The 50,710-nt window shown below is 71.1% G+C and carries 56 protein-coding genes and 3 tRNA genes (1 of these 59 running past the window's edge); 32 read left to right on the forward strand and 27 right to left on the reverse strand.

Going from position 1 to position 50,710, the window contains the following annotated elements:
* The 3 genes from AC3EN4_RS17185 to AC3EN4_RS17195 form a co-directional block, all read right to left on the reverse strand.
* Positions 1 to 381, reverse strand: the 5' portion of a protein-coding gene (locus AC3EN4_RS17185) for a phosphocholine cytidylyltransferase family protein (protein ID WP_435206789.1). 351 nt of this gene lie to the left of the window's left edge; only the first 381 of its 732 coding nucleotides appear in the window; it begins with the start codon at positions 379 to 381; the stop codon falls past the left edge of the window.
* Positions 382 to 458: 77 nt separating this feature from the next.
* Entirely contained in the window at positions 459 to 1,226 is a 768-nt protein-coding gene (locus tag AC3EN4_RS17190; RefSeq protein WP_435206790.1) for a hypothetical protein, read from the reverse strand.
* The gene (locus AC3EN4_RS17195; RefSeq protein ID WP_435206791.1) at positions 1,223 to 1,672 is read right to left on the reverse strand and encodes an NUDIX hydrolase; all 450 of its coding nucleotides are present in this window, start codon (positions 1,670 to 1,672) and stop codon (positions 1,223 to 1,225) included. Before AC3EN4_RS17195 ends, AC3EN4_RS17190 begins: the two co-directional genes overlap by 4 nt.
* Positions 1,673 to 1,786: 114 nt before the next feature.
* Here AC3EN4_RS17195 and AC3EN4_RS17200 point away from each other — a divergent pair, with 114 nt between their 5' ends.
* The 4 genes from AC3EN4_RS17200 (at position 1,787) to corA (ending at position 5,375) form a co-directional block, all read left to right on the forward strand.
* Complete coding sequence (locus AC3EN4_RS17200; RefSeq protein WP_422737448.1) at positions 1,787 to 2,179, forward strand: CBS domain-containing protein; 393 nt, start codon at positions 1,787 to 1,789, stop codon at positions 2,177 to 2,179.
* Positions 2,180 to 2,262: 83 nt separating this feature from the next.
* Complete coding sequence (locus AC3EN4_RS17205; RefSeq protein WP_435206792.1) at positions 2,263 to 2,721, forward strand: ester cyclase; 459 nt, start codon at positions 2,263 to 2,265, stop codon at positions 2,719 to 2,721.
* 106 nt (positions 2,722 to 2,827) lie between these two features.
* A complete protein-coding gene (locus tag AC3EN4_RS17210; RefSeq protein WP_435206793.1) occupies positions 2,828 to 3,922 on the forward strand; it encodes an aminotransferase-like domain-containing protein in 1,095 nt (364 codons plus the stop codon).
* Between the two features lie 304 nt (positions 3,923 to 4,226).
* On the forward strand, positions 4,227 to 5,375 hold the full coding sequence (corA, locus tag AC3EN4_RS17215) for a magnesium/cobalt transporter CorA (protein ID WP_435206795.1): 1,149 nt from the start codon (positions 4,227 to 4,229) through the stop codon (positions 5,373 to 5,375).
* An 87-nt stretch (positions 5,376 to 5,462) separates the two neighbouring features.
* On the opposite strand, the gene AC3EN4_RS17220 is transcribed toward corA, so the two are convergent.
* Positions 5,463 to 6,230 (reverse strand): hypothetical protein, encoded by a 768-nt coding sequence (locus AC3EN4_RS17220; RefSeq protein WP_435206797.1) that lies wholly within the window; start codon positions 6,228 to 6,230, stop codon positions 5,463 to 5,465.
* A gap of 84 nt (positions 6,231 to 6,314) precedes the next feature.
* Here AC3EN4_RS17220 and AC3EN4_RS17225 point away from each other — a divergent pair, with 84 nt between their 5' ends.
* Both AC3EN4_RS17225 and AC3EN4_RS17230 read left to right on the forward strand, forming a co-directional pair.
* Entirely contained in the window at positions 6,315 to 6,845 is a 531-nt protein-coding gene (locus tag AC3EN4_RS17225) for a peptidylprolyl isomerase (RefSeq protein ID WP_422737443.1), read from the forward strand.
* 100 nt (positions 6,846 to 6,945) lie between these two features.
* On the forward strand, positions 6,946 to 7,857 hold the full coding sequence (locus AC3EN4_RS17230; RefSeq protein ID WP_435206798.1) for a rhomboid family intramembrane serine protease: 912 nt from the start codon (positions 6,946 to 6,948) through the stop codon (positions 7,855 to 7,857).
* On the opposite strand, the gene AC3EN4_RS17235 is transcribed toward AC3EN4_RS17230, so the two are convergent.
* Positions 7,850 to 8,278 carry a PH domain-containing protein gene (locus AC3EN4_RS17235; RefSeq protein ID WP_435206799.1) on the reverse strand — a complete coding sequence of 143 codons (429 nt, stop codon included), beginning with the start codon at positions 8,276 to 8,278 and terminating at the stop codon, positions 7,850 to 7,852. The two genes, AC3EN4_RS17230 and AC3EN4_RS17235, sit on opposite strands and share 8 nt — an antisense overlap.
* A gap of 79 nt (positions 8,279 to 8,357) precedes the next feature.
* On the opposite strand from AC3EN4_RS17235, the gene AC3EN4_RS17240 reads away from it, so the two are divergent.
* From AC3EN4_RS17240 to AC3EN4_RS17265, 6 genes are all read left to right on the forward strand, one after another.
* On the forward strand, positions 8,358 to 9,530 hold the full coding sequence (locus AC3EN4_RS17240; RefSeq protein ID WP_435206800.1) for a thiolase family protein: 1,173 nt from the start codon (positions 8,358 to 8,360) through the stop codon (positions 9,528 to 9,530).
* A gap of 87 nt (positions 9,531 to 9,617) precedes the next feature.
* Positions 9,618 to 10,631, forward strand: a complete 1,014-nt coding sequence (locus AC3EN4_RS17245) for an aminoglycoside phosphotransferase family protein (protein ID WP_435206802.1) — start codon at positions 9,618 to 9,620, stop codon at positions 10,629 to 10,631.
* Between the two features lie 112 nt (positions 10,632 to 10,743).
* On the forward strand, positions 10,744 to 11,256 hold the full coding sequence (locus AC3EN4_RS17250; protein WP_422737438.1) for a hypothetical protein: 513 nt from the start codon (positions 10,744 to 10,746) through the stop codon (positions 11,254 to 11,256).
* A 68-nt stretch (positions 11,257 to 11,324) separates the two neighbouring features.
* Positions 11,325 to 12,017, forward strand: coding sequence for a response regulator (locus AC3EN4_RS17255; protein ID WP_422737437.1), 693 nt, complete (start codon positions 11,325 to 11,327; stop codon positions 12,015 to 12,017).
* Complete coding sequence (locus AC3EN4_RS17260; protein WP_435206804.1) at positions 12,010 to 13,476, forward strand: sensor histidine kinase; 1,467 nt, start codon at positions 12,010 to 12,012, stop codon at positions 13,474 to 13,476. Before AC3EN4_RS17255 ends, AC3EN4_RS17260 begins: the two co-directional genes overlap by 8 nt.
* A gap of 56 nt (positions 13,477 to 13,532) precedes the next feature.
* On the forward strand, positions 13,533 to 14,126 hold the full coding sequence (locus tag AC3EN4_RS17265; protein ID WP_435206805.1) for a hypothetical protein: 594 nt from the start codon (positions 13,533 to 13,535) through the stop codon (positions 14,124 to 14,126).
* Positions 14,127 to 14,175: 49 nt separating this feature from the next.
* On the opposite strand, the gene AC3EN4_RS17270 is transcribed toward AC3EN4_RS17265, so the two are convergent.
* The gene (locus tag AC3EN4_RS17270; protein WP_435206806.1) at positions 14,176 to 16,377 is read right to left on the reverse strand and encodes a hypothetical protein; all 2,202 of its coding nucleotides are present in this window, start codon (positions 16,375 to 16,377) and stop codon (positions 14,176 to 14,178) included.
* 124 nt (positions 16,378 to 16,501) lie between these two features.
* Between AC3EN4_RS17270 and AC3EN4_RS17275 the strand changes: the two genes are divergently transcribed.
* A complete protein-coding gene (locus AC3EN4_RS17275) occupies positions 16,502 to 17,209 on the forward strand; it encodes a glycosyltransferase family 2 protein (protein WP_422737433.1) in 708 nt (235 codons plus the stop codon).
* Here AC3EN4_RS17275 and AC3EN4_RS17280 read toward each other — a convergent pair.
* Together AC3EN4_RS17280 and AC3EN4_RS17285 are read right to left on the reverse strand one after the other, a co-directional pair.
* Positions 17,195 to 18,088: a transketolase family protein gene (locus tag AC3EN4_RS17280; protein ID WP_435206808.1), complete on the reverse strand. Its 894-nt coding sequence runs from the start codon at positions 18,086 to 18,088 to the stop codon at positions 17,195 to 17,197. The genes AC3EN4_RS17275 and AC3EN4_RS17280 overlap by 15 nt on opposite strands.
* A gap of 5 nt (positions 18,089 to 18,093) precedes the next feature.
* Complete coding sequence (locus tag AC3EN4_RS17285) at positions 18,094 to 18,789, reverse strand: transketolase (protein ID WP_435206809.1); 696 nt, start codon at positions 18,787 to 18,789, stop codon at positions 18,094 to 18,096.
* A 47-nt stretch (positions 18,790 to 18,836) separates the two neighbouring features.
* On the opposite strand from AC3EN4_RS17285, the gene soxR reads away from it, so the two are divergent.
* A complete protein-coding gene (soxR, locus tag AC3EN4_RS17290) occupies positions 18,837 to 19,292 on the forward strand; it encodes a redox-sensitive transcriptional activator SoxR (RefSeq protein ID WP_422737430.1) in 456 nt (151 codons plus the stop codon).
* Here the strand turns inward: soxR and AC3EN4_RS17295 are convergent.
* Entirely contained in the window at positions 19,275 to 20,252 is a 978-nt protein-coding gene (locus AC3EN4_RS17295) for an NAD(P)H-quinone oxidoreductase (RefSeq protein ID WP_435206810.1), read from the reverse strand. The two genes, soxR and AC3EN4_RS17295, sit on opposite strands and share 18 nt — an antisense overlap.
* A gap of 245 nt (positions 20,253 to 20,497) precedes the next feature.
* On the opposite strand from AC3EN4_RS17295, the gene AC3EN4_RS17300 reads away from it, so the two are divergent.
* A tRNA-Ser gene (locus AC3EN4_RS17300) sits at positions 20,498 to 20,584 on the forward strand.
* 13 nt (positions 20,585 to 20,597) lie between these two features.
* On the opposite strand, the gene AC3EN4_RS17305 is transcribed toward AC3EN4_RS17300, so the two are convergent.
* Genes AC3EN4_RS17305 through AC3EN4_RS17320 form a run of 4 tightly spaced genes read right to left on the reverse strand, consistent with a single transcriptional unit; the run spans position 20,598 to position 22,159 of the window.
* Positions 20,598 to 21,140: a DUF6036 family nucleotidyltransferase gene (locus AC3EN4_RS17305; protein WP_435206812.1), complete on the reverse strand. Its 543-nt coding sequence runs from the start codon at positions 21,138 to 21,140 to the stop codon at positions 20,598 to 20,600.
* Positions 21,137 to 21,643, reverse strand: coding sequence for a helix-turn-helix domain-containing protein (locus AC3EN4_RS17310; protein ID WP_422737427.1), 507 nt, complete (start codon positions 21,641 to 21,643; stop codon positions 21,137 to 21,139). The genes AC3EN4_RS17305 and AC3EN4_RS17310 overlap by 4 nt, the downstream gene beginning before the upstream one ends.
* A 36-nt stretch (positions 21,644 to 21,679) precedes the next feature.
* A complete protein-coding gene (locus tag AC3EN4_RS17315) occupies positions 21,680 to 21,961 on the reverse strand; it encodes a hypothetical protein (protein WP_435206814.1) in 282 nt (93 codons plus the stop codon).
* A 42-nt stretch (positions 21,962 to 22,003) separates the two neighbouring features.
* Positions 22,004 to 22,159: a hypothetical protein gene (locus AC3EN4_RS17320; protein ID WP_435206815.1), complete on the reverse strand. Its 156-nt coding sequence runs from the start codon at positions 22,157 to 22,159 to the stop codon at positions 22,004 to 22,006.
* Positions 22,160 to 22,301: 142 nt separating this feature from the next.
* Between AC3EN4_RS17320 and AC3EN4_RS17325 the strand changes: the two genes are divergently transcribed.
* Complete coding sequence (locus tag AC3EN4_RS17325; RefSeq protein ID WP_422737425.1) at positions 22,302 to 22,844, forward strand: YbhB/YbcL family Raf kinase inhibitor-like protein; 543 nt, start codon at positions 22,302 to 22,304, stop codon at positions 22,842 to 22,844.
* A gap of 98 nt (positions 22,845 to 22,942) precedes the next feature.
* On the opposite strand, the gene AC3EN4_RS17330 is transcribed toward AC3EN4_RS17325, so the two are convergent.
* The gene (locus AC3EN4_RS17330) at positions 22,943 to 23,653 is read right to left on the reverse strand and encodes a class I SAM-dependent methyltransferase (protein ID WP_435206816.1); all 711 of its coding nucleotides are present in this window, start codon (positions 23,651 to 23,653) and stop codon (positions 22,943 to 22,945) included.
* Positions 23,654 to 23,865: 212 nt separating this feature from the next.
* Here AC3EN4_RS17330 and AC3EN4_RS17335 point away from each other — a divergent pair, with 212 nt between their 5' ends.
* Positions 23,866 to 25,695: a DUF6311 domain-containing protein gene (locus AC3EN4_RS17335; RefSeq protein ID WP_435206818.1), complete on the forward strand. Its 1,830-nt coding sequence runs from the start codon at positions 23,866 to 23,868 to the stop codon at positions 25,693 to 25,695.
* Positions 25,696 to 25,760: 65 nt separating this feature from the next.
* Here the strand turns inward: AC3EN4_RS17335 and AC3EN4_RS17340 are convergent, their stop codons facing one another.
* The 3 genes from AC3EN4_RS17340 to AC3EN4_RS17350 all read right to left on the reverse strand — a co-directional run bounded on the left by AC3EN4_RS17340 (position 25,761) and on the right by AC3EN4_RS17350 (position 28,156).
* Positions 25,761 to 26,483 carry an IucA/IucC family C-terminal-domain containing protein gene (locus tag AC3EN4_RS17340; protein ID WP_435206859.1) on the reverse strand — a complete coding sequence of 241 codons (723 nt, stop codon included), beginning with the start codon at positions 26,481 to 26,483 and terminating at the stop codon, positions 25,761 to 25,763.
* 258 nt (positions 26,484 to 26,741) lie between these two features.
* Positions 26,742 to 27,641 (reverse strand): hypothetical protein, encoded by a 900-nt coding sequence (locus tag AC3EN4_RS17345; RefSeq protein WP_435206820.1) that lies wholly within the window; start codon positions 27,639 to 27,641, stop codon positions 26,742 to 26,744.
* Complete coding sequence (locus AC3EN4_RS17350; protein ID WP_435206821.1) at positions 27,638 to 28,156, reverse strand: SigE family RNA polymerase sigma factor; 519 nt, start codon at positions 28,154 to 28,156, stop codon at positions 27,638 to 27,640. Before AC3EN4_RS17350 ends, AC3EN4_RS17345 begins: the two co-directional genes overlap by 4 nt.
* A gap of 160 nt (positions 28,157 to 28,316) precedes the next feature.
* Between AC3EN4_RS17350 and AC3EN4_RS17355 the strand changes: the two genes are divergently transcribed.
* Positions 28,317 to 29,846: a peptide deformylase gene (locus tag AC3EN4_RS17355; RefSeq protein WP_435206822.1), complete on the forward strand. Its 1,530-nt coding sequence runs from the start codon at positions 28,317 to 28,319 to the stop codon at positions 29,844 to 29,846.
* 69 nt (positions 29,847 to 29,915) lie between these two features.
* Here the strand turns inward: AC3EN4_RS17355 and AC3EN4_RS17360 are convergent, their stop codons facing one another.
* Positions 29,916 to 31,031: a globin domain-containing protein gene (locus AC3EN4_RS17360; RefSeq protein WP_435206823.1), complete on the reverse strand. Its 1,116-nt coding sequence runs from the start codon at positions 31,029 to 31,031 to the stop codon at positions 29,916 to 29,918.
* A 144-nt stretch (positions 31,032 to 31,175) separates the two neighbouring features.
* Between AC3EN4_RS17360 and AC3EN4_RS17365 the strand changes: the two genes are divergently transcribed.
* Entirely contained in the window at positions 31,176 to 31,946 is a 771-nt protein-coding gene (locus AC3EN4_RS17365) for a CPBP family intramembrane glutamic endopeptidase (protein WP_435206824.1), read from the forward strand.
* Here AC3EN4_RS17365 and AC3EN4_RS17370 read toward each other — a convergent pair.
* Positions 31,907 to 33,211, reverse strand: a complete 1,305-nt coding sequence (locus AC3EN4_RS17370; protein WP_435206826.1) for a hypothetical protein — start codon at positions 33,209 to 33,211, stop codon at positions 31,907 to 31,909. The two genes, AC3EN4_RS17365 and AC3EN4_RS17370, sit on opposite strands and share 40 nt — an antisense overlap.
* A gap of 145 nt (positions 33,212 to 33,356) precedes the next feature.
* On the opposite strand from AC3EN4_RS17370, the gene AC3EN4_RS17375 reads away from it, so the two are divergent.
* The 3 genes from AC3EN4_RS17375 (at position 33,357) to AC3EN4_RS17385 (ending at position 34,008) form a co-directional block, all read left to right on the forward strand.
* Positions 33,357 to 33,447 (forward strand) — tRNA-Ser (locus AC3EN4_RS17375).
* A 35-nt stretch (positions 33,448 to 33,482) separates the two neighbouring features.
* Positions 33,483 to 33,555 (forward strand) — tRNA-Arg (locus tag AC3EN4_RS17380).
* A 228-nt stretch (positions 33,556 to 33,783) separates the two neighbouring features.
* Entirely contained in the window at positions 33,784 to 34,008 is a 225-nt protein-coding gene (locus AC3EN4_RS17385) for a hypothetical protein (protein WP_435206827.1), read from the forward strand.
* A 69-nt stretch (positions 34,009 to 34,077) separates the two neighbouring features.
* Here the strand turns inward: AC3EN4_RS17385 and AC3EN4_RS17390 are convergent, their stop codons facing one another.
* Positions 34,078 to 34,278, reverse strand: a complete 201-nt coding sequence (locus tag AC3EN4_RS17390; RefSeq protein ID WP_435206829.1) for a hypothetical protein — start codon at positions 34,276 to 34,278, stop codon at positions 34,078 to 34,080.
* Positions 34,279 to 34,775: 497 nt separating this feature from the next.
* Positions 34,776 to 35,711: an RNA polymerase sigma factor SigJ gene (sigJ, locus tag AC3EN4_RS17395; protein WP_435206830.1), complete on the reverse strand. Its 936-nt coding sequence runs from the start codon at positions 35,709 to 35,711 to the stop codon at positions 34,776 to 34,778.
* A 140-nt stretch (positions 35,712 to 35,851) separates the two neighbouring features.
* Here sigJ and wrbA point away from each other — a divergent pair, with 140 nt between their 5' ends.
* From wrbA to AC3EN4_RS17415, 4 genes are all read left to right on the forward strand, one after another.
* Positions 35,852 to 36,460 carry an NAD(P)H:quinone oxidoreductase gene (gene wrbA / locus AC3EN4_RS17400; protein ID WP_435206832.1) on the forward strand — a complete coding sequence of 203 codons (609 nt, stop codon included), beginning with the start codon at positions 35,852 to 35,854 and terminating at the stop codon, positions 36,458 to 36,460.
* 139 nt (positions 36,461 to 36,599) lie between these two features.
* On the forward strand, positions 36,600 to 37,025 hold the full coding sequence (locus AC3EN4_RS17405) for a peptidase inhibitor family I36 protein (protein WP_435206833.1): 426 nt from the start codon (positions 36,600 to 36,602) through the stop codon (positions 37,023 to 37,025).
* A gap of 219 nt (positions 37,026 to 37,244) precedes the next feature.
* Positions 37,245 to 37,766 (forward strand): DUF2243 domain-containing protein, encoded by a 522-nt coding sequence (locus AC3EN4_RS17410; protein ID WP_435206834.1) that lies wholly within the window; start codon positions 37,245 to 37,247, stop codon positions 37,764 to 37,766.
* Positions 37,766 to 38,599, forward strand: a complete 834-nt coding sequence (locus AC3EN4_RS17415) for a cytochrome c oxidase assembly protein (protein WP_435206836.1) — start codon at positions 37,766 to 37,768, stop codon at positions 38,597 to 38,599. Before AC3EN4_RS17410 ends, AC3EN4_RS17415 begins: the two co-directional genes overlap by 1 nt.
* Before the next feature lie 12 nt (positions 38,600 to 38,611).
* On the opposite strand, the gene AC3EN4_RS17420 is transcribed toward AC3EN4_RS17415, so the two are convergent.
* Entirely contained in the window at positions 38,612 to 39,238 is a 627-nt protein-coding gene (locus AC3EN4_RS17420) for a mycothiol-dependent nitroreductase Rv2466c family protein (protein WP_435206837.1), read from the reverse strand.
* A gap of 39 nt (positions 39,239 to 39,277) precedes the next feature.
* On the opposite strand from AC3EN4_RS17420, the gene AC3EN4_RS17425 reads away from it, so the two are divergent.
* Positions 39,278 to 39,769, forward strand: coding sequence for a MarR family winged helix-turn-helix transcriptional regulator (locus tag AC3EN4_RS17425; RefSeq protein ID WP_435206839.1), 492 nt, complete (start codon positions 39,278 to 39,280; stop codon positions 39,767 to 39,769).
* A gap of 155 nt (positions 39,770 to 39,924) precedes the next feature.
* Entirely contained in the window at positions 39,925 to 41,127 is a 1,203-nt protein-coding gene (locus AC3EN4_RS17430) for a low temperature requirement protein A (RefSeq protein ID WP_435206840.1), read from the forward strand.
* 104 nt (positions 41,128 to 41,231) lie between these two features.
* Here the strand turns inward: AC3EN4_RS17430 and AC3EN4_RS17435 are convergent, their stop codons facing one another.
* From AC3EN4_RS17435 to AC3EN4_RS17445, 3 genes are all read right to left on the reverse strand, one after another.
* Positions 41,232 to 42,536 (reverse strand): poly(ethylene terephthalate) hydrolase family protein, encoded by a 1,305-nt coding sequence (locus AC3EN4_RS17435; protein WP_435206841.1) that lies wholly within the window; start codon positions 42,534 to 42,536, stop codon positions 41,232 to 41,234.
* Positions 42,533 to 43,648 carry a ricin-type beta-trefoil lectin domain protein gene (locus tag AC3EN4_RS17440; RefSeq protein WP_435206843.1) on the reverse strand — a complete coding sequence of 372 codons (1,116 nt, stop codon included), beginning with the start codon at positions 43,646 to 43,648 and terminating at the stop codon, positions 42,533 to 42,535. Before AC3EN4_RS17440 ends, AC3EN4_RS17435 begins: the two co-directional genes overlap by 4 nt.
* 244 nt (positions 43,649 to 43,892) lie before the next feature.
* Positions 43,893 to 45,053 carry a low temperature requirement protein A gene (locus AC3EN4_RS17445; RefSeq protein WP_435206844.1) on the reverse strand — a complete coding sequence of 387 codons (1,161 nt, stop codon included), beginning with the start codon at positions 45,051 to 45,053 and terminating at the stop codon, positions 43,893 to 43,895.
* Between the two features lie 183 nt (positions 45,054 to 45,236).
* On the opposite strand from AC3EN4_RS17445, the gene AC3EN4_RS17450 reads away from it, so the two are divergent.
* Together AC3EN4_RS17450 and AC3EN4_RS17455 are read left to right on the forward strand one after the other, a co-directional pair.
* Entirely contained in the window at positions 45,237 to 46,070 is an 834-nt protein-coding gene (locus AC3EN4_RS17450) for an ABC transporter ATP-binding protein (RefSeq protein WP_435206845.1), read from the forward strand.
* Between the two features lie 126 nt (positions 46,071 to 46,196).
* Positions 46,197 to 46,775, forward strand: a complete 579-nt coding sequence (locus AC3EN4_RS17455; RefSeq protein ID WP_435206846.1) for a DUF3455 domain-containing protein — start codon at positions 46,197 to 46,199, stop codon at positions 46,773 to 46,775.
* Positions 46,776 to 46,788: 13 nt separating this feature from the next.
* Here AC3EN4_RS17455 and AC3EN4_RS17460 read toward each other — a convergent pair whose 3' ends face one another.
* A complete protein-coding gene (locus AC3EN4_RS17460; protein ID WP_435206848.1) occupies positions 46,789 to 47,007 on the reverse strand; it encodes a hypothetical protein in 219 nt (72 codons plus the stop codon).
* A gap of 155 nt (positions 47,008 to 47,162) precedes the next feature.
* Between AC3EN4_RS17460 and AC3EN4_RS17465 the strand changes: the two genes are divergently transcribed.
* Positions 47,163 to 48,389 (forward strand): sensor histidine kinase, encoded by a 1,227-nt coding sequence (locus AC3EN4_RS17465; protein ID WP_435206849.1) that lies wholly within the window; start codon positions 47,163 to 47,165, stop codon positions 48,387 to 48,389.
* On the forward strand, positions 48,377 to 49,039 hold the full coding sequence (locus tag AC3EN4_RS17470; RefSeq protein ID WP_422737390.1) for a response regulator: 663 nt from the start codon (positions 48,377 to 48,379) through the stop codon (positions 49,037 to 49,039). Before AC3EN4_RS17465 ends, AC3EN4_RS17470 begins: the two co-directional genes overlap by 13 nt.
* 52 nt (positions 49,040 to 49,091) lie before the next feature.
* Here AC3EN4_RS17470 and AC3EN4_RS17475 read toward each other — a convergent pair whose 3' ends face one another.
* Positions 49,092 to 50,321: a GH25 family lysozyme gene (locus AC3EN4_RS17475; protein ID WP_435206851.1), complete on the reverse strand. Its 1,230-nt coding sequence runs from the start codon at positions 50,319 to 50,321 to the stop codon at positions 49,092 to 49,094.
* Between the last annotated feature and the right edge of the window lie 389 nt (positions 50,322 to 50,710).

A 50,710-nucleotide genomic window follows, 5' to 3' on the forward strand; every position in this document is an offset into this window, starting at 1 on the left:
CGGGCCGCGTTCGGCCAGCAGCGTCTTCTCCACGCTCACCGGGTGCACGGTGTCGCCGTTGACCAGCAGCACCCCGCGCGCGAAGTGCTCCCGGGCCAGCCAGAGGGAGTACGCGTTGTTCCACTCCTCGGCCTTGTCGTTGTGCACCAGGGTGAGCGTGACCCCGTACTTCTTCTCCAGCTCGGCCTGCCGGGTGCGGACCGCGTCCGCCGCGTAGCCGACCACGATCACGATGTCGGTGAGCCCGACCTCGGCGAGGTTGCCCAGCGCGATGTCCAGGATCGTGATCTCGCCGTCCACCGGCACCAGCGCCTTCGGCAGCGTGTCGGTGTACGGGCGCAGCCGACGCCCCGCCCCGGCCGCGAGCACCATTCCGATCATCGCGACATCCTCCCTCGTCCTGCTCCCGTCACCGGTGGAGGATAGCCCTGGGGAGCCCGGCGACTCCGGCCAACCGGTCAGCCCGGCAGCGCTGCCAGGTCGGCCAACATGGTCAGCCGCTCCTCGGCGCTCAGCACGCCGTACGGTCCGGCGGCCCGTCGGTCGGTCTCCAGGTCGATGGCGAGCCGCTCCGGGCCGGGCGGCAGGGCGGTGACGCTGGACGCGGTGTGGCCGGCGGCGGTCCAGGCGGCGGCGTGCGCGTCGGCCCGGTGGTAGCGCAGCGTGCCGAGCCGGTTGAGCAGCAGCACACCGGACGGGGTGCCGTCGGGTTCGTGCGGGGGTGCCATCGCGGCGAACGCCGGCCACTCGCGGTCACCGTCCTCGTCGACCAGCACCAGGGCGTACGCCAGGAGTCGGCCGAGAGCCGCGGCCAGCCGGGCGACCCGTTCGTCGTGCCCCGCCCACAACTCCTCGGTGACCTCGGCGAGCACCTGGTGCAGTTCGCCCAGGAAGGCGGTGCCGCGCTCGGTGGCGGAGAGCCGTCCGTCCGGACGACGGTGGATCATGCCGTGTGCGACCTGCTTGTCCACCGCGCGGCGGCTGACGACCGGATCGCGGTACCGCGTAACGGCGGCGAATCCGGGCTCGTCGACGGTGCCTCCGGGTGCCGCCAGGCGGGTGCGCAGCTCGACCAGGAGCCCGGTGGCGGCCGGTCCGCCGTACCGCTGGCTCAGCTCGGCACCACCCCAGTCGTGGCCGGCGAGCATGCCGGCGCGGAAGACCCGGTCCACGGCCGGGGCGAGCAGCCCGGCGACCCGGTGCGGCGGCAGCTCGACGGCGCTCACCGACCGATCGACCGCAGCAGCGCGAAGCCCTCCTCCGCGATCCGCCGGATCAGACCGTCGTTGACGTCGCGGTTCTCGTCCAGCACGGTCACCTCGTGCTCGGCCAGCCAGCGGTGTTCGGTGTGCTTGCCCGCCTCCAACCTCGGGTGGCCGAGGTCGCCGTCCACCCGGACCAGGAAGTCGTACTCGACGCGGGCCAGGCCGTCGTCGCCGACGTAGTGGTACTCGCCCACCTGGCCGAGGACGTCCGAGACGAACCAGCCGGTCTCCTCGGTGACCTCGCGGCGCAGCGCCTCGTCGATCTCCTCGCCCGGTTCCAGATGGCCGCCGACGATGTCCCAACAGTCGGGAAACAGGCGCCGGTGTGGTGAGCGGCGCTGGAAGAAGATGCGGCCGTCACGGTCGACGATCAACGCGCCGGCGCAGCGTAGGGGCTCGGTGGACACGCGTCGACAGTAGCCAGCGACGTCGCATCCCGACGATGTCCGGTCTTGTCCTGGAAACATCCACGGACGACCATGTCCGTACCGGATGCCACGGTCCCAAAGGGGTGATGCGTGATGCAGGTACGGGAAGCGATGTCCAGCCAGGTTCTCGTCGTCGGTCCGGAGCACACGCTCCGCCAGGCGGCCCGGATGATGTCGGCCCGCGGAGTCGGGTCGGCGGTCGTGATCGATCCCGAGTCCGAGGGGGTCGGCATCATGACCGAACGCGACGTGTTGAAGGCCATCGGCGCGGGTCTCGACTGCGACACCGAACGCACCGGCGCCCACCTCACCTGGGACGTCGTCTACGCCGGGCCGGAGTGGACGGTCTCCGAGGCGGCGGCCGCGATGGCCCGGGGTGGCTTCCGACACCTGGTGGTGCTCGACGGCCGGGAGGTGGCCGGGGTGATCTCGGTACGGGACATCATGCGGGTCTGGGCGGAGAGTCAGGTGGCCGCCACGACCTGATCCGCGCAGGTGTGCCGGGTCGGATCGAAGGGTAGGTATCCCTCGCGGGCGCGGAGACGCCGTGGCCCGTGGGGGAGGGCCCGATGCGTGACGCGGAGCGCCTGGTCGAGCAGCAGTACGCGATGCTCCTGCGGCGGGACGTGGCCCGTCTGCCGGACCTGTACGCCCCGGAGGCGTTCTACGCCATGCCGGGGGTCACGGTCCGGCCGATCGAGCTGCCCGCGCTGCTGCGCACCTGGACGGGTGCCTTTCCGGACCTGCGGGTCGACCCGCTGGGCTCGGTGCGTACGGCCGGCGGCGCGGCCGTGGAGCTGCGCCTCGGCGGCACCCACACCGGCACCCTGCACTCGCCGTACGGCACCGTCGCGCCGACCGGCCGGTCGGTGAGTTGGGAGGTCGCCGACGTGGTCCGCGTGCGCCGGGGACGGATCGTGGCGTGGCGCTCCTACTTCGACTGGAGCCAGCTCCTCGACTCGCTCGGCGTGCAGTTTGACGGCCTCTCCCGGGCGGCGCAGCACGACTCGCTGGCACTTCCGGTCTGATCTGTCGCCGACCGGTCCCGCCACGTCACCCGTCCCGGTGGCTCAGGATGCGGACATCGCCGTGCCGTCGACGCGGCCCCCGCCGCCGCCCGTACGCTCAATATCCATGACCGCCGAGCAGCTGATCTCCTTTGCCCGTGGGGCCCCCTCGCTGGACATCGTCGATGTCGAAGGGCTCAAGGCCGCCGCCGTACGCGCCTTCGACGCCGATCCCGCGGGGGTCACGGCGTACGGCACCTCCGTCGGCTACGTTCCGCTGCGCAAGTGGATCGCCGAGAAGCACGGCGTCGCGGCCGACCAGGTGCTGGTCACCAACGGGTCGTTGCAGGCCGACGCGTTCCTCTTCGACCACCTGATCCGTCCCGGGGACGCGGTGGTCGTCGAGCGTCCGACGTACGACCGCACCCTGCTCAACCTGCAGCGGATGGGCAGCGAGTTGCACGGCGTCACGGTCCAGCCGGACGGTCTGGACACCGCCGAGCTGCGCAAGCTGCTCGAGTCCGGGGTGCGCCCCCGGCTGGCCCACGTCATCCCGAACTACCAGAACCCGGCCGGCGTGACGCTGTCGCTGGAGAAGCGCCGTGAGCTGCTCGACCTGGCCGCCGAGTACCACTTCACGATCTTCGAGGACGACCCGTACGCGGACATCCGCTTCCGGGGCGAGGCGCTGCCGTCGATGCTCTCGCTGGACACCCGCAACGTCGTCGTGCACGCGTCGAGCTTCACCAAGACGGTCTGCCCGGGCGTACGCGTCGGTTACCTGGTCGGCCCGGCGGATCTGATCGCCGACATCGCCAAGAACGCGACGAGCCTCTACATCTCGCCCGGCATGGTGTCGCAGGCGATCGTGCACCAGTTCTGCGTCTCCGGCGACATCGACCGCTCGATCGAGACGGTCCGGGCGGCGCTGGGCGAGCGCGCCCAGGTGCTGGCCGAGTCGCTGCGTCGGCACCTGCCGCAGGCCCGGTTCGTCGAGCCCGACGGCGGCTACTTCCTGTGGGTGGAGTTCCCCGAGGACGTGCTGGTGGACCGGCTCGCCCCGGCGGCGGCCGAGCGTGGGGTCGCCGTCGTCAAGGGCAGTGACTTCGTCCTCGACGGCGGGCGGCACGCCCTCCGGCTGGCCTTCTCGGCGGTGACCGCCGACCGGATCGACGAGGGCGTACGTCGGCTCGCGGAGGCCGTCGAGGCCAGCCGAAGCTGAATATCTGTCGGGTTTCCGACAAAAAGGCGATGCCGGCCGTCCCAGGTCTCCCCAGCGGGCGGCCGGCGGCCCACAATGCTGCGAGCGTCATCCGACGGGTGTAGTGGGGATCACCCCCGGCCGCCCCGGGTCACGCGTGCAGCACAACCCCCGCCCCCACGGGCGCCGGGTGGGCCGTGTCGTCCCTTCACCCCCCGATGCGGCCCGGCCCGCCCGGCGCCGCACCCGCGACCGCCGTCACACCTGCCGATGTCCACCATCGGCGTAGCCTGCAAGCCGCAGGCGAGCGCGGGGAGGTGTCGTGATGACGGATCGGGCAGAGCGGGGCCGGACGGTGCCGTCGAACACATCCCGGGTGCTGCGACCCCGAGCGTGGCCGTCCCCGGTCCGGGCGATGACCCGGATGCTCAACGCCGACGGTTCACCACCCACCCCGGCATCCACCGGCACCGGGCGCAGCGGAGTGGTCGACTGCGCGCTCTACGTCGACGGCAAGCGGCAGCCCGGCGACTGGACGTACGCCGAGGCCCTGGAGGCCGCCCGCCGCGAGGAGCACGGCTTCGTCTGGATCGGGCTGCACCAGCCCGAGCTGGCCGAGATGACCGCCATCGCGGAGACGTACGGCCTGCACGAGCTGGCCGTCGAGGACGCCGTGAAGGCCGAGCAGCGGCCCAAGCTGGAGCGCTTCGGCGACGTCAGCTTCCTGGTGCTGCGTACCGCCCGGTACTGCGAGCACACCGAGCTGACCGAGACCTCCGAGGTCGTCGAGACCGGTCAGGTGATGCTCTTCATCGGCCCGAACTTCCTGATCAGTGTCCGGCACGGGGACGCCTGCCGGCTCTCCCCGGTCCGCGCCGACCTGGAGACCAAGCAGGAGTTGCTGCTCCAGGGCCCGTGGGCGGTGGCGTACGGGGTGACCGACCGGGTGGTCGACCTCTACCTGGAGGTGGCCGAGCAGCTCGAGGACGACCTGGACCAGTTGGAGGCCGAGGTCTTCGACCGCAACAGCCACGGGCGCATCCAGCGGATCTACCAGATGAAGCGGGAGCTGGTGGAGTTCAAGCGGGCGGTGATTCCGTTGCAGCGTCCGCTGATGAACCTGACCTCGCAGGTCAACCGGGACGTGCCCAAGGAGATCCGCAAGTACTTCCGGGACGTGCAGGACCACCTGAGCCGCACCGTCGAGCAGGTGAACTCGTACGACGACCTGCTGAACTCGATCCTTCAGGCGCGGCTGGCCCAGGTCACCGTCGACCAGAACAACGACATGCGCAAGATCGCCGCCTGGGCGGCCATCGCCGCGGTCTGGACGTCAATCGCCGGCGTCGAGGGCATGAACTTCGAGAACATGCCCGAGCTGAAGATGACGTACGGCTATCCGGTGGCTCTGGCCCTCATGCTCGCCGTCTCGCTGGCCCTCTACCGCTGGTTCCGCCGCAACGGCTGGCTCTGACCGGCCCGCGCGGCGGACGTCGACGCGCGGAGCGCCGGCGAGCGGGGCAAGCCCGCGTGCCGGCGCTCGTCGCGCTGATGTCGGGGGTTAGCGGCGACCGTTGGTACGGGCGGTGTCCTTGCCCAGCGCCTTGGTGAGGTCGTCGGTCGGGCGTCCCGACACGTCCTTGGCGCCCTCGGCGACCGACGGCACCTTGTCGGTCGGGCGGATGGCGGTCGGCTTGGCCGCAGCGGTGGTGCTGGCGCTGTCGCCGCCGGCCACCGCCGAACTGCCCGCGCCGGTCATCCCGGAGATGGCCGACCCGTCGGACCCCTTGGTCGCGGCCGGGGTGCGCACCTCGATCGAGTCGACCTCGTTGCGCATCGGCTCCAGGGTGCGGGTCGGGTCGTACTCGGCCCACTCCTGCTGCTCGCGCCGGCGGCGCAGGGCGACCGCGCCGACCAGGCCGGCGATGGCGCCCGCGGCCAGCAGGCCGGTCATCTTCGAACCGCGACGGCGCGGCTGCTTCTTCTTCCCCGTGATCCGCATGGTCTTCGACTTGGCCTTCCTGGTCAGCGGCCCTGCCTGCGCGGCGCCGTCACGGGCCGCCGCGGCCAGCGGTGCCAGCGTGGTGAGTGTCGTCCCCCAACCGGTCGACGCGCGGTCGCGCACCTTCACCGCAGCCGGCCCGACGTAGCCGCGGGCCGCCTGGACCCGCGGGCCGACCGAAGCGCCGGCGCCCTTGGCTGCGTGGTTGGCTGCCTGCATCAGGTGGCTGATGCTCTGGTTCAGCTCTGCCTTGGCGAGCTGACCCTGGGACTGACGCCGCCCGATTCCAAACACGGTCCTACCTCCTGGGAGTTGTTCCTTCGTCATCCTCCACCTTCGGATGCCTCCGCGATGCCAGATCGGGCACATGGGAGGATCCGCATGGAACTGACCAACGAGTGAGGAGTACCCGTGGCCGAGGCTGTCTACGCCACCCTGCACACCAACGCTGGCCCGATCCGGCTGGAGCTCTTCCCGAACCACGCGCCGAAGACCGTCCGCAACTTCGTCGACCTGGCCGAGGGCAACCGTGAGTACACCGACCCGCGCACCGGTCAGCCGGGCAACGGGCCGTACTACGACGGCACCATCTCGCACCGTGTGATCAGCGGTTTCATGGTCCAGATGGGCGACCCGACCGGCACCGGTCGGGGCGGGCCGGGCTACAAGTTCGCCGACGAGTTCCACCCGGACCTGCGTTTCGACCGTCCGTACCTGCTGGCGATGGCGAACGCCGGACCGGGCACCAACGGTTCGCAGTTCTTCATCACCGTGTCCCCGACGCCGCACCTCAACAACCGGCACACCATCTTCGGCCAGGTGGCCGACGAGGAGTCGGTGAAGGTCGTCGACTCGATCGCGAACACCCCGACCGGCCCGAGCGACCGTCCGCTGCAGGATGTCGTCATCGAGCGGGTCGAGATCGAGCGGTCTGCTGCCTGACGAAACCGCGAGGTACCTTTGCTCGCATGATTGAGCGCTCCGGAGCACCGCGCCGGCCGGCGTCGGTGGGTCGCGCGGTGGTGGACGGAGGGTCGAGCCGGTGAGCGAGTCCCCGCCGACCACCCCGGTCTGCTACCGGCACCCCGGACGGGAGACCTACATCCGGTGCACCCGCTGCGACCGGCCGATCTGCCCGGAGTGCATGCGAGAGGCGTCCGTCGGGCACCAGTGCCCGGAGTGCGTCAACGAGGGACGTCGTAGTGTCCGGCCGGCGCGTACCGCCTTCGGTGGCGGTGCCGCCGGCCGGCACGGCTACGTCACCAAGGCGCTCATTGCCCTGAACGTGCTGTTCTTCCTGCTCTCCGTCGCCTCTGCCCGGACGGGTGACGCGGTGATGGGTGGCTCCGGCTTCGGCGGGCTGATGGGCAGCGGCACCCCGCTCACCAACTGGGGTTCGGTGATCGGGCTGGCGGTCCTGCCGGACGGCACGCTCGGCGGCGTCGCCGAGGGCCAGTGGTATCGCCTGGTCACCGCGATGTTCCTGCACTACGGCGTGATCCACCTGCTGCTCAACATGTGGGCGCTGTGGATTCTCGGCCGTTCGTTGGAGGTCAACCTCGGGCCGCTGCGCTTCGGCGCGCTGTATCTGATCGCCGGCCTCGGCGGCAACGTGGCGGCCTACCTGTTCAGCGCCCAGAACGCGGCCACCGCCGGTGCCTCCACCGCCGTCTTCGGCCTGTTCGCCGCGCTGATCATCGTCGGCCGCAAGCTCGGCCGGGACGTCTCACAGGTGCTGCCCGTCCTGGTGATCAACCTGGTGTTCACGCTGACCGTGCCGGGCATCTCGATCCCCGGGCACCTCGGCGGTCTGGTGTTCGGCGCGGCGATCGCGCTGGTGCTGGCGTACGCGCCACCCGCCCGGCGCACGCCGGTGCAGGTCGCCGGCACCGCAGTCATCCTGCTGATCCTGCTCGCCCTGGTGATCTTCCGTACCGCGCAACTGCTCAGCTGACCGGGCGGGCGGCCCGCAGTGCCCCGGCCACCTCTTCCGGGGTGGCCCCCAGGTCGTACCTGCCGAACAGGTGCAGCGACTCGCCCGCGTCGATCTCCAGGATCTCGCCGCTCAGCCCCCACCGTTGGCGGCGGTCCACCCTGATCGCCTCGACGGTCGACCAGGGCAGCAGCTGCCGGCCGGCGAAGCCGCGGATGACGGTGAGCCCCGCCGGGTCGACCGCGAGCCGGACCGGCGCCACCAGGTCGCGTAGCGCCCAGACGGCCAGCGCGACGGCGGCCACGGCGGCCACGACCAGCCGCACCGGGTCGCCGTCGGCGAACAGCAGGCCGAGGGCGATCAGCAGAACGGCACCGGCCAGCTTCGCCGCTGGCAGGCTCGACGGCACCCGCCACTGCCGGGATCCGGTGATGTCATCCACCCGCCCAGCATGCCCGGGGACGAACGACCGGTCCACCGACGACGTAGGATCAGGGCAGCCAAGTTACCGGGGAGTAAAGATGAGTGACGCGGTCATCGTCGGCGCGGTACGCACCCCGGTCGGGCGGCGCAAGGGCAGCCTCGCCGGGGTCCACCCGGTCGACCTGTCGGCACACGTGCTGCGCGCTCTCGCCGAGCGCACCGGCCTGGACCCGGCACAGGTCGACGACGTCTTCTGGGGTTGCGTGTCCCAGGTCGGCGAGCAGTCGTGGAACATCGCCCGCAACGCCGTCCTCGCCGCCGGTTGGCCGGAGGCGGTGCCGGGCACCACGCTGGACCGGCAGTGCGGCTCCAGCCAGCAGGCTCTGCACTTCGCCGCCGCGACCGTGCTCTCCGGCCAGGCCGACCTGGTGGTCGCCGGCGGGGTCGAGTCGATGACCCGGGTGCCGATGGGTTCCAGCGTGGCGGACGGCATGCCGTTCAGCGATCAGCTCCGCGCCCGCTACCGGGGGGTGGAGGGTTTCGCCGACGACGCGCCGCTCCCCTTCAACCAGGGCGTCGGTGCCGAGTTGATCGCGCGGCGCTGGCGCTTCTCCCGTACCCAGCTCGACGAGTTCGCGCTCGCCAGCCACGAGAAGGCCGCCGCCGCGCAGGACGCCGGGGCGTTCGACCCGGAGCTGGCGGCGGTACCCCTCGACGACGGCGGCACGTTCGCGGCCGACGAGGGCATCCGTCGGGACACCTCGCTGGACCGGCTCGCCGAACTGCCCACCCCGTTCCGCACCGACGGTGTGGTCACTGCCGGGTCCGCGTCGCAGATCTCCGACGGCGCCGCCGCGCTCGCCGTGACCACGTCCGACTGGGCCAGCCGGCATGGCCTGCGCCCGCTGGCGCGCATCCACACCGCGGTGGTCGCCGCCGACGATCCGGTCACCATGCTCACCGCGCCCATCCCGGCCACCGCGAAGGCGCTGCGCCGCGCGGGGCTGGGCATCGAGGAGATCGGGGTGTACGAGGTGAACGAGGCGTTCGCTCCCGTACCGCTCGCCTGGCTGGCGGAGACCGAGGCGGACCCGGAGCGGCTGAACCCACGCGGCGGGGCGATCGCCCTCGGGCACCCGCTCGGTGGCTCCGGCGCGCGGATCATGACGACGATGCTGGCGCACATGCGGGACAACGGAATCCGCTACGGCCTACAGACCATGTGTGAGGGCGGCGGCATGGCCAACGCGACGATCGTCGAGTTGGTCTGACCGTCGACGCGGCGGCCGCTCGGCCCGCGAGCGCCGGGCGGAAAATGGTCTCGCCCCAGGCCGGGCACGCCGCCTAGGGTGCCCATCGTGACGACGATCGCCGGTGCGCCCACCTCCGACTGGTCCAGCGAAGCGTGGCAGCGGCAGGCCCGGTCCTGGATCGACGAGCAGCTCGCCGGCACCGGCCGACGGGTCACCGGGCCGGTCGAGTCCCGGGTCCGGCCGTGGTCGCTGGTCTGGCGGGTGCCGACCGACGACGGGCCGGTCTGGTTCAAGGCCAACAACTCCGGCACCACACACGAGGCGGTCCTGCTCGCGACGCTGGCCACGCTGACGCCCGAGCGGGTGCTGACCCCGATCGGGGTGGACCGGGAGCGGGGCTGGTCGCTGCTTCCCGACGGCGGGGAGTCGCTGCGCGACGTGCTGGGCCGCGATCCCGACCTGACGCACTGGGAGCGGGCGCTGCCCGGGTACGCGGCACTGCAACTCGCCACCGCGCCGTACGTCGACGACCTGGTCGCCCTCGGCGTGCCGGACCACCGTCCGGAGGTGTTGGCCGGGCTGCTCGCCGACCTGCTCGACGACGCCGGGTCGCTGCGCGTCGGTGCGGAGGGCGGGCTGACCGTCGAGACGTACGAGCGGTTGCGGGCGGAGCTTCCGGCGTACGCGCAGCGGTGCCGTCGGCTCGCGGACCTCGGTATCGAGGCCACCGTGCAGCATGACGACCTGCACGACGGGAACGTCTTCGCCGGTCCGACCGGGTACCGCTACTTCGACTGGGGGGACGCCTCGGTGGCGCACCCGTTCGGCACGCTGCTGGTGACCCTGCGTTCCATCCGGTACGCCACCGCGCTGTCGGCGGACGACGCCGGCCTGGCCCGGTTGCGCGACGCCTATCTGGAGGCGTGGACCGACCGGTACGACCGCCACGTCCTCGTCGAGGCCACCGACCTGGCGATGAACCTGGGCGCGGTCAGCCGGTCGCTCTCCTGGCGACGGGCTCTGGACACGACCGACCCGGCCCGCGCGGAGTACGCCGAGGCGGTGCCCGGGTGGCTGGCCGAGCTGTTCGCCGCCAGCCCACTTCAGCCGGAAAGCTGACCGGCATCCGTCCGGGTCGGAAATCGGACAGGCAGTGCGACGGGCCGGCGTGGAACTTCCAAAATTCCGCCGTGACCCACGTCACCCCGTCGGGGGCGTCGTTGGGCAGGTCATGGACGTCTTCTCCCGAACGTTCCTCCCGGCCGCCACCGAGGCCGGCCTCGCCGTGCAGACCGTGAGCCGGCACATGCCGGTGTTCCGCCGCTGCGTCGGCTCCGGTGACGCGACCATCCTGGTCACCCGTTGCAGCCGCCCCGACCGCCCGGTCACCGGCGACTACCTGTTGCTGCTCACCCACCGCCGACTGGTGGTCACCCAGCAGACCCGACTCCTGCACCGGCTCCGCCTGCACCTCAACACCGAACTGCGCGAGCTGAGCAACGTCACGTGGAGCCCCGACCCGCGGCTGCACTCGGTCGAGCTGGCCGCGACCGCGATCGACGGGATCCGCGAGCGGTTCCTCATCCGTACCGCCCACCCGAAGCAGGTGTGGCAGCTCGACGCGCTGCTCAACCACGCCTTCCGGACCCGCCTGCGGGCACCCCGCGAACGGGTCCTGGCCACCATCGGCGACCAGCCCGCCGCCGTACGGCCCAGCGTGTTCCGCCCCGCCGTCGCACGCTGACGACTGCCTTTACCGAACTCGAACACGCACCGATCGCGCCGGACCACCGGGTCGGCAATCATGGGCCGGTGACTCTGGAACCGCCGCACCGCGGGCTCGTCCTCGTGGTCGAGGACGAGCCGGCCATCGCCGACCTGGTCCGGCTCTACCTGGGCCGCGACGGGTTCGGCGTCCACCTGGAACGCGACGGTGAGGCCGGCCTGAACGCCGCCCGCCGGCTGCGCCCGGTGGCCTGCGTCCTGGACATCGCCCTGCCCGGCCTGCCGGGCACCGAGATCTGCCGACGGTTGCGCGAGGCCGGCGACTGGACGCCGGTCATCTTCCTCACCGCCCGCGACGACGAGGTCGACCGGATCGTCGGGCTGGAACTGGGCGCCGACGACTACGTGACGAAACCGTTCAGCCCACGCGAGCTGGTCGCCCGGGTACGCGCCGTGCTGCGCCGCACGGCTGGTGGCCCGGAGGGCGCGGAACGTCCGCGCGTCGTCGGCCCGGTGACCCTCGACCCGGCCCGCCGGACGGTCACCGCCGGCGGCGTACCGGTGCAGCTCACCTCGACCGAGTTCGACCTGCTGGCCCATCTCATGGCCCGGCCGGGACGGGTCTTCACCCGCGAGGAGTTGCTGGCCGGGGTCTGGGGGTACGCGGCACACGCCGGCACCCGCACGGTGGACGTGCACGTCGCCCAGGTACGCGCGAAGCTCGGCCCGGCCAGCGTCATCCGTACCCACCGCGGCGTGGGGTACGCGGTCGATGCCTGAGCAGCCGGCGCGCGTCGAGTCGCCGACCATGGCACTGCCGGTGCTCGGCGACCGACCGCCGACCACCCCCCGGCGTCGCCGACTCGGCCGGACGCTGACCGCCCGCGCGGTGCTGGTCACCTGTGCGGTGGCGCTGGTGTCGGTGCTCGTCACGGCGATCGTCGCGGTGCCGTTGGCGATCCGGGGCGCGGAGCGACGCGACCAGGACGCCCTCGCCGCCCAGGCGCGACTCGCCGCCGAGGTGCTGCGGACCCGGCTGGACCGGGGACGCGCCGCCGACGAGGAGCGGCTCATCCAGCAACTCCGCGACCAGGGCATCGACGCGTACCTGATCCGGCGCGGGACCGTCGACCGGCCGGGTCTGCCGCCGCGCGTGGTGCAGCGGATCGGGCAGGGCCGCAACGTGTCGGCCCGTCGGCCGGTCAACGGCCACCGCGCGCTGGTGGAGGGCCGCGCGCTGCCCGGTGGCAACGGGGTGGTGCTCTCCCGTGCCACGTCGAACGGGCTGTGGGCGCAGGTGCTGCTCAGTCTCTGGCTGCCGCTGCTCGCCGGGCTGGCCGCCGGCGTGGTGGCCGGTCTCCTGCTGGCCCGCCGGTTGGCCCGGCCGATCCGCGTCGCGGCCACCGCCGCCGCCCGACTGCGTGCCGGGGACCGCGCGGTACGGGTGCCGGTCGAGCCGCCGGACGAGGTCGCCGACCTGGCCGAGGCGTTGAACGGCCTGGCCGCCGCGCTGACCACCAGCGAGGGGCGGCAGCGCGAGTTCCTGCTCTCCGTGTCGCACGAGCTGCGCACCCCGCTGACCGCGATCCGGGGGTACGCCGAGGCGCTGGCCGACGGGGTGATCGACGGGGACGGCAGTGCCGACACCGGTCGGACCATGCTGGCCGAGGCCCAGCACCTCGACCGGCTGATCGGCGACCTGTTGGCGTTGGCCCGGTTGGAGGCGGCCGACTTCCCGCTGGAACCGGTACCCGTCGACCTGACCCGGTTGGCCGCCGACGCCGAACCGACCTGGTCCGGCCGGTGCGCCGCGGTGGGTGTGCCGTTCCGCCTCCAGGCGCCCGGTCAGCCGGTGTCCGCGTACACCGATCCGGGACGGATCCGGCAGGTGCTGGACGGGCTGTTGGAGAACGCGCTGCGGGTCGTACCCCCGGGTGCGCCCGTCGTGCTCGCGGTCCGGCCGGTCGGCGCGGACCCGGCGGCCGGCGGGGTGCTGGAGGTCCGCGACGGCGGGCCCGGCTTCACCGACGACGACCTGGCGGTGGCGTTCGAGCGCGGGGCGCTGCACGAGCGGTACCGGGGGGTGCGCAAGGTGGGCAGCGGGCTCGGGCTGGCGCTGGCCGCCGGGCTGGTCCGCCGGCTCGGCGGGGAGATCGTCGCGGGTCACGCGCCCGAGGGCGGCGCCGCCTTCACGGTCCGGCTGCCCGGGGATCCTTACCGGACCCGAACATCGGTCTGACGGTCCGCTCGTCCTTGCCGGGAAGGCTGAGGGCTCCACGGACGAGAGGGAGAGTCATGCCACGTTGGGGATTCGTCACCGGCACCACGGCACTGTTCGCGGCGGTGGCGCTCGGCGTCAGCGGGTGCGGCGCGGCCGAGGTGGCCAGCCAGCCCGCGCGGGACGCGGCGGTCGAGGTCGCGGCGGCGATGGGTGTGGAGGGTCAGGCGCTGACCGCGATGGGCTTCGACGCCGCCGACCTGGACGTGCAGACCGTCGCCGCCCCGGCGACGCCCGAGCCCTCCCCCACGGCCGCCGAGAAGGGTAAGCAGAAGCGCGGCGAGGAGTGGCGCAAGCGCCGTCAGGCCCGCGTGCTGCTGCGTAAGAACACCCTGCACGGCGAGGCGGTGGTGCAGACCAAGGAGAACGGCACGCAGACCGTCGCCGTCCAGCGCGGCGAGGTGACCGCCGTCGACGGCGACTCGATGACCGTCAAGTCCACCGACGGGTTCACGATGACGTGGACCTTCGGCGACGACCTGCGGGTCGTCGAGAAGCGGGCGACCGTGCAGCCCAGTGAGGTCAAGGTCGGCACGAAGCTCGGTGTCGCCGGGGTCAAGGACGGCGACAAGGGTGCCGCCCGGCTGATTCTCATCCCGCGCGTCAAGTGACCGGAGGGGCCCCGCACGCCGTACGTGCGGGGCCCTCACCTGTGGTCGCTCAGCGGCCCGGCGGTAGGGCGTAGCCGACGTAGTCGCGGAACTCCAACCGCCACCCGGCCGGGACCAGCTTGGCGCAGGTCGGTCGGCTGCCGGTGCAGACGATCGCGTCCACCGAGGCCGGGTCGGCGGGCGGGCGTTCCGGCAGGACCGACTGCAACGACACCAGCTCCGGTGAGCGGCCGTCCGGCTGGCGCAGCAGCAGCCACCACGGGTACTCCCAGTCGTCGTTCCGCTCCACCAGCCCGATCCGGCGGGCGCCGCTGTCGCGGACCGCCGCCGCGGCCCAACGGAACTCGTCGGCCCACTCGGGTCGGCGCAGGAACCGGGTGTCCCAGTCCGAGGTGGTGAAGACCGACCCGGTGCCGACCAGCCGGCGCGGAAAGCCGTACGACAGCGCGAGCACCCCGGCCAGCGCCGAGGTGGCCAGCACGACGGCGGTCGCCACGGCGGCCACCGAGCGTCGCCCCCGACCCGCCCGGTCGCCGCCACGCCGCAGCACCGAGTCCAACCACACCCCGGCGAGCGGTACGGCGAGCACCAGGGCGTAGAGGATCAGCCGGTTGCCCCACGGCTGCCACTTGATCATCGAGGTGTGCAGCAGCACGGCGGCCAGCACCACCACGGCGTACGCGCGCAGCGGCCCGACCTGTGCGGGATCGATCCGGCGTGGACGGACGAGGGCGACCAGCGCGCCGATCAGCGCCAGCGACCCGGCGATCGGGAACGCCACCCGGTCCTCGTCCGGGTACCAGGCCGGCACCGGGAACACCTCCCGGCCGAAGGTGATCGCCCGGTCCTGCGGGTCGACGCCGATCGCCTCCGCGCCGCCGATGATCGCGTCCGCGCCGGCGGTCCGCAGCGGCGCGAGAGGCGTGTCGAATGCCGTGTGCCCGATGCGCAGCGCGTTGACCAGGATCGAGGCCGGGTCGTGCCGTTCCATCGGGATCGACTCGCGCAGCCGGGGCGGGCCCAACGGGTGCCCGAACTCGGCCGTCACCCGGGCCAGGAACGGCCCGACGACCAACGCCGCCACCGCCAGGATCAGCGCCGAACCGGTGACCACCCGGACCACCGGCCGCACCGGACCGGCGGCCGTCGAGGCCCGACCCGCCGCCTCGGCGGCGGAGGCCCGGTCGGCCAGGGCCAGCCGGAGCTGGGCCAGACCCCAGAGCACCAGCAGCGGACCCACCGCGATCAGGCCACTCGTCTTGGTCACCGCGGTCAACCCGGTGGCCGCCCCCAGACCGAGTACGGTTCCCCAGCCGGTCCGCCGCCGCAGTCCGTCCAGCGCGAGGGTCGCCGCGCAGGCCACCCACGCCGCGCACACCAGGTCGGTCTGCGTGCTGGTCGCCTGAAGCGCGACCATCGGGGTGCTGGCCAGCACGAACGCGGTGATCAACTGCGCTCGTCGGCCGCCGCCGAGCTGGGCGGTGATGCGGGCAGCCACCAGCAGGCAGAGCACTCCGGCGGCCCACTGCACCAGGTTGTGGAGCGCGTCACCGCCGGTCAGCAGGCGCAGGTGCAGCAGCAGGTACTCGGCGCCGGGCGGGATGGTCACCTGCCGGTGGATGGCGGTGGGCCAGAAGTCGAGGTCGCCCTGAGCCACCCAGTGCTCGACCTTCGGCAGGTGGTACGTCTGCGAGTCGAAGTTGTTCGGCTCCGCCAACAGTGCTATCAGCAACTCCACCAGCACCAGGCCGCCGATGCCGCCGACGAGCAGCCGTTCGGCCCGACCCGCCGTGCGCCACCTCTCCGCTGCCCGGGCGAGCAGTCTGGCGCGTACTCCCTGGGTCCGGGTCGGTGCGGCGTCGCGCCCGCCCACCAGGTCGTGGTCGGCGGCCGGGGCGGGCGTGTCCGGTCCGGCGGCGGCGGTCACCGCCGCGCCGACCGGCACCGGGCGCGGCGTCGCGGCGGCCGGGCCGGCGGCCGGGACGTCCCGACGTCGGCGCAGCGCCACCGCCGTCGCGGCGGCAAGGAGGAAGAGCAGCCAGGAGGCGACGAACGCCGGCCGGTTCAGCGCGTGCAGCGCGCCGAGCACCTCAACCACGAGCACCGCGTACGCCCCGGTGAGCAGGGCGGCGCGCACCGCGGCGAGCCGTGTCGGGGCCACCGCGGCCGTCCCACGCGGCGTCGACGCGATCGTGAGCAGGAGCACCGAGGCGGCGGGGAGCACCGCGAACAGGGAGCCGGCAGCCGACATGGCGGGAAGTAAACACCATCGGGCTGAAATCGCCACGCCGGCTGTCCGGCGGTGGCGGCCGCCGTTGGGCTGACCAGCCAGGCTAGGCTATGCCCGACGTGTTGTCGCCACCGTGGAGATTCCCGTGAAGCTCTCGATCCTCATGCCGGTCTACAACGAGGAAGAACGCATCGCGGATGCCCTCAAGCAGGCATTGGCGGTGGACTACCCCTGCGAGATCGAGCTGGTCGTGGTCGACGACGGCAGCCGCGACGGCACCGGCGAGGTCCTCGGTCGTGCCGACGACGCGCGCCTGCGGGTGATCACGCACCAGCGCAACGCGGGCAAGGGCGCGGCCATCAAGACGGCGGTGGACAGCGCCGAGGGCGAATACATGGTCATCCTGGACGCCGATCTGGAGTACGACCCGCAGGACATCCCCAAGCTGCTCGCCCCGGTGCTCGACGGGCGGGCCACGGTCGTCTACGGCAATCGCACGTTCGGCAGCCACAGCGCCTACAGCTTCTGGTACGTGATGGGCAACAAGGGCGTCACGATGGCGGCGAACGTCCTGTTCAACTCGTACATCGGTGACCTGGAGACCTGCTTCAAGCTGATGCCGGTCGAGCTGTACCGGTCGCTGGAGGTGCGCTCGCGGGGCTTCGGCATGGAGGCCGAGGTGACCGGCAAGCTGCTGCGCCGCCGGATCCGCCCGTACGAGGTGCCGATCAGCTACCGGGCCCGGGGCCGCGAAGAGGGCAAGAAGATCACCTGGAAGGACGGCGTCGAGGCGATCTGGATCCTCGGCCGTGAGCGCGCCCGCCGCCGTCCCGTCGCGTCACCCGCGCGCTGATCCCAGGAACCCGCTGATCGACCGCCGCAGGCCGGCGGCGTCCAGCCCGTGCCACCGGATGTGGTCGGCCGCGTCGCCGTACCGGCGCAGATCCGCCCGGCCCACGCCGAGGGCGAGCAGCCGATGGGGTACGTCCGCCAGTGCGCGGTCGACGACCGCGCTCGACGTCCCGGCCAGGTACGGCTCGACGAGCACCACCTCGGTCCCGGCCAGCGCCCGCAGGCCGTCCGTGTCGAACGGCCGGGGCGTGTGGGTGTACGCGACCGTCACGTCCATCCCCTCCGTCGCCGCCATGGTCGCGTCCAGCATCGGCCCTACCGCCACCACGAGCGGCGCGTCCGGCGTCCCTCGCCGCAGTACCCGGAGTCGGTCGGCCTCCGGGTACGCCCGGTCGTTGCGCGGCTCACTCAGCCGCAGGTAGACGGCGTCGTCGGTGCGGGCAGCGTGCCGCAGCAGCGGGGCGACCTCATCCGGGTGACCGGGCACCCGCACGGTCCAGCCGTCGCCGAGCGAGTCGAACAGCGCCACGTCACCCGGTGACTGGTGGGTCCGGCCCTCCTCCGCGGCGTCGTACGAGCCGCCGATGCTGACCAGGACGGCGCCCACGCCCTGGTGGTCCAGGTCCAACTTGATCTGCTCGTACGCCCGGTCCACCAGGAACGTCGCGTACGAGTGCACGATGGGCCGCAGCCCGGTCAGGGCGAGCCCGCCGGCCACGCCGATCATCAGTTGCTCCCGGATGCCGACGTTGAGCACCCGGTCGGGGTGCCGCCGCCCGGCCGGGGCGAACTGGCTGACCGAGATGTCGGCCAGCACGAGTGCGGTGCGCGGATCCTCGTCGAGCAGGTCGATGGTGGTGTCGATGAAGGCGGTACGCATCGTGGTCATCCCTTGCTCTCGACGCGGGCGACCACCAGGTGCGGCCGTCCCGGCCGGTGCCCGGTGAGCGCCGCGTACAGGGCGGTGTGGTCCCGGCCGTCGACCGTGTCGGCGGTCCACCCGTTGACGGTGAACCGGCTGGCGATGCCGCCCGCCCACCCGTGCGTGGCCGACGAGTTGTCGACCACGATCGCGGTCAGGCTGTCCAGGCCGGTCGCCCCCGCGTACGCGATCGCCTCGTGGTTGGATCCCTCGTCCAGCTCGGCGTCGCCGAGCAGCACGTACACCCGGGGGGTGAGCAGGCCCTGCGCGCGCAGGCCGAGGGCGGTGCCGACGCCCAGCCCGAGGCCGTGGCCGAGCGAGCCGGAGCCGATCTCCACACCCGGCACCAGCACCCGGTCCGGGTGGTGGCCGAGGCGGCTCTGCGGCCCGCCCAGGTCGTCGAGCCAGTCCTCCGGAATGAAGCCGTGGGCGGCGAGCACCGCGTAGTACGCGGCCGGCCCGTGCCCCTTGGAGAGCAGGAACCGGTCCCGCTCCGGGGCGTCGACGGTGTCGGGGGTGATCCGCAGCACCCGGTCGTAGAGGACCTGAAGGACGTCGATCGTGGAGTGCGCGCTCGGCGCGTGCTTCTCGTCGCCGGTCAGCCGCCGGATCAGGCCGGGGAGCCGGGCACCGGTGTCGGTGGTGAGTGCGGTGGTCATGCCACTACTGTGTGACTTAAAGTGTGCTTCAACTCAAGGACCGGGTGATGCAGGACTCATTGACGATCGGGGACCTGTCCGCGCGGTCCGGGGTGGCGCCGTCGGCGCTGCGCTACTACGAGCGGCTCGGCCTGATCCGCGCCGACCGCACCGGCGGCAACCAGCGCCGCTACGCCCGCGCCGAGCTGCGGCGGGTCGCCTTCATCCGGATCTCCCAGCAGGTCGGCGTCTCGCTCGACGAGATCCGCGAGGCGCTGGAATCGCTGCCCGAAGGGCGTACGCCCAGCCCGGCCGACTGGGCGCGGCTCTCCGCGAGCTGGCGCGGCCGGCTGGACGAGAAGATCCGGCTGCTCACCAAGCTCCGCGACGACCTGGACGGCTGCATCGGCTGCGGCTGCCTGTCCCTGCAACGCTGCATGCTCAACAACCCCGGCGACAACCTCGCCAAGGAAGGCCCGGGTGCCCGCCTCCTGCTGCCGCCCGCCTCACCCGAGGGTGAGTAGCACCTTCCCGACGTGGTCGCTCGACTCCACCAGCCGGTGCGCCTCGGCCGCCTCGGCCATCGGCAGCCGCCGGTCCACCACCGGGCGGACCGCGCCGGCCGCGACCAACGGCCACACCTCATCGCGTACGCCCCGGACGATCTCCGCCTTCTCCGCCAGCGGCCGGGAGCGCAGCGCGGTCGCCGACACGCTGGCCCGCTTGGCCAGCAACGCCCCGAGATCCAGCTCGCCCTTGCGGCCACCCTGCATCCCGATCACCACGAGCCGACCGCCGGTCGCCAGGGCGGCGACGTTCCGACCCAGGTACGACGCGCCCATGATGTCGAGGATGACGTCCGCGCCGTGGCCGTCGGTGGCCTTGCGGACCTCCTCGACGAAGTCCTGCTCCCGGTAGTCGATCGTGTGTGCCGCGCCCAGCTCGCGCAGCCGGGCGTGCTTCGCCGTACGGGCGGTCGCCAGCACCGTGGCACCGAGCGCCGCCCCTAACTGGACCGCGAACGTGCCGATCCCGCTGCCCCCGCCGTGCACCAGCAGCGTGTCGCCGGCACCGAGCCGGCCCACCCCCACCACGTTCGACCAGACCGTGCAGGCCACCTCCGGCAGCGCCGCCGCGTCGACCAGGTCCACGCCGGCCGGCACCGGCAGCAGTTGGCCGGCGGGCACCGCGACCCGCTCGGCGTACCCGCCGCCGGCCAGCAGCGCGCAGACCTCCTGGCCGACCGCCCACCCGGTCACCTCCGGGCCGATCGCGTCGATCACCCCGGAACACTCCAGACCGAGGTACGCGGGCGCGCCCGGCGGCGGCGGATAGTGCCCCTGCCGTTGCAGCAGGTCGGCGCGGTTGACCCCGCTGGCCCGGACGCTGACGATCACCTCGCCCGGGCCGGGCTCGGGATCGGGGACCTCGGCCCAGACCAGCGCGTCGGGTCCACCGGGCTGCGGAACGGTGATGGCTCGCATGGACCCCAGTCTTACCTGACCCGCGCCGACGCCGCAGGCGCACCCGACGTGATCAACTCGGCTTCCGGGAAACCGGGGCATCCCGACGCGCCGGACGCCCCGGTTTCAGGGAAGCCGAGTCGATCAACGCCACAGTGGACGCTGCGGCTGCCGCTTGGCCGGCGCTTTTCGGGGAGGGACGGCGAGCCGGCCGCCGGGTGCCGTGGCAGACTGTTCACGGCCGCGCACCCTCGGGTGGCGGTCCGGGAGGGTTCGCCTAGTGGCCGATGGCGCTGGTCTTGAAAACCGGTAAGGCAGCGATGTCTTCGTGGGTTCGAATCCCACACCCTCCGCACAACGCAGCCGTCAGGTCGCGGGCAGGTAGCTGGCGATCCACTCCCTCAGTCGTTTCCGCGCCAGTGGATGCACGTCGACCATCTCGATCCGCTCCGCGACCACTGCTGGGTCGACGAGCCCGGCCCGAATCAGCGCATCGGCGAAGGCGTGGTCCTTTTCCCTGCCGGCTACGAGCTTGGACACGACGCAGTCGTGAGGTTCTAGCGTGTAGCCCCGCCCCGGGTGGGTGCTCTGCGACTCCACCAGGACCAGCCGATCCCGCCAGCCGTCGGGCAGCTTCGCCGTCGACACGCTCACGCCCTGGGCGTAGTAGCCGTTCGTTTCGTGGAACAGCGAAAGCTCGCCGATGGCACCGTCGACCTGGTCGGCCTTCCGGTCGTCGGGGTCGTCGAAGAACGCCACGTCGACCTCCATCGAGGCGGTGGCCTCAAGTGGAAGTCTGCTCTCCGGGATCGCCCCCAGCACCGACTGGCTGCCGATGACGAGGACGTCCGGGTCTCCGACGATCTGACACGCGGACCGCAGGACATGCTCCAGTTGCTCGCGCCTCACGCCACTCGCCCCCAGCCGCTGCGCGTGAAGGAATCGAGAACCTTCGTGCGCTGTGGCTGCGACAGGACCCCGGCGAAGGGCGAATTCTGTCGCAGCTCCACAGCTTCCGGGTCGTCGGAGGTCAGCGTCTTGAGGACGGCACCCACACCCTCGTCGATCTTGTCCTGCCAGCGCTTGAGCCAGACTTCGGTCATGGTCCCTCGGTGTTGCCGCAGGAGTCGATCGAGGTTCTCCCTGGCCTTGTTCAACACCGCGTCCGGGTCGGTGACCAAACTCCCCGCTATCGCCTGGTGCAGCCACAGTGACTTGAGCTGATCGCGAGTAAGTTCCGGCTTGGGGCGTAACAGCGCCTCAACCTGCCCTCGCCGGATCCTCCGATGCGCGCCGACCTTCACGAACGGCAGTTCTCCCCGTTCGCACAGGTTGACCACCTGCTGGCGCGACGTCCCCAGCAGCTTGGCCACCTGGCCGGTGGTCAGAAGGTCGTCACCTGTCGTCGCCATGCTTGGAGCATGCGCCTCAAACGCTAAAAACACAACTCACTTGATCGCATTCCTGCTGGTCCTGCCGCTCGCTCGCCTGGTCCACGCCTCGTAGCCGAGTAGAGCGGCGAGGAACGCGGTCAGCAGACCGAGGGCGGCCAGGGCGGGCAGGTGCCGGCCCACGGGGAGCAACAGCAGCGCCACCACCGGCGCGACGAACTGCTCGGGTCGTACGCACCGGACGCTGAGGACGAGGAAGGTCGCCCGGCCCGCGAAGTACAGAGAAGTCCCGCCGAACAGCGCGATGGGCGGGATCCAGCCGAGGGCACCGTGCGCCAACGGTCCCGCGCCCGGCTCCCGGTCACCCCGGCGGGTCCGCGGCTACGGACCCTCGGGCTCGTCCCGTCGGGCCTCGCGGATCGTCGTGTCGGCGAGTCGTTCGACGGCGCGTCGACGCTCCTCGGTGAGCGCCCGCTCATCCGGTTTGCGCAGGGCGCCGACGACGGCGACCAGAAAGTCCCGCCAGATGCTGAGCAAGAATTCCCCCCGTGGAATGGTGCAGGGGCATCACCCTAGCCCGCACCCGTGATCCGGCACACCCCGACCAATCGGTCGTTCCACGGCGGGGAAAGGGGTATGAAGAGGCAGGTATCTGCCCACTCCGGAAGGACGCGTCCCGATGACCCTGGAACGACCGATCGCCCCGGACCCGTACGAGCTGCTGCCGACCGTTCCGTCGTTCACGCTGACCAGCGACGACGTGCAGAACGGCGAGCCGATGGACGTCCGGCACGCGCACGGCAGCACCGGCGGTGAGAACGTCTCGCCGCAGCTGACCTGGTCGGACTTCCCCGCCGAGACCAAGAGTTTCACCGTCACCTGCTACGACCCGGACGCGCCGACCGGCAGCGGTTTCTGGCACTGGGTGCTGGTGAACGTGCCGGTCGACGTCACCCAGTTGCCCACCGGCGCCGGCGGCGCGGCGGGCACGGACCTCGGCGGGGCGTTCTCCGTCCGCAACGACTACGGCGAGCAGGGTTACGGAGGCGCGGCGCCGCCGCCCGGTGACCGTCCCCACCGGTACGTCTTCGCGGTGCACGCCCTGGACGTGGACCGCCTGGACCTGACCCCCGACGCGAGCCCCGCCTACGTCGGCTTCAACCTGACCTTCCACACGCTGGCAAGGGCGGTAATCCGCCCCACGTACCAAATCAAGCAGTAACCCCCGCCGCCCTCCCGCGTCGATCTTGCACTTTCTGCGCCGACAAACCCCTACGGAAGGGGCTTAACGGCAGCAGAAAGTGCAAGATCGACGGAAAATCAGGCGGGGACGCGGGCTACGGCGAAGACGGACTGGCCGAACGGGGGGCGCACGAGCTGTTCGGCGGCCTTGGTGGCGGGCAGGACCAGGGTGTCGTACACCTTGACCATCGGTCCCTCCTTCGGCATGAGCCGGAAGACCTTGGTGGCCATGAAGTAGCCGATCAACCCGAGCGCGTTCGCGTAGTGGATCTTCTCGACGGTCAGGCCGGCCTCGGTCATCGCCGTACCGAGCGTCTTCTTGGTGTACCGGCGGACGTGGCCGGTGGCGATGTCCGCCGGGCTCATGGCGAACTGGAACGCCGGCACGATGATGATCACCGCGCCGCCGGGCCGGACCAGGTCACGCATGCTGCGCAGCGCACCCACGTGGTCCTCGATGTGCTCCAGGACGTTGTACGAGACCGCGGCGCTGTAGTTGCCCCGGTCGTTGTGCGGCAGCAGCATCTGCCGGACGTCGACCCCCGGCTGGTCGGCGAGCCGCTCCTTGAGCTGTACGAGGCGGTCGGGGTCGGCTTCCGTGGCGGTGAACCGGGGCAGCCGCTCCGACCATTCCAGCGCGTAGTCGCCGAGGCCGCTGCCGATCTCGATCGGGTCGTCACCGAGGTACGGCACCGCCAGTTCGACGAACCAGCGACGGTGGTTGACGGCCATCGCCAGGCCCTCAAGCACCTCGGACTGGACGCGCTGGTCCCCAGTGATTTCTGCCATGCGTCGATTCCTCACGATATGAACTCGACCCGTGCCTGGACCGACAGAGTGAATCATCCGCTTGGATGGCAGCGGAATCGGGGGAGCTGTTGGCCGAATTGCGGGTCGGGGGGTGGGCACGTGATCGGCGGTCGGCGAACCCGGCACATAGTACGGCAGTACCCCGAAACATGTCACGGCACCGTCATACGCTGACTACCCTATGAATTGTCATGACTACTCCCGAATCGGACGCTCCCGGCGAGGGCCCGTCCACCGCGCCGCGGGTGGAGGAGCCCGGCTTCGGCGATCGGTTGCGCCGCAACGGGAAGTGGGTCGATCTGGCGGCCGTGCTGAGCTTCGCGGTGCTCGGCTTCTGGGTCACCGGACGGCTCTGGTGGGACCCGGGCAGTGGGGTGCGGGACAACCGCTCGGACCAGTCGCAGTTCGAATGGATGATGGCGCACGGTGCGCGGGTGGTCACACAATTCGCGTACCCGTTCCATTCGGACCAGATGAACGTGCCGGACGGCGTCAACCTCATGGCAAATACGTCCGTATTATCCATTTCATTGCCAATGACGCCGATCACCCTGCTCTTCGGGCCGCGTGCCGCATTTCTGCTCTTTCTCACTCTCGGCATGATCGCCACCGCCACGGCCTGGTACTTCCTGCTCTCCCGCGTCCTGGTCGGAAGCCGGGGGCCGGCCTGGCTCGGCGCCGGCTTCTGCGCGTTCGCGCCGGCCATGGTGTCGCACGCCAACGGGCATCCGAACATCGTGTCGCAGTTCGTCGTCCCACTGATCATCTGGCGTACGCTGCGGCTCGCCGACCCCGGCCGGTGGCTGCGTAACGGGGTGCTGCTCGGGTTGGTGATCGTCTGGCAGGCGTTCCTGAACCTGGAGATCCTGCTGATGACCGCGATCGGGCTCGGCGTGATCGTCGGCGCGCTGGCCCTCGGCCGCCCCGCCCTGCGGTCCCGGACCCGAGGATTCCTCGCCGGGCTGGCGGTCGCCGCCGTGGTCGCCGGGGTGCTGCTCGCGTACCCGCTCTACGTGCAGTTCTTCGGACCGGGCGCGTACTCCGGGCTGTCCAGCCTGATCCGGGGGTACTCCAGTGACCTGGCCTCGTTCGTGGCGTACTCCCGGGAATCACTGGCCGGTAGCCCGCGTACCGCCGCCGGCCTGGCCAAGAACCCGACCGAGGAGAACAGCTTCTTCGGCTGGCCGCTGCTCGTGCTGGTGGTCGCCCTCGTCTGGTGGCTGCGGCGCTCGGCGGTGGTGCTCGCGTTGGCCGGGCTCGGGCTGCTCTTCGCGGTGCTCTCGCTCGGCCGGGAGGTCCGCTTCGACGGTCGCGGCACCGGCGTGCCGGGACCCTGGGCGGCGCTGGAGAACCTGCCGATCCTGCACTCGGTGGTGCCGACCCGCTGGGCGTTGGCGATCACCCCGATCATCGGGGTGCTGCTCGCCTATGGCGCCGAGCGCGTCCGCGAGGTGGCCCGCGCCCGCCCGGCCGACCGGCCGCAGCTCCGTTTCGCCACTGCGACCGTGCTGACGATGGCCCTGCTGCCGATCCTGCCCACCCCGCTGCCGGTGGTCCAACTGGATCCGGTGCCCGAATTCGTGACCAGTGGGGCCTGGCGGCCGTACGTGGCCGGTGGGCGCAGTGTGGTGACCCTGCCGCTGCCGGACACCACCTACGCGGAGCCGCTGCGCTGGTCCGCCGCGACCCGGCTCGACATGCCGCTGGCCCGGGGCTACTTCCTCGGCCCGGACACCCGACCGAGCGCCCGGCCGCCCAAGGTCGCGCTGTTCACCGCGCCGCCCCGCCCGACCAGCAGTTTCTTCGCCACCATCCGTCGTACCGGGGCGGTGCCGCCGATCACCCCGCAGAGCCGGGTGAAGGCCGTCGACGACCTGCGCTACTGGCGGGCGGGTGTGGTGATCCTCGGGCCGCACGAGCACGAGATGGAACTGCGCCGTGGGATGACCGAGCTGACCGGTGTCCAACCGACCTTCACCGGCGGCGTCTGGGTGTGGGACGTCCGACCGCTGACCGACTGAGCAGCCCTGCCGCCGCCCACGGGCCCGGACGCGCGGCGACCGGCCCCGGACCGAACGAAGGCGGATCAGCCCTGTCGGACGCAGCAGCCCTGGCAGACCTTGGGGCTGGGCAGCGTGAAGGCCAGGCAGCAGGTGCGGCGCTGGACGCTCGGCTCGCCGGTCGGGCCGGGTACCAGCTCGACCAGGTCGGCCAGGTCGAGCGCGCCCAGCAGGGTGTCGATGCTCTCCACCGTCGGGCCGGGCAGCGCGTCCGCGGCGCGCAGGACGCCGTGCGCGATGCCGGAGGCGACCGAGCCGAGCAGCGTCCGGGTGCCGACCCGCACCTCTGCCTGGATCGCCGTGATCAGCGGGGCCAGGTGGGCGTCGAGCAGGGATGCCCGCAGCTCGGCGAGCAACTCCGCCTCACCCGCGACGACGCGTACCTCCGGCAGGCCGGACAGCGCCAGCGGGTCGCTCGGCAGCACCGCCACGGTGGTGCCGCGGCGCAGGCCCAGTGTGATCAGCGGCCGGTGGTCCTCGAAGTGGATCAGCACGTCGGACGGGTGGAGCAGCGGAACCCGGCGGGCCGAGGCCCAGCCGAGCACGACCGGCAGCGCCGTCCAGTAGCTGTACGACTTCCAGGCCAGCGCGGCGCAGGCGTGCGGGGTGCCGCCCCAGCGGACGCTCGCCGCGCGCAGCAGCTCCGGCAGGCGGCTGCCGTCGATCAGGGTGCTGGCGGGTGCCCAGCCGAACTCGTCGTCGACCAGCAGGCCCCGGGCCAGCCCGGGCAGGTCGTCGGTGCCGAACATGGTCCGCAGGGCGGTGGTGACCGGGGCGAGCGGCGTGGCGGTCACGTCCTGCCTCGGCAGCACCGCAGTCACCTGAGCCGTCCCCCGTCTGAGTGGCCGAGGAACGTGCCCCCGGGCGGACGACCAGGTGCCGTCCTGAGCTAAGGCTAGCCTAACCATGCTCGCCGGGATACGCGAGCGTCTGTAATTCGAGCGACACCCGGACACCTGGTGAGGCCCCGGACCGCGTACCGCGATCCGGGGCCTCGTAAACGCGACTCAGTCGTTCAAGCCGCAGTCCTTGCCCGGCGTGGGCGTGCACGGCAGTTTCCGGTAGTCGGCCGGTGGCGACACGGTCACCTTCGCCAGGTTGTCCTGGGTGCGGGGCAGCCACTCGTAGTCGCTGGTCGTGGTGCCGGTGAACAGCTTGTTGACCACCCGGACCGGCCGGTACGACTGCGCGTCGACCCAGATCTGCATGGACTCCTCGGCGGTCTTCGCCGCGTCCAGGGCGCTGTCCGGGCCGCCCAGCCACTGGAGGTGCACGGTCTGCGTGCCGTTCAGCTGTTCCTTCCCGACGAGCGTCACCTTTCCGCTGTCGACCGCACGCTTGAGGTCCTTCGGGTTGAGCGACGGCGGGAGGTGTTGGACCTGACCGGTGTCGGTGGGCTTGAGCGAGGCGACCTGGTAGGTCCACCACTTCTTCTTGTCGTGGTTCAGCTCGACGGCGGTGGAGCCGTCCAGCGCAAGGGTGTACGAGCGGACGTCGCCGTAGAAGAGCGTGTTGTCCTGCCGTTCGCGCTTGGTGGTGCGGTCGGCCCAGAGCTCGATCAGGCTCGCCTGCTTGCCGTCCCGACCCTGGTGCCTGGCGGTCTCGTGCTGGACGTACCCGGGGAGTCCGCTCAGGGCGGTGGCCGTCTGCTCGGCGACGTAGCCGACGGTGAGCATCTCCGGCGCCGTCTCCGGGGCGCCCCCGCCGGGGGCGAACGCCAGCGAGGCGCCCACGGCCACGGCGGCGAGCACCGGCGTGGCGGCGGCGAAGCCCAGCGCCCGGGTACGGCGGCGGTTCTTACGATGCAGGGTCTCGGTGAGATCCGATGGCGCGGTCATGGTGTGCGTCTCCTCGTGGAGCCGGTCGCCCAGCAGGCGGCCCAGCTGTTCGTCGTCGAAAGCGGTCATCGCAGGGTCCTTGCCTCTTCTGTTTCGTGAAGGTCGCCGAGTAGTTCGCGCAGCCGCGCCAGCGCGCGGGAGGTGTACGACTTGACCGTTCCGATCGAGCAGCCGATCAGCTCCGCCGTCTGCTCGATGGTGAGGTCCTCGAAGTACCGGAGCACGATCACCTGTCGCTGCCGCACCGGAAGTTGGGCAAGTGCGGCGGCGACCGTCTGCCGTTCCCCGACGCCGTCGAATCCGGGATCCGCGGACCGGAAGGCGTCGGGGTTGTCCGGCAGCGCGGTCTCGCGAGGGCGTCGCAGCAGGTCCCTGATCCGGTCCCGGGACAGGTTGACCATGACCTGCCGGACGTACGGTTCAGGCGCCTCGCGGGCCTTCGACCAGCGACGCATCGTGCGCAGCAGGGCCGTCTGCAACAGATCCTCGGCATGACCCCGGTCCCCGGTGAGGAGGTACGCGAGCCGCAGGAGCGCCGCCGACCGCTGCTCGACGAAGCTGTCGAAACTCGGATCAACTCTCACAGGGATAAGGACTCCGACCCTCCGGCTGGGGTTGCCATCACTCGGCCGTCGTCACAGGGCGCGAGACGTGAGCTGTCAAGCAGTGTGTCGGGAACATGGCAGATGAGTGTGCGCTCGGCCACGGAACGTGAAACTGATACTCCCGGCCGCGAGGAAGCCGATGACGACCTCACCCCTCGAACGGGCTGCCGAGTCCTTTGCGGCCGAGCTTGCCCGTCAGCGCGCCGGGCGGGGCCTCTCCAAGAAGCAACTGGCCGTGCTGATGGGTTTCGACCCGTCCTACGTGAGCCACGTCGAAGGGCGCCGACATCGCCCGACCGAGGACTTCGCCCGCCGCGCCGAGGCCGTCCTGGAGGCCAGCGGCGCGATCTGGCAGCGTTTCCGGGAGTACGACGACCTCCGGCACGCCCGTTCCGGCCAGCCGCAGCGCGAACCCCCGCTGTCCGGTCAGTGGCTGCCCCCGGGCACCGGCCTCGTGGTGGAACGGGAACTGGCCACCCTCACCCACACCGACGACGGCTACCGGTGCGTCATCCACCGCGAGCTCTACAACGCCGGTACCGAGCCGGTCACCCGCTACCTCGTCCGCGTCGCGGTGGACCGCTACCCGAACGACCCCGGTCGCTCCAACCGGCACCACCGGGAACACCCGCTCACCTTCGCCGAGCTGCAACTCCAGGCTCGGCGCGACGACGGCGCCGGCGACCCGGAGCCGATGCACTGGCGGGCGAAACACGACCGGGACGCGTTCAAGGAGATCTGGCTGCTCTTCGAGAACGGTGATCGGCGCTTCCCGCTCTACCCGGGCGACCGGACCAGCATCGAGTACTCGTACAGCGTCGGGCCCGAGAAGTGGGGCCCCTGGTTCCAGCGGGCCGTCCGGCTGCCCACCCGGCACCTCGCCGTACGCCTGGACCTGCCGGCGGCGCTCGACCCGCAGGTCTGGGGCGTGGAGACCTCGCTCTCGGCGGAGGAGGGCCCGCTGCGGACGGCCCCGCAGCGGCGCGACGAGGGGGACCGGGCGATCTTCGACTGGCAGACCGACGAACCACCGCTGAACGCCCGGTACCGGATGCAGTGGCGCTTCCGGGCCCGACCGGACATCGAACCGGATCTCGGTCCCGGCAGCGCCCGGGTCCGGCCCAGCGACCGGATGCGCGGCATCGGCATCGTGCAGCGCGGCGACGACCTCCTGCGCCAGCCGGTCCGGCAGTTCGACCTGCCCGGCGAGGAGCAGGTCGCCCGCGACATCGTGGACCGCCTCACCATGGTGCTGTCCCGACTCGACGAGCTGCATCCGTTCAGCAAGGGGGTGGGCATCGCCGCCCCGCAGCTCGGCATCGGCCGGGCCGCCGCCGTGGTCCGACCCCCCGACCGCTCGGCGGAACCGCTCGTCCTGCTCAACCCCCGGGTGGTCGACGCCGACCCGGAGACCGACGAGCAGTACGAGGGGTGCCTCTCCTTCTTCGACCACCGGGGTCTGGTGCCCCGGCCGCTGCGACTCGACGTCGAACACGCCCAGTGGGACGGCAGCCGGATCATCACGTCGTTCGAGTTCGGCATGGCCCGGCTCGTCGCACACGAGATCGACCATCTACAGGGCCGGCTCTACGTGGACCGGATGGCGCCCGGCGTACCGCTGGTGCCGGTCGAGGAGTACCGGGAGACCGGGCGGCCCTGGCGCTACTGACACAAGGAGGGACCGGGGCGCGCGCCCCAGGGGGCAGGGGCACGCGCCCCGGTGTGGGGGGAGGAACGTCTAGAGATCGCCGAACGTGTCGTAGCGGATGTTCGGCGGTGGCACCTCGTCGGCGGCCAGCACCCGCAGCGTCGACCGGACCATCTGCGCCGACCCGGAGACGTAACAGTCGTGGGTCGTCCATGGGCCGTACCGGGCCACCACGTCCGCAATGTCGCCCAGTTCGCCGTCGAAGTCGGGGTCGTCGCTGCACGCCGCGGTGACCGACAACCACGGGTGTGCGGCCACCAGATCCTGCAACCCGGCCAACCAGTACAGGTCCGTCGCCTGCCGGGCGCCGTAGAAGACGTGCACCCAGCGCGTCCGGTTGTAGCTGGCCAACTCCTCCACCAGCGCCTTGATCGGCGCGAGCCCGACGCCGCCGGCCACGCAGAGGATGTCCCGCTCGGAGGAGCGGTCCAGGGTCATCGACCCCATCGGCGCCGCCAGGCGCAGCAGTTGACCGGGCTGCACCCGGCGGACCAGCGCCCCGGACACCCACCCCGCGCCGGGGCTCCGGACGTGGAACTCCAGCACGTTGTCGTTGTTCGGGGCGTTCGCCACCGAGTAGTTCCGCCACACCCTCGGATGGAAGCGGGGCAGCTCCAGGCTGACGTACTGACCCGCCCGCCAGGGCAGCGGATGTTGCAGGGCCCGGCAGGTCAGTACGGCGATGTCGGGACCGTGGCGCTCGTGGGTCAGCACCTCGGCGTGCCAGAACGGCGGGTTGTCGTCGTCGGCCGCCCCGGCCACCATCTTCGCGGCGATCGCCGCGTACGCGTCCCGCCACGCCTGGTCGTACTCGAGGTTCCAGCCGTCGCCGGCGGTGCTGCGCAGCGCGTCGAGCAGCGCGACGCCCATCGTGGCGTAGTGCCGGTCGTCGACGTGGTACTTGCGGTGGTCGCGACCCAGCGCGCGCAGGAACTCGTCGAAGCTCTCCGGGTCGCCCACCGTGTGGATCGCCGTGATGATCGCCTCCAGCAGGCGGTCACCCTGACCGGCCATCTGCACCGGGAAGAGCTGGCGCAGGGCGGGGTCGAGCAGGAACAGCCGAGCGTAGAAGTGCCCGCTCAGCCGCTCCCGGTCCTCCTCGACCAGGGTCCAGCTCTCCTTCAGCAACCGTGCGACGTTGTCCACCGGTGCTCCTTCTCCAGACGGCAGCGGATCGGGCAGCCATAGAATCTCCACGGAGCGTGCACATTGGTCGCACAGAATGTGCGATCGGTTCATGCCGGCCGGTCGGCCCTGCCCGCCGGCCGGTCCGTCGGGCAGAGTGGTGCGGTGACCGTTGAGTTGACCCGCCCGGTGTCCCGCCGGCTGCTGGGGACCGAAACGTTGCTGGTCCTCGGCCTGTCCCTCGGCCAGTCCGCCGTCTACGCGGTGGTCTCGATCATCGCGAAGCTGACCGCCGAGGGTCCGCTCTCCAAGCAGACCGCCGCACTGAACACCTCCGCGTCGGCCCGTCCCTGGCTGGACCTGACCTACCAGCTCCTCGGCATCGTCTTCGCGCTGCTTCCGGTGCTGCTCGCCGTACACCTGCTCAGCCGGGACCCCGGCGACCCGGCGCGGACCCTCGGCCTGGACGCGCGGCGGCCCGGCCAGGACCTGGCCCGGGGGGCCGGCCTGGCCGCGCTGATCGGCCTGCCCGGCCTGGCCCTGTTCTGGGTGGCGGCGCAGCTCGGCCTGAACGCCACGCTGGTGCCGGCGGCGCTACCCAAGCTCTGGTGGACCATCCCGGTGCTGATCCTCGCCGCCGTGCAGAACGCCGTGCTGGAGGAGGTGATCGTGGTCGGCTACCTGGTCACCCGGCTGCGGCAGCTCCAGTGGCGGCTCGCCGCGGTCATCGCGGCCAGCGCGCTGCTGCGCGGCAGCTACCACCTCTACCAGGGCTTCGGCGCGTTCGTCGGCAACGCGATCATGGGCGTCGTGTTCAGCCTCTTCTACCTGCGTACCCGCCGGGTGCTGCCGCTGATCATCGCGCACACCCTGCTCGACGTGGTGGCCTTCGTCGGCTACGCCGCGCTGCCCCGGCAGTGGTTCGACTGGTTGTGACGCGGCCGGTAGGCGGCCACCGCCCGGGCCGCCAGCCGATCGGCCGCCGCCGCGTCGCCCAACGTGGCGGCCACCACCGCAGCCCCCGGCACCAGCCGGGACGCCAGCCGTAACGCCACCCATCCGCCGGCCTGCGCGGTGAGCGGCGCGGCGAGCCGCCAGGCGGCCTCCGCCGCCCTCGGCCACGTCCCCTCCACCGGATCGCCGGCCTCCCGCGCGCCGACCAGGGCGGCCCGTGCGCTCGCCGCGTCCGGATGCACCTGCGTCAGCACCAGCAGCTCCTCGACCCGGTCGGGATGCGCCGGGTCCCGGCCGTACGCCGCCGCGAGGTGCAGCACCAGGTTCGACTGGCTCCACAGCACCGACACCAGCTCCGCCAGCGGCGCGAAGAGTCCGGCGAGCGCCGCCGCGGCCCCTCCCGCGCCCGCCGCCCGCACGTACCGCCGGGTCGCCAGCCGGGCCAGACCGTCCGCCGGGGCGTCCGGGTACCGGTCCCGCAGCCGTCGCGCCCACCCGGCGGCACCCGGTCCGAGCGTCCGCACCGCCTCCATGGCCAGGAACTCCGGCGCGAAGCCGGGGTGGTCGCGCAGGCGGGCGACCACCGCCGGGAATTCGGGGGTACGCGTCGAAGCCTGCTCGGGGTTGCTCGGTGCAAGCGCCGCCGCGGCTGGCTCTGGGGTGATCGCGGAAGTCGCTTCCGGGGTGGCGGCCGGTGCGCTCGCAGGGGCCGCGCCGGCTCGGCGCGGGGTGGCCTTGGCCCGGGTGACCTTCTCCGGATCGGCCTTGCGCGAGGCTGCCTTGCGCGCGGGCGTCGCGCGGGTGGCTGCGGCGCGTTTGCGGGGCGGCGTGATCTCGGCCGGCTCGGCTGTGACCGGCGTCGCATCCGGCGGTGTGGCCTGCACTGGCGGTGTGGCCTGCGTCGGCGGTGCGGCCTGCGTCGGCGGTGGTATCGGCGGCGCGACGGCTGCCGTGCCGGTCTTGCGTGGTCGGGGAGTCCGCGCCTTCGGTGGCTGGACCGTCGGTTCTCCCGCCGCGCCGGTGGCCGCCGGCTCCGTGGCAGGCTGGGCAGCCTCCGGATCCGGTGGCTGGAAGAGCACCGGCGCCGCCTTCGCCCGGCGCGGACGCGGGCTCGCCGGTGCCGCAGGGGCGGCCTCGGCAGACTGCTCGGTCGCCTGCGGCGGTGTGAACGTGGCCCGCGCCGAGCGTCGACGCGGGCGCTCAGCAGGCTCTTGGCGGGTCGGTTCGCTGGGCGGCTGCTCCTGCATATCGATGGAGCCTAGTCCCGATCACGCCACCGCACAGGGGTGAAATGCCGGGGCGGGCCGCCCCGGTCGGCGTACCCCGGAAGTCGCTTTGCCCCCGGTGGGTGCCGACCTGTATCCTCGGGCGCGGTGGTCTGCGGGCCACCAGGGAGACTTCGCCTAGTCTGGTCTATGGCGCCGCACTGCTAATGCGGTTGGGGTCTTAAAGCCCCTCCCGGGTTCGAATCCCGGAGTCTCCGCGCGAAAGCCGGGTGTGTACACTGGCTGAGCACGAGCGCCCGTAGCTCAATGGATAGAGCATCTGACTACGGATCAGAAGGTTAGGGGTTCGAGTCCCTTCGGGCGCACTTCACGATCAAGGCCGTGACCAGCGGAAACGCGGGTCACGGCCTTGATTGCTTCTGCATGGCGGGCAGAGGCTCAAGCCGCACAACAGAGCCCTCCACACTTCCATGGGATTGACGCCGGCTCCCGCTGGGGCACCAGAAGCTGTTCCAAATCGACAAGGGCCAGGTCGGCCTGAACCACTGCCGGGTCCGCGGCTTACCGGCTGGCACCGGTTCGTCACCCTGGCCGTGCTCGTCCTGGCCGTCCTGACCATCCTCATCGCTCACCGGCCCGACGCCGACCCGGAGATCATCGCGTTGACCGTCGTCGAGATTCGCCGACTCCTCGACGCCGCCGTCCTCGCCGTGACGCACATCCGGAGGGCAGGGCTCACCCTGCACTGGGTCGATCTCGTGACGATCATTCAGGCCCGCGCCCGAAGAGCCCACTTCAAGCACGGACAGACCAAGTGACGGTGGAGTGTCAGGCGATGATGTCGTGCTTTCCTGATCGCGTGCGCGATGGCGGGCAGGCGCCTCGGATCAGGCGAACAATGCGATCGCGGATAGAATGAGGCCGAGTGCACCCATCACCATTCCGGCGGTGCGGTACTCGGTGGTTCTTGCGGGGTCGAATTTCACCATGCCGAACTGGCCGACCAGGCGTGCCATACCGATCGGGCGCCATGCCAGAAGGGCGCCGGCCACCAGGGAGAACAATCCAACGACAAGGACGACCGTCATCTCCGAAGGGTAACGCGGATCCTGACGCGGCGCTGCCCACCGAAGTGCGGGTCGGCAGTCAGCGGCGCCGTCGGCGGTACCGCGTGATCACCGTGGCCAGCATCGTTGCCAAGGCCGCCACTGCGGCCACACCCAGCACGATCGTCGCTCCGGCAAGTCCCATGGGTCGATCCTACGTCGCACTCCGCTTGTTCGCGCGGCAGGCCGAATGTGCCGGCGTCTCGTTCGGAATGCGGGTCCGGTCCGTCCTGTCAAGAATTGGTTGACAAGGGGGTCAGAGGCGTCCGACAACGTAAATTTGACTACGGTCGAGCGGGTGCCGAGTAATTCACAAAAGGGTGTTGTCCGCTGCCGCTGGTCCAGGGTGCCGCCGTTTCCGACGCTGCCGGAGGGCCACTGCTGCCGTTGCAGCCCCGACTCGCTGACATGCACAGGGGGCCGCAGAGCCGATGCCCTCGCTACCATCCCCGGTGGAGATCGCCGCAGACCGGCCGCCTTCAACAGGTCGCGGCCCAGGAGCGGAGCTTGTCGGGGTTGAGTACGGCCCAGATGTGGCTGATGCGGTCGTCGCTGACGTCGAACGCCATCACCGACACGGTGACGCCGTCCCGCCGAGCCACCAGACCGGGCTGACCGTTGACCGTGCACTCCTGAAGCGTCACGCCGGCCGCCGCCGTGGGTCGGTCGACGAAGAAGCGGGCAACCTGTCCGGCCCCCGTTATCGGGTGGAGTGCGGCGGTGACCAGCCCTCCGCCGTCGCCGGTCGCCGTGGCGTCGGATGCCAGCAGCCCGATGAGCGCGTCAATGTCCTTGGCCTCCCACGCCCGCTTGAAGGCCCGGACGAGGTCCGCTCGTCGGGTCGACGGGCCCGCGTCAGGCCGCGGGGCGTGGAGGCGCCGCCGGGCCGACGCGGCGAGGTGGCGGCAGGCCCCAGGGGTACGGCCGACGATCACCGCCACGTCGGCGAAGGGGTAGCCGAAGATGTCGTGCAGGATGAACGCGACCCGTTCGGCCGGGGTCATCGCGTCGAGCACGACGAGGAAGGCCATGCTGACCGACTCGTCGAGGGTGACGCGGTCGGCGGGGTCCGCGTCGCCGCTCGACCGGCCGCTGATCCATTCGGCCCGGTCGGGCAGCGGTTCCGGGATCCATTCGCCGACGTAACGCTCCCGCCTTACCCGCGCCGAGCGGAGCAGGTCCAGGCAGATGCGGCTGGCAACCGTCGTCAGCCAGCCACCGGGTGCGTCGATGTCCTCCTGCTGGCGGGGGGACATGGCGTACCAGCGGGCGTAGGTTTCCTGTACGACGTCCTCCGCGTCGGCCAGCGAGCCCAGCAGCCGGTACGCCAGGTTGGTGAGCTGACGCCGCTCGCTGATGATCGCGCTCAGCCTGGCGTCGGACCGGCCGTCTACCGGCTCGGACGGGTGGGCCATGGGTTCACCGATTCCTTCGGACGATCTGGCTCACCTCTTACGACGAGAGATCGCCGCGAATTGTGCGGTCGTAGGTCGCCGCACATCTTGTCGGGCTGTCTCGTCGTACCGCTGAGAACCGCAGAGGGAGGAGATTGACCATGGAACCCGTACGCATCGCGATCGTCTACTACAGCGCCACCGGCACCATCCACGCGTTGGCACGAGCCGCCGCCGAAGGGGCCGAGAAGGCCGGCGGCACCGTGCGACTGCGCAAGGTCCACGAAACCGCGCCGGCGACGGCGATCAGCGCCAGACCGGAGTGGGAGCGGCACCTGACGGACACCGCGGACGTCGCCGAGGCCAGCCACGACGATCTGGAGTGGGCCGACGCGGTGCTCTTCGGCACCCCCACCCGCTTCGGCAACCCGGCCAGCCAGCTCCGTGCGTTCATCGACACCACCGGCCCGCTGTGGTTCCGGGGCCAGCTCGCCGACAAGGTGTACTCGGCCTTCACCTCGTCCAACACTGCCCACGGCGGCCAGGAATCGACTCTGTTGGCGCTGACGAACACCTTCTGCCACTGGGGCGGCATCATCGTGCCTCCCGGCTACACCGACCCCGTTCAGTTCCAGGCCGGCAATCCCTACGGCACCTCCCACGTGGCCGGCGACGGCCCACCCGGCGAGGTGAGCCTCCAAGCGGCCCGCCACCAGGCCCGCCGGGTCGTCGACATCACCGCGCGCCTCAAGGCGGGCGCTGCCGCCTGAATTACCCACGACGACGTACGTGCCGGTGCTTTGGAGCAGAACGCCGCAGCTCGTCTGTACAAGAGGTTCAGAAAGAATAAAGAACTGGCCGGTAGGTTCGTGGCGTATTTTCTGCCGGCTGTTTCTTGTTGGAGATGACGTGAAAAAGCGCAAAGCTCTCACGGCCGCGTTCGCTACCGCCGCGGCCGTCGTGGCCTCGGTGACGGTCGCCCCGACGGCCGCGCAGGCGGTGTACCGGTGCGCCGAGAAGTATGTGGAGGTTTGCTTCTACGAGAACTTCGGCTGGACCGGTTCGACCATGGCGTTCCGGACCGTCGATGCCGGTGCCAGCTTCGCCGATTTCCGCTGGTACCAGTACACCAACGGAAAAAACCTAAACGATTCAGCGTCCTCCGTGTGGAATGGCAGCAATCACACGATCGGTGTCTTCGAGCACGGCTTCGCCGCCGGCAGTGGCGGCGGCAGGATCACGTTCGTCCCCGCGCACAGTGGAGTGGATTTCCGGGGTGGCGGAGACGAGATCCCGAACGACTCCGCGTCCGCGTTCGTAGTGTTCTACGACTGAGCCTTGTCGTGACCACCTGCGGATCCCGTCGCCAAGGAATGAGGTGACCACCGCCAGCCAGTAGCGGATGTAGACCTCGTCTCGCAGCGACCCCCTCGCAACCGCTCTCCCTGCACCCGAGCCCGCCGACGGCAAGGATCCTCAGTTCCGCTCCGACTCCGTTTATCTGCCCCTAGCGTGGAGAACAGGCCACTTCGGGTGCCGAGCGACGGAGGGGTCATGACAGCCACCGCGAACGAGGGCCGAGTTGGCCTCCGCCTTCCCGGAATCGTGCTCGGGGTGGGGCTCGGCGGCTTCGCCGACGGGATCTTCCTGCACCAGATCTTCCAGTGGCACCACATGCTCACCAGCACCAACTCCGATCGCATCGGAGTGCGGTACTACAACCCGCACACGGTCTCCGGCCTGGAGATGAACACCCTCTGGGACGGCATCTTCCACGTCGTGTGCTGGCTGGCGGTGCTGCTGGGCCTGGCCGTCCTGTACTCGCGGGTCACCCACGACCGCCGCAGGGTGTGGGGTTCCCGCGTGCTGTGGGGCTGGATCATCGCGGGTTGGGGGTTGTTCAACCTCGTCGAGGGCGTGGTGGACCACCAGATCCTCGGCATCCACCATGTGCGCGGTGGACCCCACCAGCTCTGGTGGGACATCGGGTTCCTCGTCTTCGGCGCACTGTTGCTGGTGGGCGGATGGTTGATCCAGCGCGGTGGCACGGTCGCCGACTCCGGCCGTGCGGTCTGATGGATCCGCACCTGCATCACGAGGGTGCCGCGCTGAGGGTCGGTCTGGCCGAGACGGTGGTGCCCGTCGTCGTTCTGCTCGCCAGCGCCTGCGGCTACCTCCACCTGGCCGGGCGGGCACGGCGCCGGAACCCGGTGCGGGGTTGGAACCGGTGGCGGACGGCCAGTTTCGTCCTCGGGCTGCTCCTGCTGACCGTGGCGCTCCTACCGCCTTTGGCGCCCCTCGCCCACACCGACTTCCGCGGCCACATGGCCCAACACCTGCTCGTCGGCATGTACGCCCCGCTCGCGCTGGTCCTCGCCGCCCCGGTCACGCTGCTGCTGCGGGCGCTGCCCGCGCCGCGCGCCCGCCGACTGACCGTGCTGTTGCACACCGCTCCGGCCCGGGTGCTGACCCACCCGACGGTGGCCTTCCTGCTGTCCACCGCCAGTCTCGCGGTGCTCTACTTCACCCCGCTCTACCAGCTCGCCACCGGCAACACCGCCGGTCACTGGCTGCTGCACGCCCACTTCCTGCTCTCCGGCTGCCTGTTCGCCTACGTCATCGCCGGTCCCGACCCCGCGCCCCGGCGTCCCGGGGTCCGCACCCGGCTGGTCTACCTCGGTCTCGCGATCGCGACCCACGCGGTCATCTCGCAGCTGATGTACGGCGGTCTCTGGGTCGACATCCATGCCCCGATCCCGCAGGTGCAGGGCGGGGCGCAGCTCATGTACTACGGCGGGGACATCGCCGAACTGCTTCTCGCCGCCGCCCTCGTGGCGACCTGGCGACCCGAGCGCCGCGAACGGTCCGGTGACACCGCCCCGCTCGTCACCACGCCGGCATCGACCTAGCCTCCCGGATCCCTAGGTGAAGCTCAGAGCGTCGGTCCGGGCGCGTTTGAGTTCGGAGAACGCCGGACAGCCGGCGAGCAGGCGGGCGCCGTCGAAGACGCGGAGGGCGTCTTCTCCGCGTGGGATCGAGGAGAGTACGGGGCCGAAGAAGGCCACGCCGTCGACCACGATCGTCGGGGTGCCGAGGTCCTCACCCACGAGTTGCTGCGCGCGGGCGGTGCTCGCCCGCATCTGCTCGTCGACGTCGCTTCCACGAGCGACCTCGGCCAGGTCGGCGGGAAGGCCCACCTCGTCCAGAGCCGCCGGGATGACGGTGTCGAAGTCCTTGTCGCCTTCGTCGTGGATCCGCCGACCGAGCGCCGGGTACAGACGCGCGAGGGCGGCGGATCCGTGTCGGGTAACGGCCGCCGTGCACACCCGCGCCGGGCCCCAGGCCCGATCGTTGAACTCGCGGTACCAGGGCTCCAGGTCGCGGTGCTCGTTGACGACGGCGAGGCTCATCACCTCGAACCGCAGGGCGATGGATCGCATGCGGGCGACCTCCATGAGCCACCGCGAGGTGATCCAGGCGAACGGGCAGGACGGGTCGACGTAGGCGGTGACCTCGGGGGTGGGCGCCTGAGAGGATTTATCTTCCACGGAAGATAATATATCTTCCACGGAAGCTATAGTGCAAGCGTGACTGAGGACCGGGTTGCCGACATCGTGGACCAGTGGCGTCGTGAACGACCCGACCTGGATCCCACCCCGCTGTTGATCATTGGCCGGATCCAGTACCTGGCCGAGGTGCTCGACGCGGCCCTGCGGCCGCCGTTCGCCGCCGCGGGTCTCGGTAACGGCGAGTTCGACATGCTCGCCGCGCTGCGCCGGGAGGGCGAGCCGTACGCGCTCACGGCGGGTCAGTTGAGCGAACGGATGCTCGTGACCACTGGTGCGGTGACCAAGCGGGTGGACAGGTTGGTCGCACGAGGTCTCGTGTCGCGCTCGGTCTCCGACGCCGACGCGCGCGGCAGGGTGGTGGGCCTGACCCCGGCCGGGGTGGCATTGACCGACCAGCTCATCGGGGAGCACCTGGCGAACGAGGCGGCGATCCTCCGAGGTCTGACGGACAGCGACCGCGGTGCGCTCGAGCGCCTGCTGGCGACGTTGACGCGGACGGTGGAGTCGTGAGCACGGCACGTCGGCAGCGTCGTCGCGGCGACATCCGGACCCGTGCGGGCAGTGACGCCTAAGGAGCGGCGTTCGTTCGTACCGGCCCTGGCGAGCCGCCGGAAATGGTATCAATCTCGGAAAGGCGAAGAATCCGGGCAAGGTCGGGCGGCGACATGTCGACAGGCGCAGCGGCGCTGCTTCGCAAGTCGGAGCGGCCGCAGCGGCCGAGCCTTCTGGAGCTCTTCTTCGACCTGGTGTTCGTCTTCGCGCTCAACCGGGTCTCCCACCGGCTCGTTCAGGACCTGACCGAGCGGGGAATGGTCCTCGCCGAGGTCGGCGAGACGCTCCTGTTGCTGATGGCCTTCATGTCACTGTGGTTCGTCACGGCGTGGGTCACCGACCTGTACGACTCGGAGCGGCCACAGGTCCAGTTCGTGGTCTACACGGCCATGCTCGGCGCCCTGATGATGGCGGTCACGGTGCCACAGGCGTTCGGCGTCGGGGGTGTGGTCTTCGCCGGCTCCTACGTGGCGGTGCACATCATCCGTGGCCTCGTCATCGTTCCGGCGTTGCGCGGTCTCAAGGCCCAGAGTCGGGCGGCGGGGGTGCTCCTGTGGTTCTCGATGTCCGCCGTGCCGTGGATCGTCGGGGCGCTCCTGCCGGAGGCGGCGCGGGCGGTGCTGTGGGCGCTCGCGCTCGTCATCGACGGCACGGCGCTGCTGCTCTTCTATCCGGCGCCGTGGAACATCTCCAGCCGACCCGGGTGGCCCGTGTCGGCGGAGTACCTGTCCGAGCGGTACCGGCAGTTCTTCATCATCGCGCTCGGTGAGTTGATCCTGACCACCGGATCGGCCTACAGCGACATGTCGTTCCAGGAGGGCGGCGCAGCCGCGGCGTTCGCCGTCTCGTTCGCCACGACCGTGCTGATGTTCCGCGTGTACCTCTTCAAGGCGGGCCAGTTGCTGCCCGGGGCGCTCACCGCCGCCCGTAACCCGGCGCACCTCATCCGGGAGGCGTTCATCGCCCACATGCTCATGATCGTCGGCACCGTCGCCATCGCCGTCGGCTACGAAATCGTGATCACCCATCCGTTCGGGCCCACCGACGCGTCCTGGATCGTCGCGATCCTCGGCGGGCCGGTGCTGTTCCTGGCCGGACGTTCCCTGGTCGAACACGCGGTGTTCGCGCGGGTGTCCCGCTCCCGGATGATCGGTGCTCTCCTGCTGGTCGCCGTCTCGCCCGCGATGGTCCACGTCCCGCCGCTGGTGGTGGCCGGCACCGCTGTCGTCGTCCTGGCCGGCATCGCCATCTCGGACGCGATCCGCGCCATGGGCAAACCCCCCGAACAGCCGTCCCCACCCGGCTCCGGACGGTGACGAGCGGGTCCACGTGCCCCGACCTGCCGAGCGGTCGACGACGGCCAGCAACGGTCGGGCCGGGCCACCTGGCCCGGCCCGGCCGTTTCACGACCGGCGGACGGTCACGGGCTGGTGCAGGTTGGCGACGGGTTGGTCGGCGTACCGGAGCCGAGGAAGCCGAACGTCGTCGTGCCGCCCGGAGCGAGCGAGCCGTTGTAGACGGCGTTGCGGACGGTCGCGGTCGAGCCGCTGGTGCTCAGCGTGCCGTTCCAGACCTGGCTGATGCTCTGCCCGTTGCCGAGGGTCCAACGGACGGTCCACCCGTTGACGGCGGCGGTGCCGGCGGTCACGGTGACCTCACCCTGGAAGCCTCCCGACCACGAGTTCACGGTGTGGTAGGTCGCCGTACAGGCGGCGCCGGACGGCGGCGGCGTGGTCGGTGGCGGCGTGGTGGGCGGTGGCTCGGTGGGCGGCGGCGTGGTCGGTGGCGGCGTCGTCGGCGGTGGTGTGGTGGGCGTACCAGTGGTGGGCGGTGGCGTGGGTTCGCCCGGTGGCACCAGGGGGCAGGTGTTGCTGTACCGCGAGACGCCCCGGCTGTCCGCCAGCGGGCAGAGGAACTGGGTGTAGCGCGTGTCGTTGTCGAGGAACGTCTTCAGCCAGGGGATCAGCAGGCGCATCTCGGTCGGGTTCGACCTGGTGAAGGAGAGGTGGTCGTTGCCGGCCAACTCGGCCCAGGCGTGTTCCACGCTCGCCGGCAGGCTGTTGTAGATGCCCTGGACGTACGAGGGCGTGACCGTCCCGTCGTTCTGCCCCGACAGGAGCATGGTGGGCACCTGGGTGCTGGACATGTTCAGGTTGTTCCCGGGGGTGCCCGGCGCGAGGCCGACCGCCGTCTTCAGGGTGGGCCGCCGCAACGAGGCGAGCAGGGTGCCGGCCCCGCCGGCCGAGTGACCCATGACGCCCAGCCGGTTCGGGTCGACCCGGTTGCGGACCGGGCTGGTACGGGTGAGGTAGTCCAGCGCGGCGAGCAGTTGGGTGGCCCGGGCGTCGGCGCCGTCGGTACGACTGTTGGTCTCGATGCCGATCACCACGAACCCGAAGGACGCCAGCCAGGGACCCATCCAGGCTTCCTCGTTGGCGAACAGGGCCGAGTAGCCGGGGACGATCGCGACCGCGCCCCAGGTACCCAGGCTGGTGTCGGTGGGGTAGTAGACGTATCCGCCGTTGAAGCCGTTTCCGGCCGGCACGGTCGCCTGCGTCGTGGCGAACGGGCCTCGGGTGGCGGCCACGCTGGCCAGGGTGGGGTCCGGACCCCGCTGGTACGGGCTGTCGGCGACCGCCGCGTCCCGGGTCGTCGTGGCCAGGGCCAGGCCGAGGACCACCGCGACCCCGGCCGTCAGCCATCTGGCGGTGCCGGGTCGCTTCATCGCCGGCTCCACTGCTGGTTGGTCTGGCCGGTGCAGGTCCAGAGGACGAGCTTGGTGCCGTTACCGGTGCCCTGGTTGTAGGGGTCCAGGCAGAGGCCGGACTGCACACCGGTGATGGTGCCGTTGGCGTTGACGTTCCACTGCTGGTTCGTGCCGCCGTGGCAGTCGTAGATGGTGACCTGGGTGCCCGGCGAGGTGCCGTAGCCGGCGGCGTCGAGGCACTTGTTGCCGTACACCGTCAGGGTCTTGGTGGAGGTGTAGGTCCACTGCTGGTTCGTGCGGCCGTGGCAGTCCCACAACTGCACCTGGGTGCCGTTCGTGGTGGACGAGCCGGGGACGTCGACGCAGCGGCCGGACAGCGCGCCTACGAGTGTGGTGGTGGTCTGGTCGCCGCCGCTGCTCGGGTTGCCGATGCTGCCCGGGACCGACTGCAACGCGCTGTACCAGCGGGCGGCCATCTTGTCGTATCCGCCGGCGGTGGGGTGGACGCCGTCGATCAGGTCGGAGGTGCTGAGCGCGCTGTACATGTCGACCAGATGCACCCGCTTGCCGGCGTTGACCTTGCTCTGCACGATGCCGGGGATCGCCGCGTTGAAGGTGCGGGCGGCGGCGTTCTGGCCGCTGTTGGAGATCGGAATGATCTGCGCCACGAACACCTCGGCGGTGGGCGCGGTGTTGGTGATCTTGTCGATCAGCGTGGAGAGCCGGTTCGGCGCGGTGCTCACGTTGTAGTTCTGCAGGATGTCGTTGGTGCCGATGTGCAGCAGGACGGTCGCCGGCCGTTGGGTGTTCAGCCAGTTGACGATGTTCGCGTCGATCTGGTCGATGCGCCAGCCGGGATGCCCCTGGTGGTCGTGGTCGCCCAGGCTGGCCGGCCCGTTGAACTGCGATCCGACGAAGTCCACCGTGTACCGGCCGCCGGCGAGGCGCTGCCACAGCCCGATGCGGTACCCGCCGGGCACCTGCGTGCCCTCGGTGATGGAGTCACCGAGTGGCATCACCCGTACCCCACCGTTGGACTCTGCGCTGGCGGGACCGGCAGGTGCCACCACCCCGGCGATCACGACACCGAGCGCGGCGAGCGTCGCGAGCCATCGTGCCCTCGTACTCATGGATCTCTCCCTTGGGTTGGTCGAGTTGGCCGAGGGCGTTGGCCGATCGGTAGGGCCGCGCGGGCAGCCGGCAACCTGGAGGGCCGGCGGACCGAGCAGCCGCCGGCTGCCGGGCGTGGCCCGGCTCGCGCCGATCGTCGGATCGGCACGGCGTTGCTGCCTCAGCACTGGGACGAGTGTGAGCGTTAACAGAGATGAGTGTAGATTCATCGGCCGAGTTGGTCTACCTCGCCGGCACCGCGTCCTAGCTCGCCAGCGCGCGGGCGCGCAGCCGCCAGGTGTCGGTGAGCGTGATGCCGACCAAGCCGGCTGCCGTGACGACCGTGACGAGAACGGGGACGAGCATCGCCAACGCGGGCGTCAACGCGATCAGCAGCGCCAGCCAGGCCAGCCGCGATTTCGGCAGTTGTCCCAGGAGTACGTACTCGGAGTTCATCCGTCCGATCACGAACAGGACCGGTCCGCCGACGATGAGGAGCACCCAGCTCGCCGGGGTGGTCCGCACCGGCTCGTGGAGCACGAGGTCCACCCCGCCGGAGGTGGCGATGACCCCGGTCACCACGCAGGCGTAGACGTACGGCGCCAGGTACACCGATGCCCGTGGACGCCAGTGGGCCGACCGGTCGACGAGCTTGTTGCTCTGCAGCACGTAGATCTGCCAGAACAGCAGCGCGGTGAGGATCGCGGCGGCGAACGCGACGGCGCGGGCCGGGGTGTACCCGGCGCTGCCGAACGTCAGCGTGGTCATCAACGCCAGCTCACCGAGCGCCAGGATGGCGATCTGCTGGTAGCGCTCGCCGAAGTGGACGCTCAACTGGCTGTACTGCTCCAGCGGTATCCGACCGCGCAGCGGCGTCGGGTAGCGCAACGCCGCCGCCAGGTAGTCGATCGCGAGCGCGCCGACCCAGAGGCCGGTACGCCAGCCCGGCGAGGCGAACCCGCCGGCGATCCACAGGACCCCGGACACGACGAACCAGAAGAGGAAGCGTTCCTCCCGCGCGTGCGCCCGGCGGGGACGCAGCGCCACGATCAGCATGACCCCCCGGGTAAGGTGCAGGCCGACGTACGCGACGGCGAAGAGGAGGCCCCGCCCGTCGTACGCGCCCGGTATCGCGACCGCGATCAGGGACACCCCGACCATCGTGCCGACGACCACACCCTGGACCGCCCGGAGCTGCGGATCGTAGAACTCCGTGGTGTTCACCGTCACTGACCAGGTCCACCAGGCGGCCAACAGCAGGACGAGTCGCTGCCCGAGCCCACCCCAGGTGGGATCGGCGGCCAACTGCATCGACAGTTGCGCGAACACGGCCACGTAGAAGACGTCGAAGAACAACTCCAGCAGGGTGGCCCGCGCCGACGAGGTGGGCTTGCGTCGTGGCCCGGTCGGATCCGCCCTGGTCATGAACTCCCCGCTCCCGCCGGCTCGTCCGCGATCGCCTCCCCCCGGAGCCGCGACGACGCCTGAAATCGAGGGCCGGTGGCGTGCGGCACACGGCTACCAACGAGTGAGCCGGGGGAGAGATACCTGGCAGGATCAGGGCGCGCGAGTTCGACAGGGCCAGCGCTTCGTACCGAGAGAGGACTCATGCTCCCCAGGACCGCCGAGTCGCACCCGCCGTCTCCCGTCGTCGAGCTGTGCGACGTGACCTTCCGGCGGGACGGCAAGCAGATCCTGCACGGCATCGACCTCACCGTGCGCGAGGGTGAGCACTGGGCGCTGCTCGGTCCGAACGGCGCGGGCAAGAGCACGCTGCTGGGCTTCTGTGGCGCCCTCACCCATCCGACCTCGGGGACCGTACGGATCCTCGGTCGACAACTCGGCCGCGTCGACCTGCAACAGCTTCGCCGGGCGATCGGTCACGTGAACCCCCGTCATCCGCTGCGGTCGCCCCTGACGATCCGTGAGGTCGTGCTGACCGGGCTCGCCGGGTCGATCGACCTGCCGCCGCGCTGGCAGCCGACCCGGGACGACAGTGACCGGGCCGATTCCCTGTTGGGCATGTTCGGGCTGGCCGACCGGGCCGACGAGCGCTGGCCCACCCTGTCGCAGGGCGAGCGGGGTCGGACCCTGATCGTCCGGGCACTCATCAGTCAGCCGCGACTGCTGTTGCTGGACGAGCCCTCGACCGGTCTCGACGTCGCGGCCCGCGAACAGTTGCTCGAGACCATCGACCTGCTCCGCGAGACTCATCCCCGCCTCGCCTCGATCATGGTCACCCATCACCTCGAGGAACTTCCGGCCACGACCAGCCACGCGATGCTGATCAGCGGCGGCAGCGTGGTCGCCGCCGGCCCGGCCGACGAGACGGTCACCACCGCGCAGGTCTCGGCGGCCTTCGCGCACCCCATCGAGGTACGCCACGAGGACGGGCGTTGGGCGGCCCGCGCCGGGTCCGTCCGCCGAGTGGCGGTCGGCTGAACCCCGGATTCGGGTACGCCTTCGGGGTGAACGGTGGATCAGATATGGCGGGATTTTGATCGCCGTACGGAATTCGATCGTAAGGATTCGTGGGGCGGATTCGCCCACCCGAATCGGAGGAATCCCATGCACAAGACGGCTCGATCCCGTTTCCGAGGGCTCCTGGTCATCGGTGTGGCCGGTGTCCTCGCGGCGGCCGGCGCGGTGACCCAGCAGGCGTCCGCCGCCGAGGCTCCCGCCCCGGCCGCCGTGGGCGCCGACGCCCGCCGGGTCGACATCCCGCGTATCGCCCCGGCGATCAGGCCGCCGGCGGGTGCCCGGCCGGTGGGCGCGTACGTCGTCACCCAGGGCACGCAGACCTACACCTGCTCAGGTGGCGTGTTCAGCGGAGCCTCCGTGCCGGAGGCCCAGCTCGTCGGAACCGGCGGCAGGATCCACCACTTCAAGGGACCGAGCTGGCAGTCGCTGCGCGACAACTCCCTGATCACCGCCAAGAAGACGGCGGAGAGCCCGCGACCAGGAACGATCCCGGAGCTGCTGCTCACCGTGGACAGTCACAGCGGCACCGGCATTCTCGGCAACGTGGCGTACATCAGTCGGCTGCTGACCTCGGGCGGTGCCGCCCCGGCGGGCGCCTGCACGGACGGCGCCACGGCGTCGGTGCCGTACGGCGCGGTCTACGTCTTCTGGGCGGCGAGGCGGTAGCCCGCGACGGAGGTCATCGGTGGCGGCGGCGGTGGACGATCAGCGCTCCGGCGCAGAGCGCCGCCACCAGGCCGAACGCCGAGCCGATCCACGGGTTGCCGACGACCGTCGTCAGTGCGGCGTTGGTCGCCGCGCTGACGAGCAGCAGCAGCCACAGCAGCGGACGGAGCAGCCCGCCGGGTCGTTCCGGCGCGGGGGCCGGGGCCTCGCTGAGGGGGTACGGGTTGGTCATCGCGCTCTCCTTCGATGATGTTCGGCGACGCCATCGACGCTAGGTCGGCGGCGTGGCGGCAACGATCCCCCCAGCTCGACAACCACAGGTACAGCAGGCTGTACTTTCCGCCGCGGACGCTGCCGCGTGTGCCCAGCGTGACCTATGTTGGCGCGATGGCATACCTGCGCGGCCGGTTCCGCGCCTCGGTCGACGCCCTCGAACACCTCGTCGGTGGGCTCGGCACCGCGCTGCTCGCGTTGGGCGCGTTGCTCTGGGCGATGGTCGTGGCCCTGATCTGCCTGACCGGGCTGGGGCAGCGGCTGGTGCCGGGCGTCCTGCGGATGCTGCGCTCGGTGGCCGATCGGGAGCGGGCCCGGCTGTCCCGCTGGGGCACGCCGATCCCCCCGCCGGGTCCGGTGCAGGAGGGACTGCGGGAGGCGGCGCGCGATCCGTTCGTCCGGCGGGAAGTCGGCTGGGTCACGCTGCACTCGGTCATCGGACTGCTGGCGGGGCTGGTCGGTCTGGCCCTGCCGCTCAACGCCCTCCAGGAAATGACCTTTCCGCTGTGGTACCGGCTGGTCGCACCCGAGGACGGCGCTCCGGGGTTCGTCTGGTGGCGTATCGACGGGTTGTCCGAGGCGCTCCTCGTGGGCCTGCTCGGGGTGGTCTCGCTGGTCGCCGCGATCGGGTTCGGTCCGGCGCTGGCCCGGGTCCAGGCCTGGCCGGGTCGGTTGCTGCTGCCTCCGCCACCGGGGATCGACCTGTCGCTGCGGGTGGCCACGCTGACCGCCACCCGGGCCGCCGCGCTCGACGCCCACGCGCTCGAACTGCGCCGCATCGAGCGGTCGCTGCACGACGGCACGCAGAATCGGCTGGTCGCCGTCAACGTGCTGCTGGGGGCGGCGCGCCGGGCCGTGCGGCGTGACCCCGACCGCGCCGACGAGATCCTCGGGCAGGCGCAGGACGCGGCGGAACAGGCCCTCGGCGAACTCCGTACGGTGGTGCGGGGCATCCTGCCGCCCGTGCTGGACGACCGGGGGCTGGCCGGCGCGCTGGCGGGCCTGGCCGGCAGTTGCCCGGTGCCCTGCCGGCTCACTGTCGACGTGGCCGTCCGGTGCGCGGCGTCGGTCGAGGCCACCGCGTACTTCGTGGTGGCCGAGGCGCTGACCAACGTCGTCCGGCACAGCGGCGCGAGCCGGGTGGACGTCGCCGTCCGTCGGGAGCAGGGCCTGCTCCTGGTGACCGTCGAGGACGACGGGCGCGGCGACGCGGACGAGGCACACGGCTCCGGGCTCACCGGCATCCGCCGGCGGGTCGAGGCGTACGACGGGCGGATGACACTGACCAGCCCATCGGGAGGACCGACGAGGATGCACGTGGAGCTGCCATGCGGATCGTGATCGCGGAGGACGACCCGCTGCTGCGCGAGGGGTTGGCGCTGCTGCTGCGGGCGGAGGAGTTGGACGTGGTCGCCACGGCGGGCACGCCGGGCGAGTTCCTGGTCGCCGTCGACGAGCACGCGCCGGACGTGGCGATCGTCGACGTCCGGATGCCGCCGACCCACACCGACGAGGGCATCGTGGCCGCGGTGGAGGCCCGGCGGCGTCGCCCCGGCCTCGCGGTGCTGGTCCTGTCCGCGTACGTGGAGCAGGCGTTCGCCACCGAGCTGTTCTCGGTGGGCGCGGCCGGGCTCGGTTATCTGTTGAAGGAACGGGTGGGCCGGGTCGAGGAGTTCCTCACCGCGCTGCGCCGCGTCGCGGACGGCGGCAGCGTGATCGACCCCGAGGTGGTTGCCCAGTTGCTCGCCCGCAACCGCCGCACGGACACGGCGCTGGACGAGTTGTCGCCGCGCGAGCGCGAGGTGCTGGGGCTGATGGCCGAAGGGCTCGGCAACACGGCGATCGCCGAGCGGCTGTTCGTCACCGACGGCGCGGTGCACAAGCACATCCGCAGCATCTTCGCCAAACTCCAGCTACCGCCGGACGACCGCGCCGACCGTCGGGTCACCGCGGTGCTGCGTTACCTGGACGGCGGGCAGCGCCAGCGCTGAACCGCCTGCCCGGTCCCCCGTCGACGAGGGCACCGGGCAGGCGGCGGCGCGCTCAGAGGGAGATTCGGTCGAACTTCTCCCAGGTGCTGATCGACGTCCGGTTGGCGATCAGCGGCTTGGTGCCCTTGCTCTCGGCCACCACGTACCTGCCGTTGGCCGCGGCGCGCAGGCTGATCGTGCCGTCGGAGTTGTTGACGATGGTGAACTTCTCCCAGGTGCTGACCTTGGTCCGGTTGGCGATCAGCGGCTTGGTGCCCTTGCTCTCCGCCGTCACGTACCGGCCGTTGGAGCGGGAGCGGAGCGCGACGTAGCCACCGCCGGCGTTGATCACGTCGTACTGCTCCCACCGGGCGACAGCGGTGCGGTTGGCGATCAGCGGCTTGGCGCCGGCACTCTCGGCCACCACGTAGCGCTTGTTCGCCCGCGCGCGCAGGGCGACGGGCGGTGCGGCCACCGGTGCGCCGGTGAGCTTGGTCAGCGCCGCGTAGGTGCCGTTGAAGACGTTCTGGCTGTAGTTCCCGGGCTGGCTCGGGTTGCCGGCGGCGTACTGCCAGATGGTCTCCGTGGTCCAACCCGCCGGCAGCGGCGGGCGAGCGGTGGTGTAGCCGGCGATGTCCAACGGGTTGGCGCCGAACGAGGCGTTCTTGTCGGTGCAGGGGTTCCAGTAGTTGGTGTTCGTGTAGATCATCACGGGCCGGCCGATCCGGGCCTTCACCTGGTCGGTGAAGGATTTGATCCAACTCGACATCTCGGTCGGGGTCAGCCCGTAACAGGTGGGCGCACCGGACCAGTACGGCCATTCGATGTCGACCATCGGCACCAGGGTCTGGCCGTCCTTGGTGAACTTGGCGCTGTCCACGAAGAAGTTGGCCTCGTTGATCGGGTCGCGTTTGTCGGGCCGGGCGAAATGGTAGGCGCCGACGAGAAGTCCGGCGTCCTTGGCCGCCGCGTAGTCCTCGGCGAAATACGGATTGAGGTACGTCCTACCTTCCGTCGCCTTGACGTAGGCGAACTTGACGCCGCCGGCCGCGACCGCGGGCCAGTTGATCGGGCCGAGGTTGTGGTCGTGGCTGGAGACGTCGATGCCCCGAACCGTGTAACCCGCCGGGATGGCGGCGCTCGTGGCCATCGCGCTGCTGCGCGCGCCCGGGGCGATGCCGGCGTTCGCCCGGCCACCACCGTCGACGGACGGGTCGGCTGCCTGCGCCGGCTGGGTCACGCCGAGCGCCGCACCCACCGCGAGACCGGCGGACATCAGCGCACAGAGCAATTTTTTAGGCATGGTGAGGTGAGGTTCTCCTTGCTCGCGAGGTCGAATGACCGTCGGCGTGGGCCCGGAGAGTATCGCTTGTCGACGGTGAGTAGCGCTGTCCGGTGAGCCGGAAATCGAGATCATCGGTAGGCACGTCGAACCGTACGGTGGAAGTCAACGCCGCGTCGAGCGTCGATCTGTCGTATCGAGGATTCCTTCGGTTCGTCCTCGCCGTGCGCCTGATTGTCGAGCCCTCCCGCGATGAGGCGGTAGAGCGGGCACAGGTGTAGTCGGACCACGTCCGCCCCGCCGCGTCGGTAGGACGGCCGACGACACAGCGGGCCCGGCAGGTTGCCGGGCCCGCTGTGTGTGGGTGGTGTCAGCGTTGCAGGGTGAGCAGGCCCGGGCGGTAGGGCAGC

Source organism: Micromonospora sp. bgisy143 (assembly GCF_057708145.1).

Coding starts and splice junctions, on each gene's coding strand:
- AC3EN4_RS17200 (WP_422737448.1), top strand. CDS start 1,787: ATGCAGGTACGGGAAGCGATGTCCAGCCAGGTTCTCGTCGTCGGTCCG.
- AC3EN4_RS17205 (WP_435206792.1), top strand. CDS start 2,263: ATGCGTGACGCGGAGCGCCTGGTCGAGCAGCAGTACGCGATGCTCCTG.
- AC3EN4_RS17210 (WP_435206793.1), top strand. CDS start 2,828: ATGACCGCCGAGCAGCTGATCTCCTTTGCCCGTGGGGCCCCCTCGCTG.
- corA (WP_435206795.1), top strand. CDS start 4,227: ATGACGGATCGGGCAGAGCGGGGCCGGACGGTGCCGTCGAACACATCC.
- AC3EN4_RS17220 (WP_435206797.1), bottom strand. CDS start 6,230: ATGACGAAGGAACAACTCCCAGGAGGTAGGACCGTGTTTGGAATCGGG.
- AC3EN4_RS17240 (WP_435206800.1), top strand. CDS start 8,358: ATGAGTGACGCGGTCATCGTCGGCGCGGTACGCACCCCGGTCGGGCGG.
- AC3EN4_RS17250 (WP_422737438.1), top strand. CDS start 10,744: ATGGACGTCTTCTCCCGAACGTTCCTCCCGGCCGCCACCGAGGCCGGC.
- AC3EN4_RS17260 (WP_435206804.1), top strand. CDS start 12,010: ATGCCTGAGCAGCCGGCGCGCGTCGAGTCGCCGACCATGGCACTGCCG.
- AC3EN4_RS17265 (WP_435206805.1), top strand. CDS start 13,533: ATGCCACGTTGGGGATTCGTCACCGGCACCACGGCACTGTTCGCGGCG.
- AC3EN4_RS17270 (WP_435206806.1), bottom strand. CDS start 16,377: ATGTCGGCTGCCGGCTCCCTGTTCGCGGTGCTCCCCGCCGCCTCGGTG.
- AC3EN4_RS17280 (WP_435206808.1), bottom strand. CDS start 18,088: ATGCGTACCGCCTTCATCGACACCACCATCGACCTGCTCGACGAGGAT.
- AC3EN4_RS17285 (WP_435206809.1), bottom strand. CDS start 18,789: ATGACCACCGCACTCACCACCGACACCGGTGCCCGGCTCCCCGGCCTG.
- soxR (WP_422737430.1), top strand. CDS start 18,837: ATGCAGGACTCATTGACGATCGGGGACCTGTCCGCGCGGTCCGGGGTG.
- AC3EN4_RS17295 (WP_435206810.1), bottom strand. CDS start 20,252: ATGCGAGCCATCACCGTTCCGCAGCCCGGTGGACCCGACGCGCTGGTC.
- AC3EN4_RS17310 (WP_422737427.1), bottom strand. CDS start 21,643: ATGGCGACGACAGGTGACGACCTTCTGACCACCGGCCAGGTGGCCAAG.
- AC3EN4_RS17325 (WP_422737425.1), top strand. CDS start 22,302: ATGACCCTGGAACGACCGATCGCCCCGGACCCGTACGAGCTGCTGCCG.
- AC3EN4_RS17330 (WP_435206816.1), bottom strand. CDS start 23,653: ATGGCAGAAATCACTGGGGACCAGCGCGTCCAGTCCGAGGTGCTTGAG.
- AC3EN4_RS17335 (WP_435206818.1), top strand. CDS start 23,866: ATGACTACTCCCGAATCGGACGCTCCCGGCGAGGGCCCGTCCACCGCG.
- AC3EN4_RS17340 (WP_435206859.1), bottom strand. CDS start 26,483: ATGTTCGGCACCGACGACCTGCCCGGGCTGGCCCGGGGCCTGCTGGTC.
- AC3EN4_RS17345 (WP_435206820.1), bottom strand. CDS start 27,641: ATGACCGCTTTCGACGACGAACAGCTGGGCCGCCTGCTGGGCGACCGG.
- AC3EN4_RS17355 (WP_435206822.1), top strand. CDS start 28,317: ATGACGACCTCACCCCTCGAACGGGCTGCCGAGTCCTTTGCGGCCGAG.
- AC3EN4_RS17370 (WP_435206826.1), bottom strand. CDS start 33,211: ATGCAGGAGCAGCCGCCCAGCGAACCGACCCGCCAAGAGCCTGCTGAG.
- AC3EN4_RS17390 (WP_435206829.1), bottom strand. CDS start 34,278: ATGACGGTCGTCCTTGTCGTTGGATTGTTCTCCCTGGTGGCCGGCGCC.
- sigJ (WP_435206830.1), bottom strand. CDS start 35,711: ATGGCCCACCCGTCCGAGCCGGTAGACGGCCGGTCCGACGCCAGGCTG.
- wrbA (WP_435206832.1), top strand. CDS start 35,852: ATGGAACCCGTACGCATCGCGATCGTCTACTACAGCGCCACCGGCACC.
- AC3EN4_RS17410 (WP_435206834.1), top strand. CDS start 37,245: ATGACAGCCACCGCGAACGAGGGCCGAGTTGGCCTCCGCCTTCCCGGA.
- AC3EN4_RS17415 (WP_435206836.1), top strand. CDS start 37,766: ATGGATCCGCACCTGCATCACGAGGGTGCCGCGCTGAGGGTCGGTCTG.
- AC3EN4_RS17430 (WP_435206840.1), top strand. CDS start 39,925: ATGTCGACAGGCGCAGCGGCGCTGCTTCGCAAGTCGGAGCGGCCGCAG.
- AC3EN4_RS17435 (WP_435206841.1), bottom strand. CDS start 42,536: ATGAAGCGACCCGGCACCGCCAGATGGCTGACGGCCGGGGTCGCGGTG.
- AC3EN4_RS17440 (WP_435206843.1), bottom strand. CDS start 43,648: ATGAGTACGAGGGCACGATGGCTCGCGACGCTCGCCGCGCTCGGTGTC.
- AC3EN4_RS17445 (WP_435206844.1), bottom strand. CDS start 45,053: ATGACCAGGGCGGATCCGACCGGGCCACGACGCAAGCCCACCTCGTCG.
- AC3EN4_RS17450 (WP_435206845.1), top strand. CDS start 45,237: ATGCTCCCCAGGACCGCCGAGTCGCACCCGCCGTCTCCCGTCGTCGAG.
- AC3EN4_RS17455 (WP_435206846.1), top strand. CDS start 46,197: ATGCACAAGACGGCTCGATCCCGTTTCCGAGGGCTCCTGGTCATCGGT.
- AC3EN4_RS17460 (WP_435206848.1), bottom strand. CDS start 47,007: ATGACCAACCCGTACCCCCTCAGCGAGGCCCCGGCCCCCGCGCCGGAA.
- AC3EN4_RS17465 (WP_435206849.1), top strand. CDS start 47,163: ATGGCATACCTGCGCGGCCGGTTCCGCGCCTCGGTCGACGCCCTCGAA.
- AC3EN4_RS17470 (WP_422737390.1), top strand. CDS start 48,377: ATGCGGATCGTGATCGCGGAGGACGACCCGCTGCTGCGCGAGGGGTTG.
- AC3EN4_RS17475 (WP_435206851.1), bottom strand. CDS start 50,321: ATGCCTAAAAAATTGCTCTGTGCGCTGATGTCCGCCGGTCTCGCGGTG.